The organism is Chloroflexota bacterium (genome assembly GCA_016235055.1).
In the GTDB taxonomy this organism is placed as follows: Bacteria; Chloroflexota; Anaerolineae; order JACRMK01; family JACRMK01; genus JACRMK01.
The window spans coordinates 1-49,545 of record JACRMK010000023.1; the positions used below are offsets into that span (position 1 = coordinate 1).

Below are 49,545 nucleotides of genomic sequence, written 5' to 3' on the forward strand. Positions count from 1 at the left end.
CCGCCGCGCACCTCCCCAAGAACGATTCCCCTTCTCCCCCACAACGCGGGGGAGAAGGGGCCAGGGGATGAGGGGGCGAGGCACTGCAGGTAAGCTCTTAATTGAGAGTTCAATACGGGCCGTGCCAGAAACATCGTGCATGCGGCTATCGCGTGGTTGTCTTGGCCAGACATGCAATGAATACCCGTCCGCAGACGTGGTAAACAATTACACGTAGTCTTTGCAAGCACCCGGCCGGCGTCACACAGATAGGAAGCCGGCGGATCGCCCCTCGCAAACTTATCTCCCCTCTGAGACGCCGTCATAGACGCTGCCGAGACGCAGCGAAAGTCGCGCACGCGGTATTCTGTCGACAACCTTTGGCATAGAGCCAAGCGAGCCGACCTTGACCTCTTTCCCAGCCGCCAACGACATGGACGACGACCAGGCGCCTCGTCCCGCCGAGTCGTTCATCGTGAAAATCTGGATCGAGGACACTGCGGTACCTTCCGGCAATCTGATCTGGCGCGGCTACATCACGCATGTCTTGAGCGGCGAGCGGCGGTATTTTCGGGCATTGACGGAAATTGGGGAGTTCATTACGCCCTACTTGCAGGAGATGGGTGTTGCCATCCAAAGCCGTTTGAGCCTGGCCCACTGGCTGAAGCGCCGAAAGCAGCCGTTTTGGGACCGCGGCAAGCACTGAACACCGGCCACACGGGCGCTGAGTGACGCACTACGTCGGCACCGGACGGTGAGCAACATGGACTCGTGCCAGCGTTGATCGCCGGCCACGGTGGTTGCCAAACGCAGATTTTGGACAGCAAGGATGAATGACTTCACGGTCATCAGCGCGGTCAGTCAAAGCCTACTTGACGTGTTGAAAGCCGGCATCACGGCCAGCGCCGAGCCGCAGTTGACCGGCGTGCCCGTGTACCTGCTCTCTCCCAAAGAGATGCGGCAGAGCCTAAGCAACAAGACCGGCGTATCGTTGTGGCTGTACCGAATTGGGCGCAATGCAGACCTGCTGAATGCGCCGCCACGCCGCATCTCGCCGACGCAGGTCTCGCACTACCCGGTGCCGCTCGATCTGCATTTCCTGGTGACGCCGCTCATGCAGAAGCCGGAAGACGAGCAGGCGTTGCTGGGGCGCGTGGTGCAGTTGTTCAGCGACAGCGCCATCCTGCGCGGCGCGGCGCTGCGAGGCGCACTGGCCGGCAGCGGCGAGGAGTTTCGGCTCATGCTCGAAACCCTAAGCCTGGAGGAACTGACCCGCGTCTGGGCGGCATTAATGGAATCGTACCAGCTCTCGCTGTCATATCAAGTGCAGTTGGTCACGGTGGATTCGCCGCGGCCGTCAATTCAGGAAAGCCCGGTTTTGACACGCGAAACTCAAGTCACCCAGATCCTTACGGTGAGTTGACGGCATGGGACGGCACACGACCACGGCGCACGGCCTCATATACACGGTGGTGGATGACGTCACGCTTGTCTACCGCGTCGTCGCGCACGGCCAACTGTTCGATGCGGTGTCCGGCCGTGCGCTGACACAAGCAGCGTTCGTCAGCCTCGATCGCAACGATGTTGCAGCCAAAGTGTTGGGCGACGGTTTGTTCTGTCTGGCCGCACATGCTGAGCATGCCTTTCCCAAGCACGACACGCAGACCGACACCGTGCAGGCCACATTCCGCTCTCAAGGTTACGCCGATCAGACCGTGGCTATCGTACTGCCGGCCGCCGCGCCGTTTCCGATTGCCGTCGCGCCGGTGCGCTTGCGCCCGAACCCGGTACTGCTGGCTGGCCGCGTGAACCAGGCGACGGGCGCGCAGGCGCCAATAGCCGGCGCCTTGGTAACGGCCCAGGATGCGGCATCGCAGCACGCGCTGATCTTGCGCACGCCGCTGGCCAATCGTTACCTCGCTGGCGCCAGCGTTTCGCCCGTGCCCCCGACGGGCGCCACGCAGACGCTGGTGCAGACCGTTGAGGCGGGCGTGGCGGTGCTGGTGCTGAATAGCGCGCTGGCCGCGACGCGGGTGGAGGTCAGCGACGGCGTTCAGAGTGAGCAGATCGATGTGGGCGCGCTCTCCGACGCGGACGGCTACTACCGGATGCGCGGCATCGGCGGCGTGGCCGGTTTCAGCCTGCGCTGCGACAGCGGGCCCCAAACCCAGACCACTGAGTACGCGGTGAACTACGGACAACCCGTGAATCGGGTCGATTTTGCGCTTTGACACAGAGCCCCAGTTAAGGAGCGTGTGAAATGCCAGAATATTTGGCCCCCGGCGTGTATGTTGAGGAAGTCGATCGAGGCACCAGGCCGATAGAAGGGGTCAGCACCAGTACGGCCGGATTTGTCGGCATGACGCTGCGCGGCCCGACCGTCGGGCTGCCGGCGCTCGTGACCAGTTTCGCGGATTTCCGGCGCAAGTTCGGAGACTATTTCGACTTTGGAGCGACCTTTGCCGGGCACAACTACCTGCCCTACGCCGTTGAAGGCTTTTTCACCAACGGCGGTCAGCGCGCGTATATCATGCGCGTTATGCCGGCCAGCGCGGCCAAGTCGAATCGCACCAGCAGCGGCGGTCTGGTCACGCGGCTCAAACCCGGCGAGAACGCCGCCGTGGGACAGGCCAAACTCAAGCTGCTGAGCCTGCGCGGTCTGAGCGCCGGATCGAAACTCCGCTTGCGCATGGTCAAGGACGGGATTACCTATGAATCCGCGGACCTGACCATTGTCGCCGGCGGGTTGAACCGCGCCAGCAACGAAGTGACCGTCTCGGCCAACATCGGCATCGCGCCGGCCGGTCCGGCAGAATTCGACGCGCGGCTGACCTCGGTGTTCAGCGACGTGGGCACGCTGGCCACGGCGCCGGCCGCGTCGGTGGGGCTGGTCACCGCGCTGGGTTCGCCGGTCGCCGCCCGCCCCAACAGCTTCGTCGTGCGGGCGCGCTCCCAGGGCGCCTGGGGCGACAGCCTGTCGGTGCAGGCCGAGCACAGCACCGCCGCGCGCGCCGAGCTGGACACCTCCGTCAGCGGCGGCATCCTGGCCGGCCCGCCCGACAACCAACTGGTGCTGAAAACGCCGGCCGGCTTCTATGTGGGGGCGTGGGTGGAGATCGACCGCGGCGATGAGAAACGCTACCGCAAAGTCTTAGCGGTCCTCGGCAATGTGGTCACGCTGGACGGCGCCGCTCTGAACGCCGCAGCCATCGCACCGCAGGCCCCCGCCACTACGACGGTGCTCTCGGTATGCGAGTTCAAACTCAGCGCCACGTATGGCGGTGTCACCGAGCAGTTCGGCGGACTGACGCTGGAAAATGTGACCGGCAAGTACTTCGCAAACGTGATCAACGGTTCATCGACGCTGATCGAGATCGATACCGCGGCGCTGCCCGCCGGCACACACCCGTTCCTGTACCCGTCGGCGCCGGACGGTTTGCGCTTCACGCTGACCGGAGGCAATAACGGCGCCGCGGCCCCGACCGACGCCGATTACAAAGGCGTGGACAATGGCCCCGGCAACCGCACTGGCTTGAAGGCGCTGGAGGACATCGACCAGGTCAGTATCCTGGCCGTGCCGGGCATCACCACGCAGTCGGTGCAGAACGCCATGATCGAGCAGTGCGAGCGGTTGAAGGAGCGCTTTGCGGTGCTGGACCCCCGGCCAAAGGCGGGCGACAAGCCGCCCGATCTCGACGACATCCAGAGCCAGCGCGGCCTGTTCGACACCAAATACGCCGCGCTGTATTATCCGCGCCTCGTGGTCGACGACCCGCTCACCGACGGCGAGCGCGCCGTGCCGCCCAGCGGGCACATGATCGGCATCTACGCCCGCACCGACGACGAGCGCGGCGTGCACAAAGCGCCGGCCAATACGGTGATCTTTGGCATCAACGGCCTTGAGCTCACCATCAACCGCGGCGAGCACGACATCCTGAACCCGCTGAACATCAATGTCCTGCGCGACTTCCGCGCGGACCGGCGCGGCTACCGCGTGTACGGCGCGCGCTGCCTGACGGCCGACACGCTCTGGAAGTACGTGCCCGTGCGGCGCCTGTTTATCTTCCTCGAAGAGTCGCTGGACGAGGGCACGCAGTGGGTGGTCTTTGAGCCCAATGACGAGCCGCTCTGGGCGCGCGTGCGGCAGAGCGTGGAGTTGTTTCTCACCCGCGTCTGGCGCGACGGGGCGCTGATGGGCGCGACACCGGAGCAGGCGTTCTATGTGCGCTGCGACTACAGCACCATGACGCAGGACGATATCGACAACGGCCGGCTGATCATGGAGATCGGCGTAGCGCCCGTCAAGCCGGCCGAATTCGTCATTATCCGCATCGGCCAGAAACCGGGCGGCGCGACCATCGAAGAGGCCTAGCGCCGCCGCGCAGGCGGACGGCCCCACACCTTGAGGAGTCAGCCATGGCAACCGGAGAACGCAAAGACCCGTTTCGCGGGTTCAACTTTCAAGTGCAGATCGACAACAGTTCCGTGGCCGGTTTTCGCGAGTGCAGCGGACTGAGCTTCACGACCGATCCGGTCGAATACCGCGAAGGCACCGATAAGCCGCTGCACCCGCGCAAACTGACGGCCATGCGCCACTTCAACAACATCAGCCTCAAACGCGGAATGACCGACAGCAAGGATCTCTGGAACTGGTACAAGAACATTCTGAACGGCAAAGCCGACCGGCGCGACGGGGCCATTGTCCTGCAGGACGAAGAGCACAAGGAAGTGATGCGCTGGAAGTTTGAGAACGGCTGGATCAGCAAATGGGAAGGCCCGTCCATGAACGCCACGAGCAACGACGTCGCCATCGAGGCCATTGAAATCTGTGTGGAGCGCGTGGAACTGGTATAAGCACCCATGCCGACCTACCTGACGCCGGGAGTGTATTTTGAATGGGCCGACGAGAGCCGCAAGGGCATCTCGCCGCTGCGCACGGACATCGCCGCGTTGATCGGCCTGGCCGAGCGCGGTCCGCTGCACACGCCCACGCGCGTCCGCTCGTGGCAGCAGTTTCAGACGGTGTTCGGCGACTTCATTGCGCCGGCGTACCTGGCCTACGCAGTCAAAAGCTTCTTCGAGAATGGGGGGCGCGAGTGTTTTATCGTGCGTGTGGCCGCCCCGCCGGCCACAACGACCACCAGCGGCCCTCAGCCGGCCGAGCGCGCCTCATCGCAGCTATTGGACGTATCCGGCTTTGCCCCTGGCGCCATAGTGACGGCATCGCAGACGCGCCAGCAGGTCGTGGCCGGCGGCGCAAGTACAAGCCACGCGGACACACCAGTGGCTGACGTATCCGGGTTCCCCCAGGGCGCACTCGTCGAGATCACGCAGACGCAGGTTGGCGGTACGCTGCGGCTGTGGCGGCGCGTCGCCGGATTGGACGCGGCGTCGCTGCGCATCATCTGGGACCAGCCGCTGGACACGGTGCTCGACCTCAGCCGCGCGTTCACCCTGGCCGTAAACCACCAGAGCGACCATTTGCTCGCGCGCGTGTCGGGCACGCAACTGTTCTGGGAAAGCCCCTTGCCCACATATTACGATCTGAGCCGGCCGATCAGCCTGGCAACCGGGGCCGGGTCGGCCGCAGTTTCGGCGCTGGGCGAGAACGGCCGCGTGTCGTTGACCATCAGCGCCAGCAGCCCTGGGGTGTGGGGCAATGATCTGCGCGTACGGATCGGTCGAAGCAGCAGCGCCGCCACGCGCACGCGCACGGCGATTCAGAGCGCGGACACGTCGGCCGTCAGCAGTATCGCCGGGTTTCTGGACGGCGCGCTCGTGCGCATCTCGCAGGACGACGGCAGCGTGCCGCCCGCGCCGGTCGTTTCCTATCGGGCCGTAGCGCCGCGGGGCGTTGATGCGGCGCGCGGCCGCATCACATGGGATGCGCCGCTGCCTGCGGCCTACGATCTCATGGCGGCCCAGACGGGCGCACGCCCGATCGCGTTCGAGACGGTGACGTTTAGCCTGAGCGTGTACCTGAACGGCCAGTTGCGCGAGCAGTTCGCCGGACTCACGCTGCTGCCCGATCCTGGGCGCAGTTTCCCGGGACGCGCGTTCAGCGCGGCCGACGAGCGGCGCACAGGCCGCAAGAACCATGCCGAGCAGATCGTCAACAGCGCATCCCGCCTGATCCGCATCCGGGACGAGAACTGGCCGCACGCCCCGGCCGACTACGCGGGCGATCTGCCCGACCAGCGCGCCCCGAACATGCTCAACGGGCGACTGATCCTGCGCGGGGGGCGCGACGGCATCGCCGCAGTCCGGCCGGTCGACTTCATTGGAGCAGAAAACGAAGGCACGCGCAGCGGCCTGCGCACGCTGGAGACCGTGGATGACGTGTCGATGGTGGCCGCGCCCGACGTGATGCTGCGCCCCGCGCCGCCCGTTCAGGTGCTGCGCCCCACCCCGCCCCCGGTGGACGAATGCGCGCTGGACGAACCCAACCCGCCCGCCGCCGAGCCGCCCGAACCGCGCTGGGTCGAGCGCGTGCACGGTTTTAGTCTCAGCGAGATCGAGCGCGTTCAGCAGGCGATGGTGCTGCACTGCGAGGCGATGCACGATCGCATCGCCCTGCTGGACACGCCACCCGCCGAACGCCCGATCGACGATGCCGGCGAGGCGCAGAGCTGGCGCCGCCGCTTTGAATCGACGTTCGCGGCGTTGTACTACCCCTGGCTCATGGTGCTCGATCCGTTGCGGCTGCGCGGCGACGCGGTGCGCCGCGTGCCCGCCAGCGGCGCCGTGGCCGGCATTTTTGCGCGCTCCGACCTTGCATACGGCGTGCACAAGGCGCCCGCAAACGAAGAAGTGCGCTGGGCGCAGACGGCGACGGCCGACATAAACGCCGCCGAGCAGGCCGTCCTGAACCCCATGGGCATCAATTGCATTCGCACGCTGGCCGGGCGCGGGCTGCGCCTCTACGGGGCACGCACCGTGAGCAGCGACCCGGCGTGGCGTTTCGTCAACGTGCGGCGCCTCATGCTGATGATCGAAGAAGCGGTCGAGTCGGGCGTGCAGTGGGCGGTCTTCGAGCCCAACAATCTTGACTTGCGCCACAACCTGGTCGTCGCGATCAGCAGCTTCCTGGAAACGCTGTGGCAGAAGGGCGCGCTGAACGGACGCGTGGCCGAAGAGGCATTCTTCGTAACGTGTGACGATACCAACAATCCGCCCGGGCTGGACGATCTCGGCCGCCTGATCGTCGATGTGGGCGTAGCACCCACGCGCCCGGCAGAGTTTGTGGTCGTGCGCATCGGCAAGACGGCCGACACGCTCGAACTGGCCGAAATGGGCGTGTATGACCTGTCGGGGGCGGTGACGTGAGCATCGGCACGCGGAAAGATCCGGTCAGAGCCTACAACTTCACGGTGACCCTGATCGATTCGACGACGGCGCTGAGCACCATCGCAGTCGCCATTGGCGTGGAGCCGCAGGCGGGTTTCAGCGAGTGCAGCGGGCTTGAGATGGTCATGACGCCGGAAGAATACCGGCAGGGCGGCGAGAATCAAGCCGTTCGCAAATTCCCGTCGCGTATCACGTGGGCCAACCTCCGATTGAAGCGCGGCGTGGCTTACTCCAACGACTTATGGGAGTGGTGCACCGGCTTTGTGGAAGGACGCGGCAAGCGCCGCGACGGCATCATCTCCCTGCGCGACGACGAGCAGACGGCCGTGCGGGTCTGGAAGTTCACGCGCGGCATTCCGGTGAAGTGGAGCGGGCCGGCGCTCAACGCGATGCAGGGGCAGATCGCCTTCGAGGAACTCGAAATCGCGCACGAGGGACTCAAGCTGGTATCGTCGGTCGGCGGCAAGTTGGTAGAGGCCGTGGCGAACATTGTCACGGCGCTGCAATAGCCGGGCGGAGTCGCAACAGGCTGGAAGGAGACGGACTGCCATGGATGTGGAAGTCAGTGAAGTCAATACAACCCTGCGGCTGATGGACTCGCAGGTGATGCTCAACCCGCAGATCAAAGAGCAGTTGTTCAGCGAGTTCGTCGCGCGCTTTCTTGCACAGATGCAGCAGCAGTCCGACATGGAGTCGGGGCGCGAACTGCGCGCGGGCGCGTCGGTGCGCGCGTCCGGCGCGTCGAGGGGGCGCTAGCCGTGCCGCAGATCGCCCAATTCCGCCGCTTGAATCGCCGCTTCGAGCCGGTCGGCGCGCCGATCCGGGTGAAGTTCAATCCCACCGAGTTCACACTGGCGAAGAATGCGCAGGTCGCCGAGATCGCCATCCCCGGGCTCGATGCGCCCATCCTGCAATTTGTGCGCGGGCAGAGCGAGACGCTGGCGCTGGAGCTGTTCTTTGACACGACCGACGACGGCACCGGCGTCGATGCCAAGCCGGTGACCGAATTGACCGACGAGTTCTACAAGCTGATCAAGATCGACCGCGAAACGCACGCCATTCCGATCTGCCGGTTCGAATGGGGCGTTGGCGAGTTCCCCGGTTCGCACATGCAGGGCCAATGGGCGAGCCAGAACGTCTCCCGCGTCAGCGGGTTCGTCTGCATCGTGGATCAGGTGCGGCAGCGCTTCACGATGTTCAACCCCAACGGCGTGCCGATCCGCGCAACGCTGTCGGTTCAGTTGCGCGAATACAAGACGCTGGAGCAGCAGATCACGCAGCTCAACCTGCTCTCACCCGACCACACCCGAGTGCACGTGGTCCAGCGCGGCGACACGCTCAGCCGCATCGCCGACGACGTATACGGCGACCCGCGCCAGTGGCGGCCGATCGCCGATCACAACCGATTGGACAACCCGCTGGCCCTGACGCCGGGCATGGTGCTGGAAATCCCTCCGACGCGATAGGCGGCACGACGATGAGTCAGGCGATTCCAATCTACCGCGAGCGCACCGAGCGCGGCGAACGCGAGACATTCTATGTGCCGTTCTTCCAGGTCAAGATCGAGGGCCACCACCTGCCCAAGGACGTCGTGCAGGATGTCATGCAACTGACCTACCGGGACAAACTGGAGGAGGTCGACTCGTTCGAGCTCACGGTCAACAACTGGGATGCGCTCGAACAGCGCTTCAAGTACGAGCCGCCGATTGCTCCGCGCCAGTCCGGACCGGCGGCCCAGGGGCCGGCCGTGAATGTGCGTGAACTGTTCATGCCGGGCAAACGAGTTGACGTGACGATGGGATACCTCAACCATCAGCGGCGCATGCTGGTCGGGGAGATCACCACGCTGCAGCCCAATTTCCCGGAAACGGGCAGCCCGACGCTCACCGTCGGCGGCTTGAACATCCTGCACGGCCTGCGCAAGGCGCAGCACACGTACTCCTGGGCCAAACCCGAGGAATGGACCGACAGCGCCATCGCGCGCTGGATGGGGCAGCAGCCGGTTTCGAAGACCGCGCCCGGCCTGGGTATCCCGGTGGAGACGCCCAACGCCAGCGAGGAAATGCCCGAGGAGTTCGTGTTCATGCAGAACCAGTACGACATCGTGTTCCTGTTGCAGCGCGCGCGGCGGCGCGGTTACGATCTGCGGCTGGAACTCGAGCGCGACGCGCAGGGCAACGAGCGCCCGGCCAAACTGATCTTCGGGCGGGCGGAAAGCCAGAAGGCGGTGACCTACGAGTTGGAATGGGGCAAGACGCTGGTTTCATTCCGGCCCACGCTGCAGACTGCCAATCAGGTCAGCTCCGTAACGGTGCGCGGATGGGATCGCCGGGCCAAAGCCCCCATCGAGGGCAAGGCCGAGTTTGTGACCGACGCCAGTTGTAATGCGGACTGGAGCACGCGCATCGCGCGAGCCATTAACGGGCGCGAGGAGGTCGTGGAAATGCCGGTGTTTACCCAGCGCGAAGCCGAAGACCAGGCCAAACGCATACTGCAAGACCAGGCGCGGCGACTGATCACCGCGCAGGGCGCAACCGTCGGCCTGCCCGACTTGCGTGCAGGCAGCACCATCGTGGTGTTGGGCTTCGGCGCGCGGCGCACCGGCGAGAGCGTCAGCACCCAGTCGGCCGGCATGTTCGACGGGCGGTACTTTATCACCGAGACCACCCACACCATCAACGATCAAGGCTATCGCACCACGTTCTCGGCGCGGCGCACCGGAGACCTGTCATGAGCCTGAATCCCGGCCGCCTCTTCCCCGAAGGCGTCAGCGACGATTTTGTGGATGCCGACTGCATGGCGCGCTACATCGAAGACGCTATGCTGCGCCAGTCGCCGCCGCCCGACGCGGACGACGACGGCAAGCGCGGGCGGCGTCTATTCTGCGTCGCCATCAGTGAAGGCATCATCGGCTACCTGCGCGAGCACGACGGCACGGATTTCTTTCGCGTTCACGTCGCAAGCGGGGGCACGGCGCTCGATGGCCGGCTGGAGATCATGTGACGTGGGAACCGACATGAACGACCAGTACGGCGTGATGAGCGGGACGGTCAAAGCCGTCGGAGACCCAAACTACCCGGGCTGCGTGCAGGTCGAGTTTACCTGGATGGGCGGGCGCAACCAGGCCTACTGGGCGCCCGTGGCGGCGCCGATGGCGGGCGGCGGGCGCGGCGCGTATTTCATGCCCGAAGTGGGCGACGAAGTGCTGGTGGCCTGCGACCGCGGCCGCGTCGACCACATGTTCGTGATCGGGTTCACCTGGAATGGCGTCGACGCCCCGCCCAGCGGCAGTGTGCGCGAGCGCATGATCCGTTCGGTGAACGGCCATGCCATACGCATGCTGGACAGCACGCCCGACAGCGGCGACAAGGGCGCGCTGATCATCCAGGACGCCAACGGCAATCTGATCACGATGGCCAACGGTGTGGTCACGATTCACGCCGAAGGCGTGCTGGTGCTGGAAGGTGCATCGATAATCCTGCGGCCATCGGGAGGCTCGCGTGTCGTTCAACCAGGCGGCAATCCCCTGTGAGTGATCATGGCTAAGATCGATATTGCGGTCGAGTCCACCCTCGCCGAGAAACTCAACATCCCGGCCTGCGTCGACATGAGCTTGCCCAAGCCGACGCCGTTGAAGATCACGCTGCCAACGGGCGGCTCGCTCAACGCCTTTACCGACATGTCGCGCGGCGTGCCGACCGACTGCGCCCTCACGTTCAGCCTGATGCTGCAGATCGCGCCGCTGCTGGCCAATATGGACTGCATCCTGAAGATCCTGGGCATCATCGGGCCGCTCATTAAAATCGTTAAGGGCCTGCCGTTCCCCCCGCCCAGCGCCATATCCGACTTTATCAAGGCGGCGGGCAAACTGGCGCCGTGCCTGGCGATGGTCATCGCGCCGCCCGCCAGCCTGGGGCCGTTTATTCGCGACATCCTGTGTCTGATTCTCAATGTGCTGCGCTGCTTTATCAGCCAACTCAAGATGATCAAGCAGATGGTCGGCGGGCTGGGCTTGCAGTTGCAGGCGGCGCAGGCGGCCGGCAACACCGACCTGGTGGCCGCGCTGCAGTGCTCGCAGGACAATGCCGGCCAGGCCGCCGCCAGCGCCATGTCCGCCATGGAGCCGGTGTTCGCCCTGCTGAGCATGGTCTCGCCGGTAATGGAACTGGCGCAGGTGCCGGCCATCAACGTGAGCCTGCCGGCGCTGGGCAACCCGAGCGACGTGCAGGCGATCGAAGGCGTCATCGTCTCGCTGACCGGCGTGGCCGACGCCATTCAGATCGCGACCGATGCGCTGGGAGGGTGCGGCTAATGGCCGAGCGCGCATTCACCGGCAAGGGCTGGCGCTTCCCCGTGCGCGTCAATGCGCGCGGCGGGTTGTCCTATGCGTCCGGCGAGCAGGATATCACCGAGGCGATTTGGATCATCCTGAGCACGGCGCCCGGCGAACGACAGATGCTGCCCGGCTTTGGCTGCGGCATCCACAATCTTGTGTTTGCGCCCAACGATCCCGGCACGCGCGGCGCGCTGGCCCAATCGGTGCGGCAGGCGCTGGCCAACTGGGAGCCGCGCATCGACGTGGTGAATGTTCGCGTCAGCGCGCCGGAGGAGAACTTGCTATTGATCGCCATCGACTATCGCGTGCGCGCCACCAATGCGTTCACTAACCTGGTCTATCCGTTCTTCATCCGCGAAGGCCGCAACGACGGAGCGGTCGCGGGCGCGGAGCAAGCGCCCCGGTTGTCCGCCTGAGGTGACCCATGGCATTGCTGGCAAACGCACCCATCCTGGACGATCGCGATTACGCGCAAATCCTCAGCGAGGCCAAGTCGCTCATACCGCGCTACACGCGCGAGTGGACCGACTTGAACGACAGCGATCCAGGCATCACCCTGCTGCAGCTATTCGCGTGGATGACCGAGATGACGTTGTACCGGCTGAACCAGGTGCCGGAGCGCAACTACATCAAGTTCCTGCAACTGCTCGGCATCGAGCTTAACCCGGCCCTGCCGGCTGCCGCGGACCTGACCTTCCGGCTGGCGCGCAAAGACGTGGATACCGTCATCGTCCCCAAGGGCACGCAGGTGGCCGCCAGTGCGGACGATGGCGGCGGCGATGGCCCGGTGATCTTCGAGACGGATGAGGCGCTCATCGCGCTGGGCGCCACATTGGCTGCCGTGCAGAGCTTCGACGGCTATGGTTACTCTGTTGAGACGACCAAGAACAACGCCGACAGCCAGACGTACTTCCCGTTCGGCGCCAACGTGCGGGCGGGCAATGCGCTGGCGCTCGGATTTGACTCGCCGCTGCCGTTCACCAAAGACCGGATCACGTTGACGGTCTATCTGGCGCAGCCGGTGCGCAACGCCGAATCCCAGCCGTGCGACGCGGGATTGGACGTGCTGCCGGCGCCGGCGACGCTGGTCTGGGAGTTCTGGGACGGCCGCCGTTGGAGTGCGTTGAGTCTCGATCGCGACGGCACGCGCGCGTTCACGCAGAGCGGCCGTATCCAAGTGCGCGGCCCCGGTGTGAACGCGCGCAAAGACACCATTGGCAATGTGCCGGCGCCGCTGTACTGGCTTCGTTGCCGGGTCGTAGACCAGCAGTACGAGCGCGCGCCGCGCGTCGATTCGATCATTATCAACAGCGTGGGAGCGACGCAGGGCGTGACCGTGCGCGACGAGGTGGTGGGCGGCAGCGATGGGCGGCCCAATCAGCGCCTGCGACTCGCCCACACACCGGTCATTGCGCGCGCACGCCCGGAGGACGCGACCGGCGCGGACGGCAAGCGTGTGCGTATCACGAGCGTGCGGCTGGAAGTCGCCGAAAGCATCGACGACTTTCAGGTGTGGCAGGAAGTGCCGGACTTTCTCGCCTCGGGTCCGGACGATCCGCACTACACGCTGAACCGCACGACGGGCGATATCGCTTTTGGCGACGGCGAGCACGGGCGCATCCCGAGCGCCAACCCCAACCACGCGTTCGACAGCATCATCGCACGCGAGTATCGCTACGGCGGAGGCAAGCAGGGCAATGTGGCGGCCGGCGCGATCAAGGGCTTGCAGACATTTGTGCGCAATGTGGAGAGTGCCAGCAACCTGCGCCCGGCCGCAGGAGGCAGCGACGAGGAGACGGTGGAGGCGGCCAAGCTGCGCGCGCCGCGTGAACTGAAGAGCAAGGGGCGCGCGGTGACCGCGGAAGATTTCGAGACGCTGGCGCTCGCCGCACCGGGGGCGCGCGTGCTGCGCGCCAAGGCCATGCCGCTGGCGCACCCGCGCTTCCCCGGCGTGCCGGTGCCCGGCGTGGTCAGCGTGATCGTGGTGCCGGACAGCGAAGCGCCCAACCCCACACCGAATGCCGCGACGATTGCGGCGGTGTGCGCCCATCTGAACCGGGCGCGGCTGCTGACCAGCGAGGTGTGCGTGGTGCCGCCAACGTATCACAAGGTGAAGATACAGGCCGACGTCGTCGCCCGCCCGGAAGCGGACCTGGCCGAAGTCAAGGCGGCGCTCGAGCAGCGCCTGACGATCTATTTTCACCCGCTGAAAGGCGGCAAATATGGCGACGGCTGGGAATTCGGCCGGCACATCTTCTATTCCGACGTGTATCGCGTGATTCTGGAGACCCCCCAGGTGGATCGTATCCAGAACAACCAACTACTCATGATCGTGGACGATGTGCGCGGCGAGTTCTGCCGCGACGTGGCGATCGAACCCGGCGCGCTGCCCTATTCGACCGGCCACGATCTGACCGTAACGTACGGTGCTTGAGGCCCAATGTCTGGCGAGTTCTATCACCTTGACCAACGCAGCGGCTGGCGCGCCTCCATACTCGACCATGTCGAGCCGGCGGCCGATGCCGGCACCGGGCGCACGACGTTGGGGCTGCGCCGGCGACCGGGTACCGGGCGCGCGTTGGTGGATGCCGGCGGCAGCTTCGGCGGGTTGACGATGCCGACCAGCCTGGCGCTGGATGCTGAAGGGCGCATCTACATCCTCGACGCTCCGGCACAGCAGATCAAGCGCTACGATCCGTGCGCGGAACGGTTTGACGTGCTGCCCTGCGTGGGCGGAGCGGGGACCGACCCCCGCCGGATGCAGGACCCGCGCGGAATCGCGATTGCACCGTGCGGCGACCTGTACGTCGCCGATACGGGCAACCGGCGCGTGCAGGTCTTTGCGCTCAAGGATCTGGTGCTGAGACAGATCTGGTCGTCGCCGCGACCCGCGCGTCTGAACCAGCCATGGCTGCCGGTCGCCGTCGCCGTCGCGCCCGACGGACGCGTGCTCGTCTGCGACTACGACAATGGTCTGATCCATGTGTTCGACCGCAACGGGCGCTGGCGCACGGCGTACGACGGGGCCGGGCCGGGCCAGCCCGCGCTGCAGAAACCGCTGCACCTCGCGGTCGATCGGGCGGGCCGAATCTACGTCATTCAGGACGGGCAGGATTTCGTCGTCGTGCTTGATGTGGACGGCAAGTTCCTGCGCCGCGTGACCAAACCGGCCGAGATTCAGGGCGAGTTCTGCCCGATGGCACTCGCGGTCGACGAGCGCGGGACGATCTACATTAGCGATCGCATCGCGCAGCGCGTATTCGCGGTGTGCGAGGGCCGTGCAGACTGCGGCGCGTGGCCGCCGCGGCCGCAGGCCAGCCCCGCGCGCGGCGTGTTGGCGCATTGCCCGTCGCTGGCGTTCAGCGCCACCGGCGACTTGCTGGTGGGAGATGGCAAAGACCGCTGCGTGCGTTTCCTAGAGCCGGCCGCGGGCTATGACGAAGAAGGCGTCTACATAACCGAGGCGTTGGACAGCGAGCTGTACCAGTGCGAGTGGCATCGGGTGGAGTTGCGGATGCAGGCCCCGTTCGGCACGCGCCTGCGCGTGGATACGTTCACATCGGAGTCGCCCCGCTCGGCAGCCGATTTGGACGCACTGCCCGAATCACGCTGGGCGACCATGCAGATGGTGCAGCAAGAGCAAGGCGATTGGGACTGCTTGATATTGAGCGCGCCCGGCCGCTACCTCTGGCTGCGGCTCGTATTCATGAGCGACGGCACGGATACGCCGCGCGTCGAGCGGATCCGGGTGCATTATCCGCGCCAGACGCCGCTGCAGTCCCTGCCGGCCGCGTACAGCGAAGACGCACTCGGGCGCGATTTCCTCAATCGCTACCTGTCCATCGTCGGCCGCATCCAGGACGGCATCGGGCAAACACTCGACAGATTGGAGCGCATCTTCGACCCGCTGGCGGCGCCGGCCTCGCCCGACGCCCGGCACGATTTTCTGGGCTGGCTGGCCGGCTGGCTGGATCTGGTGCTGGATCGGCGCCTGCCCGCAAGCCGCAAACGCGCCCTGCTGAAAAACGCTCACCGTGTGTATGCGCTGCGCGGCACCGCCGCAGGCTTGCGGCTGCACCTGCAATTGTACTTCGGCGCGGAGCCACGCATCCTTGAGCACTTCAAGCTGCGACGCTGGTTGTTCGTCGATCAGGCGCGGTTGGGCGATTCGTCGGTGCTGTACGGGCAGGCGATTGTGCGGCGGCTGCAACTGGACGGACTGGCCCGCGTCGGCGAGTTCCAATTGATCGACACCGGCGATCCGTGGCGAGACCCGTTCCACGTGTACGCCCACCAATTCACGGTCGTGCAGCCGATGGGCGGCGCCGACGATTCCGCAGCGGCGGCCGCGCGACTGGCGCTCAACCGGATCGTGGAAGTATCCAAACCGGCGCACACGCAGGCGTATGTGCGCGCGTCCACTCCGCGTTTCCGATTGGATGGACAGGCTTACCTGGGGCTGGATACCGTAATCGGTCGTTACCCGGCCGGCGTGACCGTGACGGGCGAAGGCCAGGGCGAGGACGGCGGATCGGGGCGACTGGGCGTCGATGCGGTCATGGGGCCGTCGCGCGATGAGGCGACGCGCCCGACCATGCGGCTCGGCCGCCAGGCGCGCATCGGTGCGACCACGCGGTTAGACTGACATGCGCCATCACGGGATGAAGGGAGCCATCTATGGCCTGTGGATGTGACAAGAACCGTACGGAGCTGATGCCGCGCCGGACCGACGGCTGGTGCGTGGAATGCGACGTGCCGCAACTGGCGCGCAACAATTATTTCGACATGAAGCTGCTGGTTGCGCGCGACTTCACCGACGAGCAGCGCTTCTTCATCGGCAAAGATCGGCGGCACAACCAGAGGCTGCACGGCTGGGGCACCGTGTGCGGCCTGCGCGTGAAGCCACACCCCAACCCGAATTGCCGCCAGCAGTACGTCGTGATCGAGCCGGGCACCGCGATCGATTGCTGCGGGCGCGAGGTGTTGATCGAGCGCGAGCAGTTGTTCGACGTGCGCACCCCGTTCCTGGCCTGGTGGCAAGCGGAGCACCCGGACATCGCGGAGCCGCCCAAGACGGCCGAGCACACACTGCAAGTCTGCCTGCACTACCACGAATGCCCCACCGAGGACGTGCCGGTGCTGTTCGACGACTGCAACTGCGACGGCGACACGTGCCAGCCCAATCGCGTGCTGGAGAGCTTCGACTTGAGCCTGCGCGTGGATCCGCCCCACGCGCCCGCCGTGCCGGAAGGGTTGCGGTTGCGCTGGAGTGCGACGACGCAGATCGCCAATGCGCGATGGATGGCTTACGACGAGGCGCAGAAACGCCTCTACGTGCTAACGTCGGACGCTGCAGCGCTGCTACATGTCTATGATGCTGCGGACGGCCCGCTGAACGAGCGCGACCTCAGTCCCTCGTCAAACCCGGTGGTGATCGGCGGCCGCGCGCTGGACATGACGCTGGCGCCCGACGGTCGCTGGCTGTACCTGGCGATCGACAAATCGGGGGGCCAGGCCGATATCGTGGCCTACGACACCACCAATTTCATGGCTCCGCGCAAGACGGTCGCCACGGGCATCAGCGGCGCGGTGAATGGCCTGCGGATACTGGCATCGAATGCAGGAACCGCCGGCGGGCGATTGTTCGCTCTGCGCACCGGGACGGCGAACCAGCAACTGCTGGCCTGGGATGACCCGGCCGGCACGCCGGTCGATGCAACGGGCGGCACCGCCAAGAACGTGGCTGCGGGGCCGATCGGCATGGGCATCGCGTCGGATGGCGTCGACGATTGGCTGATCGTGGCGGGCGCGACGGCGGTCAGCATGCTGAAGGCGGCCAACCTGGGCGCCATCACCGACGTCAACTACGGCGTTGCCGGCCTGGCGCCGGCGGCCATGGCGCTCGCGCAGACCAGCGACCCGCTCACGCTGTTTGTGGTCGATGCCCCGGCGAAGACCGTGAACGTCTTCGGGTTGAAGCCCGGCTCGGCCACGCCGATCCGTTCGCTGGGCGCATCACCGGCGTTGACCGACACGCCGGTCGATATCGCGGCGACGGCCGGCGGGCGCTGGGCGATTGTGCTGACCCAGGACGCGAGCGGCCAGGGCAGCGTGCAGGCCGTGGACGCCCACGCGATTGCGAGCGGCAAGCCGTCCGACGCGCTGGGAGTCAGCGAGCGCACCGGCAGCAAACCGCAGCACCTTCTGCTGGTCGGCAACGCAGCGCGCGCGCTGGCGACATTTGAAGGCGCCCCAGGCGCGGGCGGTGTGACGGTCCTGGATGTTGAGCAAGACGACTGTGAAGATATCTTCCTGAAGGCGTTGGACGCCTGCCCGGCGTGTCCTGACGACGATTGTATCGTGCTGGCCACCATCGCCGATTATCATTGGGATGACAAGCTGGAGGAGAACCGGATCGACAATATCAGCGACCGCAAGTTGTTGCCCAGCACGGAACTAATCGCCGAAGCGGTCGAGTGTCTGATGGCGCGCAAGGGAGGGCCGGGAAGCGTCGGCGAGCAGGGCAAGCCGGGCGAGCCTGGAAAACCCGGCGAGGGCATCGACGACGTCAAGGTCACGTTCAATCCATGCGTGCAAGGTGTGCACGGCGTCAGCAGCGCCAGCGTGCAGGTCATCGCGGGCAAACGCACGCTCGTGCTGTCCATCGCCGAGGGTTGCGACGGTGCGGACGGCGCGGACGGCGCGCCCGGCGTCGGGCTGGAAGCCGGGCTGACGCGCATCCGGGCGTTGAGTTGGGCGCATAACACGACGGCCAAACTTGCGGCCGTGCGACTGAGTAGTGGGCGGACCGTGCCGGGCATGGTCATCGAATTCAGCGATCTGGTTGATGTGAAATCAGTGGACGGCCGCCATGTCTTTCAGGTGGCGGCGGAGCACCCGGATGCCAGCGACAATCTGCGCGGCATGTTCGTCTGCCGCTGTCCGCTCGTCGGCCGTGTGATCGGCGTGACGGTGACGGGCCGCAACGGCGACGTGATCACCGACGCGGCCGAGATAGGCACGCCACTCGTGCCGGCGGTTGCGTTCCTGTTCGATGAGGAGTTCAAGGTGCTGGACCGCATCCGCGAGTTGCTGCGCCGCATGGAGAAGCCGCTGGAATTCTGGGTTTCGCTGCGCGGCGACTTTGTGCTCGACAAACAGGGCCGTGCCATCGATGCGGAGTATGTACGTGCGCAGTTGATGAGCGGCGATCGCCCCGCCGCGTCGCCGGTCGGCATTCAGGGCGGTCTGTTTGAAAGCTGGTTCACACTCGAAGTCTGATAAACGGAGGGCCACCATGGGTGTAGCCTATAAATCACGGCCCGGCGCAAGCCGCGCGCAGCCGGCCGCCAAGTCGCCGTCCGGCTGCGGCTGCGGCAGCGCCGACCCCTGCACGTGCGGCGTCTGCGACGGGTTGCAGAATCTCAACTACCCGCGCCACTTTGCCGGGCAACTGCTGACCGAGGCCGAGTTGAACGGCACGCTGGACTATGTGAAGGCGAAGAACCGCCTGCACAATCGCTACCTGCACGGCTGGGGCGTCGTGTGCGGCCTGCAGGTGGCGTGCAGCGAGTGCGACGGCTACGTGACCGTGCATCCCGGCTACGCGCTGGACCCGTGCGGGAACGACATCCTGGCGCCTGACGAGCAGGATGTGCCGCTGCTCGAGATGATCAAGGCGTGCCGCGAAGCGCGGCGCAAACGCGCCGCGCCGTGCGACCCGATCAAGCCGGCCGGCAAAGCGAACTGCGACGACAAAGAAGAGCAGTGGTGCCTGGCGATCCGCTTTGAGGAGCAGGACTGCCGCCCCGTTACGCCGCTGCGTAACCCGCCGGCCAAGACATGCAGTTGCGGCGGCAACGCCAAAGGGACGTGCGGTTGCGGCAATACGGCGACCGGCGCGGCCGGAGCGCGACGGTCCGCGCTGCCATCCATCGCTTGTGAGCCGACGCGCGTATGCGAAACCTACCGCTTCGACGTCGTGGAGTCGGCGGACTGCTGCCTGCCCCAGACGACGCCGATCCCGCGCCTGCCGCCGATCCGGACCGTCGGGCTGGGCCGCGCGGCGCTGGGCGACGTCGCGCCGGCGGCGCTGGCGCTGGGCGGCTGGCTGGTCGATTCGCTGAAATGCGCCGACCTTGATAATACGCTGTTCAAGCGCGTGAGCGACTGCCTGAAGTCCATCGCCCAGTTCGTGCTCAAGCGCACCGGCCTGCAGACGGTCGCGCCGCTGGCGTACGTGCTGGCGGGCGGCAAGGGCAAGATTCAGTATAACGCGGTACACATCTACAACGCGCAGCAGTCGCTGTATCAGGCGGTCCTCCAACTATACACGCAGAATCCGCTGAACGTACGTTGCAGCCTGGGCGACCAGTTGAAGCTGGTGTCGATTCATGAAATTGCCGGCGGCGAAACGTCGGCCAGCTACGTGTCCAAGAGCACGGTGAGCACCCACGCCCTGCTGGCGCTGATCGTGCAGTACGCGCTGGACTGCGTTTGCCAGAACCTGATGCCGCCGTGTCCTGAGAACCCGTGCGATGACCGTGTGATCCTGGCGTGTGTCACGCTCAAGAACGACCGCATCGTATCGATCTGCGATTTCGGCTGCCGGCGCTACGCCGGAAGTTTCCCGGCCATGAGCTACTGGCTGTCCGCGGTGCCGATCGTGCCGGTGCTGGAGCAGTTGGTGAAGAACATCTGCTGCACCGACCTGCTGGCGAAACGGCCGGCGCGCAAGCCGACCGCGCAGCCGGCCGCCCAACCGGCTGCACGGCCGATCGCGCGCGCGGCCATGCTGTCCACGGCGGGCGGGGGCGCCGGCGCGGACGCCGGCGACGACACGTCCCCATTCATCAACCAGCTCGACGAGCTGTTCAAGTCGCTGGATCCGGACGGTTCGCTGCGCGCGATGCTGTTCGCGGATCACATGGCCGCCCCGCAGCAGTGGGCATCGCAGTTGCGACGGCGCATCGGCGGCGCGCCGCTGCCCGACTGGCGGCTCGGCGCGGACGTGGATCTGGACAGTTTGCGCCAGCGATCGCCTGACCTGGCGCACGCGACACTGAAGGACGCGGGCGTGCGGGTGGTCGCGCGCGAAGTCGCATCGTCCGACGCGCTGGCCCGCGCCAACCTGACAGCGACGGCCGCCGGCCGTGGCGACACGGTGGTCATGTATACATTGGAAGGGCGGGTGGCCGGTTTCGCGCCGTACGATGCAGACGAAAAACTGGCCGACCGACAGGCCGAGGTGGATGCGCTGAAGAACGACATGGCCGAGCTGCGCGCCGATCTGCAGCGCCTGCGGCGCGCGCGCGGGTCCGGCGCGGCGTAGGCGGCGGCCGCGCGACTTCAGGCAGAGCGGAGATGAGCATGGCAACCAACAGCATCGAGCGCCCGCGATACTACCAGCGCCAGTTTCTGGGCGCCGAGGATTTTCAGGCCGAGCAGAGCTATCACCGCGACATGCGCCGGCGGCACAATCTGGCGCACCATACGTGGGGCATTGTCACCGGTTTGCGCTTACTCCAGGCACTGAAAGAGGGCACGACCGACGAGTACGACGTGTTTGTGCAGCCGGGCATGGCGATCGACGGGTATGGCCGGGAGATTGTGCTGCTCTCGCCGCTCAAGCTCGACGCAGCGCAGTTCAACTTCACGGCGGCGGTGGGGTACCAGGAAGTCTGGATCGGCTTTCGCGACCAGACGGCCCTGCCGCCGCGCTTCGGGTACGGACTCTGCGCCGCCGACGACGGCAGCGAGTTTGACCAGTCGCGGCGCTGGCAGGAAAGCGGCGCGTTGTTCATCGCGCCCGAACCGGGCAGCGCGGTGCCGCCCGGCGTCGTCATCGACGGCGTCGAGACCGAGCCGGCAACGCCGCCGCCGTATGACACGACCAAGCCGGAGCAAGCCGCGCCGCCACCGGTTAAGGTTCGCTATGTGCCGGAAGACAGTTCGGCGCCGTTTCAGGAACTGCCGTCGGACGAGGATGCCGACCCGCGCTGGTTGATCAAGCTGGGCAGCGTGAACTGGGACGGCCAGAAGTCGCGCTTTCTGAAGTCGACCGATGAGCGGCTGAACGAAGACCGCCGGTATATCGGCGCGGTGGCCGAAACGCTCTACGCGCCCGCCGGCGGCATCACGTTGCGCCACCGTGCGCGGCCGCTGAGCAAGCAGGGCACTGCGCTTGTCTTCGACCCCGATGCGCAGGAACTGGCGCAAATCGAAGGACGCCTGCGCGTGGACGGACGCCTTGTGGCCCGAGATGACGTGTTCCTGTGGGGCGGCAAGCTGTCGTTCCAGACGGCGAACGGGCCTGCGCCCAACAGCGACGAGGACAAAGTGCCGTTATGGATCAGGCGGCGCAGTTCGCCCGATCTGACCGTGAACGACGTGCACATCCATCTCGGCAATGACGATTCGGCTGCCGATGACAAGCCGTCGGCCAAAACGCGGCTGACCGTCGGGCCCAACAGCGGCACCGGCGAGAAGGCCGTGCTGGCTGTAAAGGCCAACGATCACGTCGAGATCGTAACGGGTTCGCTGGATTTCGGCGCGCAGACGCGCCAGATGGTGAACCTGTGGAGAACCAACTACGGGCTGGGCGTTCAATCCGGCACGCTCTATCTGCGCAGCGACTCCGAGTACCGCTGGTATCGTGGCGGCAAGCATGCCGATGACCTGAACAGCAGCGACAACGGCGTGCTGCAGATGCGACTCGACAACCAGGGGCGGCTTCATTTTGGCGCGACCGTGCGCCAGATGCTCAACCTGTGGCAGACGAGCTACGGCATTGGAGTGCAGGACTCAACGCTGTATTTTCGGACCGGCGCGGACGTGTGCTGGTTCAGAGGCGGCGTCGAAAGCCCCACCCGTGGCGACGCGGGCGCGGGCGGCAGCCTGCTGATGAAGCTCAATCAGGCCGGCACGCTGAGCGTCTCAGGCCAGCTCGGTGTCGGTGTGGGCGCGCCGGCTACCCGACTGCACGTTAAAGGCGACCGCATCCGGCTGGAATCGGTGGACGGCACGCGCACGCTGGACATGCGCGCCGACGGCAGCGCGCTCGATCTGGAAAGCCACGGCGCGCCGCTCTATCTGAACGGCGCGGGGTCGAACCAGCCCACGTACATTAACCCGTTCGGCGGCAACGTGGGCATTGGCACCACGACGCCGAACGCCAAGCTGGACGTGGACGGCACGTTTCGCGTCGGCGGGGGCAGTACGTTCGCCCAACTGGACACCGGCCGGGCGACGGTGGGCAGCAGCGCGACGAACGAAAAACAGATCAGCATACCGTTCACGGCGGCGTTTACAACCGCGCCCAACGTCATCGCGACGGCGCGCGGGTCAAACGCCGACGTATTTGCGGTCACCACCACGGCCGTCGCAACCACGCAGTTCACGGTCCGCATCAAGCGCGTGGATGCCGCCGGCGGGTGGGCGCAGAACCTGCAACTGGACTGGTTTGCGGCGAAGTAGACGAGGGAGACCCATGGAGAGCGGCACACTCGAAAAACGCCTGGGCGAACTGCGCGCCGAACTGACGCGCGGGCAGGAGCAACTGGCGCAACTGGACCTGCAACGTCAGGAGACGCGCGACACGCTGCTGCGCATAAGCGGGGCGATTCAAGTCATCGAAGAACTGCTGGGCGTCCGCGCCGCCATTCCGCCCAGCATCCGGCGCAACGGCGACGAAAGCGCGCGAAGCGCAGCGACGCCGATTGAGTCCGCGCGATGAGCGATGCGGGCGGCCGCGCGGGCGCGCTGCGTATCGGCCGCATGAATTGCACATGCCTGGTGCCGCGCGAGCATCCCGACCCGGAGCGCCTGCGCTGGCGCGCGGACGGCATCGCGCGCGGACGACTGGCCCCCACGCTGGCGCATTGGCTGGATAGCACGCTTGATCGCGCCGATCCGGCCGTGTGGCGCATCCGCCGCCTGGACGTGGAACTGGCGTTCGACCCGTCCAGCCTGACTGACGACAGCCTGGGGCGGACGTGGTCACAGCGTGTGCTGGCGCAGATCGGCCGTGCGCTGGCCACCGGCGACGATGGCGTCAACGTGCTGCGCTACGACGACCGCGCCGATTTTGTCGCCCATTTTGTGCTCGATCTGGCGTGCGGCACGGCGTGGCAACAATGGCAGTATCGCGCATTTGATTCGCTGCGCAGTCTGCCCGACGGCGTCGCCGTCAGCGAGGCGCTGGCGCGCGAGCCGGCACATACCGCAAGCGTGCTGCGCCGGCTGGACGCATGGAACTCGCTGGAAGTCATCCTGGGCGCGCTCAGCGCGCGCGGGGCGGCGACCGTTCAGGATACGCTACTGGTTCAATCGCCCGCCGGGGGCGCCGCGTCGCCCATATTGTTCGAAGCCCTGCTGGGCGCGTGGCCGGACAGCGGGGTTCGCTCGCCGCTGGACACAGCGCACAATGTGCTGCGGCTGTGGTCGGCATTCCGCCGGGTGCACGGCGAGCGATCGGATGGCGACGTATTGTTGGCGGCTGATGCGCTGGTGGGACTCGCGGCCGTGCTGTGGACACCAGCCGGCGCATTGCGAAACGCGCTGGATAATGCCCTGGCGGTGGCGGATCAGGCGCGCCAGGATGGCGACGACCTGCGCGCGCAGACCGTACAGGTGCTGATTGACGCGGACCGCCGGGCGCCCGGCTGGCTTGAGCGCGCAGTGACGCCCGTCGCGCCCCAGGCAGCCCCGGTTCAGCCTGCGAACGCCCAGACGGTACGCTCGCCTTTCATCGGCGCGTTCGCACTCTTGCCCACGCTGACGGCGATGGGCTTCGACGCGATTGTGAACGCTGCGGCGGCCGACGTTCCGGATCTGGCCGAGCGCACTGCACTGGCACAGGGACTGCGCCTGACCGTGCTGATCAAGGCGCTGGGCAGCGCGCGCGCGGCCGAGGCGCGGTGGGATGCAGCCGTGCTCGCTGCGGCTGGGGCAGACCCGACGCCGGCGAGTCGACCATTGCCATCCCTGAGGCACGTACAGATTGAAGCCGGTTATGCGGCGTGGCAGTCACAGCCTGTCTCACCAGCGCCGGCGCCGGAAGAGGAACTGAACGCGCTGTCGCTGGCTGACTGGATGAACACGACCACGGGCGACCGGGTGGAAACGGACGCATTCACGTCGGCGCTGGCGCGCACGGCGTTGGCTCTGTTTGCGCGCCGGCTGGTCGGGTTTGAGCGCAGCAGCGCGCGTTATATCCAGGCCAATTTCCTGGAGGGCGCCGGCAGCGCCACGATCGGCGCCGACGATGTGAAGGCACAGTTGCCGGCCTGCCCGCTCATCATGATCCTGCGACTGACCGGCCTGGATCACACGGTTGTGGATGTGCCGTGGCTGCGCCCCGGGCGACTGCGGCTCGTTGTGGATGATTGAATGAGCGCCCCGTTTGCCAACCCTCACGAGTTTATCAGTGCATCGCTGGCGCGCACCGACCTGCTGCTCCAGCGGCAGGTCATGCGCCTGCGCGCAGCGCGCACGCTGAACGAGAGCAGCCTGCGCGGCCTGTATATCGCCGACGAACTGGTTGATGCGCTGCTGAATCGCGTTCCGGCGGACGACGTGCGCGACGGCGCACAGGGCCTGACGCAGGCGATTGCGCAAGCCACGCAGGAGATCGCCCAGCGGTCGGCAGCCGCCGCACCCGCCGAGGCCCTGCCGCACCAGCGCCTGACGCGCCTGTTCGGGCTGAGCACATTCGAATGCGAGTTGCTGCTGCTGGCCGCTGCGCCCGACATGCATCTGCGCTACCAGACGGTTTTCGCCTATGTCCAGAACGATATTTCGCAGACGCACCTGACGGTCGACCTGGCGCTCAATCTGCTGTGCGAGAGCTTCGAGGAAAGCCTGATCCGGCGGGACGTGTTCGCGGACGATGCGCCGCTTCTGCGGCACGGCCTGCTGCGTCTCTTCGATGACGCGCAGGACCGCGAGCCGCCGCTGCTGGCCCGCCGGATGAAAGTCGACGCGCGGATCGTGGCGTACCTGCTCGGCGATGAGGCGCTGGATACCCGGCTGGCGGCTTTCGCGCGGGTAGACGATTCGAACGCGCCCGCACCGGGCGACTTGGAACTGGCGAGTCACGCACGCGCTGCGGTCGAGGCATGGGCGGCGCTGCCGCACGCGTGGCGCGAGCGCGAGCATCTGGTCTGGCTCATCAGCGGCCCGCACGGCGCCGGCAAGCATACGCTGGCGCATGCGCTGTGCGGGGCCTGGCACATGCCGATGCTCAGCGCCGATCTGGCGCGCGCGCTCCGCGCGCCATGCGGTCTGCGCACGGCGCTGGACCTGCTCGTGCGCGAATGCGCTCTGCGCGGCGCGGCGCTTTGCCTGGAACGGCTCGATGCGCTGCTGGCCGACGACGCCAATCGCGCAGACCGCCTGGACGCCGTTCAAGACGCACTGGCACAGCAGGCGCTGCCGACGTTTATCACGTCGGAACACGCCTGGCGCCCGCGGCACGCATGGCGCGGATCGCGGTGGCATGAACTGGCGCTGGAACTGCCGGCGCTGGACGCGCGCCTGCGCCTGTGGCAGCGCGCGCTCGCGACCCACGCGGTCGAAACGGCCGCGCCGGACGGATTAGCCGAGATCGCAGGCAAGTTCGCGCTCACGCCCGGCCAGATACACGACGCGGCGCGCGCGCTGGCCGGCTGCCAGACCGCCCATCCGGTCGGCGCCGCCGAACTGCACGGCGCAGCCCTGGCGCAGTCGAACCCGACGCTGGGCGCGCTGGCGCAGAAGATCGAACCGCGCTTCGGATGGGAGGACATCGTTCTGCCTGCCCAGGCGCTGGCGCAGTTGCGCGAGGTGCTGGCCGCCGCGCGCGCGCGCTTCACCGTGTATGGACAGTGGGGTTTCGCACGGAAAGTGTCGCGCAGCAAAGGCGCGAACATCCTGTTCTCCGGCCCCAGCGGCACGGGCAAGACGATGGCCGCGCAGATCATCGCGCGCGAATTGCGGCTCGACCTGTACCGGATCGACCTCGCAACACTGGTGAGCAAGTACATCGGCGAAACGGAGAAGAACCTCAGCCGCATATTCGCCGAGGCGCAAACGTCGAATGCGATCCTGTTTTTTGACGAGGCCGACGCGCTGTTCGGCAAGCGCGGCGAGGTGAAGGACTCGCACGACCGCTACGCCAATATCGAGGTCGCGTATCTGCTCCAGCGCATGGAAGAATACGAAGGTATGGCGATCCTGGCGACCAACCTGGGCGAGAACATCGACGAGGCGTTCAAACGCCGCATGCACCACACGGTTGAGTTCCCGTTTCCGGACAGTGAACGGCGCGAGCGCATTTGGCGCAGCATCTTTCCCGCGGAAGCGCCGCTCGCACTCGATACGGACTTCGGCTTTCTGGCGCGCCAGTTCGAGTTGTCGGGCGGGAACATCCGCAACGCGGCGCTGCTGGCGGCGTTTCTGGCGGCCGACGAAGGCTCCACACACGGCACAGCCGGCCGCACGCAGATAGCGATGCGGCATCTGATCCTGGCGACCGCGCGGGAGATGCAGAAGATCGGCAAGCTCCCCGCGCGCGCCGAGTTCCGGCAGTATTACGAATTGCTGCGCGAGTCGTGATAGTCGATGCCCACGAAAGTCCGCCAGGAGCCGAAACGCGCGCCGGATAGCACGGCGGCCGCCGTACCTTCTGCGCCGCAGACACCGAGCGCCCTAAAGAAGTGGCAGCACGGCGCGGGCAATCAAGCCGTACAGCAGGAGATGCGCGCTGACGGCTTCATCGAGATGCCGCCGCTGGTCATCACGGCGTCCCCACCCAAGCCGCAGGCCAGCGGCATGATTGAGATGCCGCCGCTGGTCGTCACCGCGTCCCCGCCCAAATCGCAGAATAGCGGCACAATTGAGATGCCGCCGCTGGTCATCACAGCGTTCCCGCCCAAATCGCAGAATAGCGGCACGATCGAGATGCCGCCGCTCGTCGTCACCGCGTCCCCGCCCAAGCCGCAGGACATCCGCACAATCGTCATGCCGCCGCTCGTCGTCACGGCATCCCCGCCCAAGTCTGGGGGTCGTGGCACGATCGCAACAACACCGGCTGATCTCCCCAGCGAGGCTGGCGGCACGACTCGCCACACCAACGACGCCCAACCGGCAGGCGCTCCGGCGCCTGATCAGCCTGTGGGCGCGCCTGCGCAGCCGAATGCGAAGGGTGCACCCGCGACACCCGCCAGCGCATCGCCATCGCAGGCGGCTCCCGTTGTACCGCCGACGGCTGGCGCGGCAGCCGTCGGCGCGCCAACGGTCACGCCTGAAAGCGGCGCTGCACCAGCGCCGGCCAGCGGCCCCGAGATATCGAAGTGGCGCGCATCCGCGGTGGGCGCGGTCAAGTCGCTTCCGCAGCCCAAGATCAGTTCGGCCGCCAACACCGCCCGGATCCGTACCAGTGGCAGGGTTGCCAGCGCCAAACACAAGGCGACCTCGCAACGCGCCGGGGCCGACGCCGATAAGGCCGTCTCGCCGGCGCCCAAAGCCGATCAACCGCCGGCGAATCCCACCGCCGTGCCTGATCCGGTACCGGAAGCGACCAAAGTCGTAAACGCCGCTATCGAGAAACGGCTGCCAGATCAAAGCGTGCCGGGTCTTGAGATAAGCCCGGTGACGCAGCTACTGCCCAGTCTGACTCCGCCCCCCCCAGCACCCGTGACGCCACCGGGCAAAACCGACCCCGCCCAGAAACCGGCAGACGCGAAAGAGGCCAAAAACCCGCTGAAGGACAAGGCCGCCAAGGTTGACCAGGCCGCCGGCAAGAAAGCCGAGCAGACCGAGCAGCGGAGCGACGCAGACCCCATTACGCTGAAAGACGAGAATCGCCCCAAGGAGAAGCCGTTCCCGCAGGGACTCAAGTCACAGTTGGGGCCGGTGATTGCGGACCTGCTGCAGGACACGGCCCTGGAGGCGCGGGCAATAGTCGCCGGCGCTCGGCGGCCGTTATACGGCGGGTCACTCGAACGAAACTTCGCAAACCTCGGCGACGACAAGCTGTTGCCCGATCTCAAACAAGCGCTGGATACGGAACTGCGCGACGTGGCGCACCAGGCCGGGCTGACCGATGCGGAGATCCAGGGCGAGATTGAAAAGCGACGGCAGGCCATCAGGGCGCAGAGCGCACAGGCCAAAGACGCCGTGCAGCAGGCGGGCGCCGAGCAGAAAGACGCGGTCAAGCAAAGCGGCGATGAGGCGCTCGGCCACATCGCCGGCGCTCGCAAGGCGCTGGACCTCTCGGCCGAGCAGAAGCTGGAAGCGGCACGGGGCCAGACCGACCCGGAGGTCATCCGCCTTAAGCGCGACCGCCTGAGCGATGATGTAAACCGCAAGATCGCCGACGCCGTCGTGGCGGCCGACGAGGCGGGCAAACGGCGCAAGGCGCAACTGCGCGCGCTGGCCGATTTGATGAAGGCGGCCTACCGGCGGCGCGCCGAAGACGACGAAACGAAACTGGTCGCCGACGCCACCGCGGCGAAGAGCGACATCAAAGCCGCGCAACTCACCGCCGCCCAGAGCTTCAACTGGGCCGACGCCAAGAAGACCGAGTTGGACAAGTTCGTGCTGGCACAGACCGAGCTGACCGACAGTTCGGTCAAAGCGCTGCAGGACGACACGCGCACGGCCGGCACAACGGCGCGCGAACTGATTCGCAACTGGGCGGACGAAAAGCTGGGCGAGCAGCGTTCGTGGCTGCAGAAGCTCCTGGACAAATTCGTCGACTGGTACAAAGCGGCGATGGCCGAGAGCCGGGCATGGGAGACGCAGCGCAACAAAGCCACCCGCGACGCCGTGGCGAGCGACATCATTGCGCTGAACACGGCGATCGTGCTGGGCGGCGAGGACGTCGACGTGGACGCCGAGGGCGCACTGAGCGACCTCAGCGACGAGCAACAGGCCGTCTTCAAGGCGTATTACAGCAAAACGAGCGCGACCAAAGGCGACAGCATCGCCGCCGTGGCGGCCGGCCTGCGGGTGCGGATCGCCAAGGAGCGCGCGCCCGCCCTCGTCCAGCAGTTGGAGACGCTGCTGGACGAGCAGCCCGCCGAGAAGTGCGTCGAACTGGAGGCGCTCGCACGAGCCGAGACGCCCTCGTTCAGCGCGGCCTATGTGTCCGACGAGGTCTATGCGGCCCTGCATGGCGGCCTGACGGGCTGGAACGAGGAGTCGCGCGTCTTCAATGCGCTGACCGGCCTGACCAAAGCGCAGAGCCGCGCCGTGCGCGCGTATTACCAGAACGATCACGGGCTGAACCTCGAATCGGACCTGAAGAGCGAGCTCAAGAGCACCTTCCGCAAGTACGATCCCGAGGCCGATCGCGCGGTGGCGTTGCTCAACAACGAACCGGAAAGCGCCGATGCGGCCAACATCTACTACGCCCTGCACGGCGGCCTGGGCATCAACGACACTGACGCGGTGATGAAGGCGCTGCGCAACAAGTCGCCCGCGCAGCAGGCCAAGATCAAGAAGTTTTACCTCGACAAGTACAAGCTCGACCTGGATGACGATCTGCACGGCGAACTGAAGCCGCTGATCACCAACGACACGCACGACGACGAGCAGGCCAAGGCGCTGCGTGCGGGCGATGTGAACCGGGCGGATACCATCGCTGTCGATAGTGCGCTGCACGGCGGCATCTTCGGGCGCGGCGGGGTGTTCAAGGCGGATACGGACAAGATCGAAGCGGTACACAAGCAGATCCGCGAGGACGTCAAAGCGCAACTGGACGCGAAGGCGGCGGCCGAGGCGCGCGCCGGCGGGCGCGAGCCGACGGCGACGTCGGCGGAAATCGAAGCGGAGGTCGCGCGGCGCAACCGGCAACTGGAAAGCGCCTACGGCGTCGTGTACGGCAAGGCGGGCGACGCCAAAGACGCATCGGGCGACAGCGCGCTGCGTGCCGCCTACAAGGACCGCTTCGGCAACAACCCCAAAGACGACGCGCGCATTCAACTGGTGACCGGGCTGCTCGACAACGACCTGACCAAGGCCGATGCGGCCAAGCTGGCGATCGAGCACCAGAGCCTCGTCTACGCCTCGGACGAAATCCAAAACAACGTGCTGGAGGAGCAGTACAAGCGCGCGCTGGAAGCCAAGCGTCGCGATGTCGGTCCCGGCCTGCGCCGCGCCATGCAGAAGCGGCGCGACGAGGACGCCCGCAACGGCCAACCCTGGGATATCTACAAAGTGCGCGCTGAAGAGAAGAAGATCGAGAAGCAGCTTGAGGACGAAGCCAAGGGGCTGGCGAAGCTGAACATGGACAACCTGCGTACCACCTACGATTCAACCGTGGGCGCGTACGGCGAAGGCAGCTTCGGGTTCCAGATCAACCGCTTCACGTCCGGCTACGACCTGGACAAGAGCAAACTGCTGCGCGAGCAGGGCGGCTATCTCTCGCCCGCCCAGCAGGTGTTCTTCGCCACCGAAGGGGTGGGCACCAGCGGCGACCAGTTCAAGGCGGCGTTGAAGGGCAAGTCGAAGGAGGAAATCGCCCAGATCGAGCGCGACTTGCTGGAGGTGCGCGCCGACCAGATTGCGCGCAGCGATTGGCGGTGGAAGTCGCCGGCCGAGGTCAAGCGTCTGAAAGAACAGTGGATCAAGGATCACTCGAAGGATACACTGTCTGAACTGGTCGGCGACGAAACCAGCGGTCGCCTGAAATGGGAGTTGAATCTGGCGCTGCGCGGCGAGCCGCAGAACGAGAAGGACGAGATCCAGTTGGCGCGCGACAAGCTGGCCTATGAGAAAGGCATGCACGGCGCTTCGCTCATTGATGCCGTGCCCGGCCTGGGGGCTGCGCGCGCGCTCGGCAATTGGCGCTCACAGCACGAACTCGATGTGCTCGAAAAACGCATGAAGCGGCTGGAAGATCAGTACAAACTGGTGGACGAACAGAACGCGCTGATCAAGGCGGCCGCCAACGATCCGAGCGTTACGCCGGCTGACCGGGCTAAATTGCTGGAGGAGCGCGTCAACCGGCTGGCGAGGTTCGGGCAGATCTCCACCAGCGTGGATAGCGCCGTCGAGAAGCACGCCGAACAGGTAAACGCCGTGGCGGACGCCGTCGTCAAGGTCGTCGCGACCACGGTGGCCGTGGTCGCGCTGGTCGTTGTGGCGATCGGCAGTGCCGGCACGGCGGTGCCGGCCGAGATCGCCGCTGTTTCGGCGTTTCTCACGTCAGCCGCCGGTGCAGCCACCGTGGCGGCCGCCACGGCGGTGGTGGGCGTGGCGATCAAGGCGGCCATGCTCGGCGACACCTACGAAGGCGAGACGGCGCTGAAGGAACTCGGCATTGGCGGCGTGGACGCACTGGTGAGTGCCGCCACCGCCGGGGTCGGTGGCAAGTTCCTGAGCTCGGCGTTCGACCAATTAGCAGTCAAGCTGGCGAAGGAAGGCTGGACGAAAGCGGAGATTGCCGCGCTCAAGGTAATGATGAGCGAGGGCGCCCTGCAAAAGCCGATGCTGGGGCGGCTGGCTGCCAAAGGCCCCGTCTCGAGTTTCCTCGTACACGGTCTGGTGAGCAGCGGCGAGAACTTTGCGCAGGGGTTGCCCAGCACGGTGCTGGGCGTGGCGCTGGACCGGTCGCCGGGCGACCCGGGCAAGAAGTTGCAGCAGGCGCTGAAGGGGCACGCCATTCAGAGCGCGGCGATGGGGTATGGCGGTCATGCGCTGACAGCGGGCATCGGAAAGGCCGCGGCGAAAGTGTGGCCGGAGCGCGTCAATACACCGCCCGTCGCGGGCAACGATCCAAAGGCCACGGTACGCGAAGGCGATCGCGCCGCTACCGGTCAAACGGGCGAACGGACGGCGGTCAAACCCGACGATCCCGTGTTGAAGTCCACGGACGAACTGCCGGCCAACCGGCGCGGCGAAGACAAGATCGCGGCCGATGCACAGGAGGCGCTCCAGAAGGGGGAGTTACAGACCGCCGAGCAGAAGACCAAGCCGACCACCGCGCGGGACAACGCGCCAGAAGCGCCGACTGAGCCACTCCCCGAGCATAAGAAGGCGCAGGCGACGGACGATGCGGCTGCCAAGCCCAAGGCGTCCACGGATGACCCGCAGGTTAACCCGCCGCGTAAGGCCCCGGATACGCCCGAAACCAGTTCGATGTCCGGCACCCAGCACAGCGGCTCGCTGCTGCATGCGCCGCCGGAACCGGCGCCCGGGCGCATCACGCAGGCGTGGAACAACGCCAAGAAGCGCTACTACCAGTATCAACACGATCGCTGGGTCAAGTCGGTGCTCGAAGGCGGGATGGCGGCCGGCAGACCGCCCAAAGCCGGAAATCCGGGACCGCCATTTACCGATAATCACTTCACCTATCGCGAGGGCATCTACTCGCCGGAGAAGGCGTATCAGGCCTACAACGAGGCGCTGGCGCGGGCCAACGGGCGCGAGGTCGGCATCTATCGCGACACGCTCACCGGCGAATACATCGTCCGCGTCGGCGATCACGGGTCGGTCGGCGGGCCGCACCGCAATGGCAATGCGGTGGAGACCGTGCTGCACTACCACCCGAACAACGAGAATGTGCTGGTCTATCGCATGCCGGCGCCGAACGATGTCCAGAATACGTGGAACCGGGCACAGGCAAACCAACCCGCGCAGCGGCCGCTGACGGAGTTCGTCGAGTTCCCGCTGCCCGATGGCAGCCGCGGACGCACGGCCTGGACCGTCGTGCCGGCCGGCGAGCATACCGACGCCCGGATCATCGTCGAGTACGTCAATGCGAAGGGTGAGCGCGTGCGGCAGGAGTTCAGCCACCCGACCGAGTTTGCAGAAGAGTGGGGCTCGCGCACGCGCTTCGTCGATCCCGATCCGAAAAACCCGCAGTATCAGGACCTGCGCCGCGACATCGACGAATGGCTGCGGCGCAACGGCCACCGTGACATAGCAGAAACGGACCTCGTACCGGATTTCGGCGATTCCAGTATGGCGCGCAGCGGGCGCGCGGCGGCCAAACCGGCCGGGCCGCCGGCGCCCAACCCGCGCAAGTCGTATGCCGAATCGGAGTGGCGCAGTTTCATCGACAATCCGCCCAAGGGCAAGACCGGCGACGACATGCGCTACCTGCGGTACCTGCAGCACTTCCGCGAGGAAAACGGCAGCATCCGCGGCGCGATGGACCGGTCGGACTGGCAGGCGGTGAAGGACGTGCTGGAGGCCAATCGGGCGCGCGGGCGCGTGGACGAAGACAATGCGCTGGCGTCGGCCGGCGTGGAAAACAACAATTACACCACGAGCACTGTCACAGGCGATGCCCGTGATATCGTGCGCTACGAGTCGAAGAAGGTCAGCCCCGGCGAGGTCATCGAGACGCGGCCCGACGGTGTGACGGAAAAATACTGGGTGGACGTCAAGGCGACCGAGCAGGACACCATCTTCTATACCGAGCAGTTGAAAGTGCAGAAGGAAGGCGCGGCAAAGGAGAAGCCGCCGCGCAAACTGGCGGTGATCATCACCAACGACAATCCGGGCGGCGTGCGGCCCAGCAATGTCCTGGAGACCGAAGCGCTGGTGCTGCACCGCGACAGCAAGACCGGCAAGTGGCGCATGTGGGACACGCGATTGAACGATGGGCAGGGCGGCTGGGGATCGGCTATTACAAAGGAAGACGTGTCCAAACTGCTCGGCGGCGCCACGCCCAGGTAGCCACGCGGGCTGTGGTATGATAGGAACACAAGACCATGCCTGATCAGATTCTCGTGGCCCTCATCACGCGCGAGCCGATGCGCAAGGCGGCTCCACTCAAACGACTGGCGGACGCGCTCACCGCCGCACCGCAATTCGCGCCGACCGGTTGGAGCACGACGGACGGCCTACCGCTAACGTCGTTTGAGCCAAAGGCATTCGTCAGCCACCTGATTGCCCTCAAATCTGACGAAAGCACGGTGCAGATCGCCCGCCGCGCCGCCGTGAAATACGACGGGTTTTGCGATCTGCGCAATGACGGCGCGTCCGCATCAATGCGCCTGACCTTCGGCGCCGTCGGCGCCGAGGACGCGGTGCGCGGCGTCTTTGAGCTCGGCGACCGCCTAGCCGAAAACACGCGCGCGGAGTTTGGCATCGTGCACCCGGTCTGGCCGTCGAAGCCCGGCGACCGGTTCCCATCGTACGGCGGGTCCGGCAAATTCGCCACCCACGAGTATGTGGAGTACGGTCCCGTGGCCGTTTGTGCGCGTACATGGTTTGGCGCGCGCCTCATCAAACTGATCGGCCAGGCACGGCTGGCCAACCTCGGCGCGCAGAAAACCGATTGGGGCGGGATGCGGTTAGATTTGGTGGAATCGCCGTGGGCATCGGACCGCCAAACGCTTGCAGCCCGGCAGGCCGTCGTCATGGCTGCGCTAAAGGACACGGGCGTGTTTGGCGATTATTCAACCTATCCGTTTTACACCCGAGGGGCGCGCTGGCGCTGAGCCGTAGCGACTGCGCGGTTCAGTCGAATCGCATATGTCATCATGCGAGAACCTGTCTTCTCGGACAACGGATGCAACGGCCGCTTCCGACCCGCGACTCGTCGCAGGCCGGAGTGCGTGGTGACGCTAGGCCGCTGGTCAGTATAACCTCCCCTATTTCTTCGTGCGCGCAGGCGCGACGCGGGAAAGAGCGGCTTCGCAGACACCCGATCTGCTGATGTATAATCAGCGCTAATGACCCTCTCCGCTGATTCACAAATGCAGGCGCGCCTGCGCGCCCTGCCCTCGGTTGACCAGAAGTCGGACGGCGCGGCCGGCGCACGTTCCGGTGCTACCCGTTGAGCAAAGCGCGCGCGAAGTTCTTCTCGTCGTTCAGCACCGACATCGGCTACAAGAAGACATACGACTGGCGCAACGCATAGGCGGCAGCGTAGCGGAGAAGATCAAGCGGTGGGGGCCCATAACGCCCCGCCGCTTTCTACTTAGCAGGCGAACACTACAATGCAGTGATGTATATTGTGATGTATAATAGGTTTCGAGGGTATCCATGAGCCAAAAAGTTCGCAAGCAAGTCTATATCGAGAAACGCCAACAGATTCTGTTGCGGCGCTTGGCACGCACACGCGGCGTGAGCGAGGCCGAGTTGATCCGCGAAGCGATTGACCAGCAAGCGTCATCCGGCGCGCCGCAGGCGCCGGACCCGGCTGCGTGGGCGGAAGCACGCCGGTTGATGCTGGCCCAGCACGCACAAGGCCCATCACCCGCTCAGCCTCGCACCTGGCGGCGGGAAGACCTCTACGAGGAGCGCGCGCAGCGCATGGATTCCGGAGCACCGGACACCCTGCAGGCAGCGACCAAGCTTGCCGACGAGAAGGACGAGCGGATCCACTTCCAGTCTTTTGAAGTGGAAGTGTCGGGCGAAGGCGTCCGGCATCGGACAGCGTATGATCATGGAACGTGGTCCTGCGACTGTGAGTCTTACAAGACGCATGCACAGTGTAGCCATACGGTGGCCATGAAACGCACGCTCGGTCGCATGATTCCGAAGACGATCAAAGCCTAGGAACAATATGCCTGCCGCACTCATCGACGCCAATATTCTCGTGTACGCGCACGACCCCGGCGAACCGGTCAAGCAGACGCAAGCGATTGCCCTGCTTGACCATCTCTACGAAACCGGCTTCGGGCGTTTGAGCGTGCAGAGCCTGGGTGAGTTTTTCTACGTCATCACGCGCGGGAACACACCCCGGTTGTCACCCGTTGATGCAGCCGCGCGGGTGGACCTGCTGGTACGCGCCTGGCCTGTGCTGAACACAACGCCGTTCGTCGTGCTCGAGGCCATGCGGGGTGTGCACGCGCACAAGCTCGCTTACTGGGACGCACAAATCTGGGCTACGGCTCGCTTGAACCAGATACCCATCGTCGTGAGCGAGGACTACAGTGTCGGTTCCATCATTGAAGGCGTGCGTTTTGTCAATCCGTTTGCGTCGGGTTTTGATCGGGATCGGTGGTTTCCTGCGAGATAGCGTGCAACCTCTGCGACTTATGAATTTCGATCACGTCACGGCGTGTCACTCATGACCGCCACCAATGAAGCACGAATGCAGGCGCGCCTGCGCGCCCTGCCGTCCGTCGACCAGATGCTGGCGACGGCGCCGCTGCACGACCTGTCGATGCGCTACGGCCGCCCGGCCACGCTCGACGCCGTGCGCGCGGTGCTCGACGACTACCGCGCGCTGATCCGTCGCGGCGGCGACGCGCCAATGCCCGCGCTGATGCACGACGACGTGCGCCTGCGCCTCGAGCAGTTGGCGCGCCCCACGCTCTACCCGGCGATCAACGCGACCGGCGTGATCGTGCACACCAACCTCGGGCGCGCGCCGCTCTCCGCGGCCGCGCTGAAGGCGATGCAGGCGATCGGCGGCGTCTACTCCAACCTCGAATACGATGTGGCGGCCGGCGAGCGCGGCTCGCGCACCGTGCATGCCACACGCCTGCTCACGCGGCTGACCGGCGCGGAGGACGCGCTGGTCGTCAACAACAACGCCGCCGCGCTGATGCTGGGTCTGGCCGCGTTCGCGCGCGGGCGCGAGGTGATCATCTCGCGCGGGCAACTGGTCGAGATCGGCGGCGGGTTCCGCATCCCGGAGATCATGGAGCAATCCGGCGCGACGCTCGTCGAGGTCGGCACGACCAACCGCACGCGCATCGCCGACTACGAGAACGCCATCACCGAGCGCACCGCACTGCTGCTGCACGTGCACGCCAGCAACTTCCGCATCGTCGGCTTCACCGAGTCGGCGTCGCTGGCGGAGATGGCCGCGCTGGCGAAGCAGCGCGGACTTGTCCTGCTGAACGACCTCGGCAGCGGCGCACTGCTCGATACGGCGGCGTACGGGCTGGCGCACGAGCCGACGCCGGGCGAATCGCTGCAGGCCGGCGCGGACATCGTCTGCTTCAGCGGCGACAAACTGCTCGGCGGCCCGCAGGCCGGGCTGATCGCCGGGCGCAAGGAGACGATCGCACGCCTGCGCAAGCACCCGATGACGCGCGCGCTGCGCGTGGACAAGGTGACGCTCGCCGCCCTGCAGGCAACGCTGCTGCACTATGTCAAGGACGAGGCGTTGAAGGAGGTGCCGGTCTGGCGCATGATTGCCGCCCAACCGGACGCTCTGCGCGAGCGCGCTTCGGGCTGGCTCGGCCAACTGGCGGGCGACTGGGAACTGGTCGAAGGACACTCGACCATCGGTGGCGGCAGTCTGCCCGAAGAGACGCTGCCGACCATCCTGCTGGCGTACAACGTCGCGCAGCCCAATGCGTTCGCCGCCGAACTGCGCCGCGCCTGGCCGCCCGTCGTCGCGCGCGTGGAGCACGACCAGGTGCTGTTCGACCCGCGCACCGTGCTGCCGGAGCAGGATGCGGCGCTGATTGCCGGGATACGGGCGGCGCAGATGAAACAAGCCGGATTGTAGGGGCACGCCTTGTGCGCGTCCCCCGCCGGGCCGGGCAACGGCAAGCGTTGCCCCTACGCCCGCGAATAACACGAATCTGCACGAATACGAAACCTGATTCGCCTTCGTGCTTCTTCGTGTGCCTTCGTGGACAAAGAGATTGGCGAAGATTCGCGTTATTCGCGGATTGGCCTTTATGATAGGGGAGGAACCATGAAACTCGCAGGACAGTTCGCACTGGTCACCGGCGCCAGCCGGGGCATCGGGTACGCGATTGCGCTGGCGTACGCGCAGGAAGGCGCAGATGTCGCGATCACCGGGCGCTCCGCGCCGGAGCTCGACGAACTGCGCGGGCGCATCGAGGGCATGGGGCGGCGCTGCCTGGCCATCACCGCCGACCTGGGCGCGCGCGGCGGCGTGGACGAAGTCTGGTCGCAGGTGCAGTCCGGCTTCGGGCGCCTCGACATCCTCGTCAACAACGCCGGGCTTGGCAGTGCGAGCAACCCGAAGCCGGTGGCCGATTACGACGACGACTTCTGGGAAGCGTCGCTCTACCTGAACCTGACGGTGCCGTACCTGCTGAGCAAGCGCGCCCTGCAAGGGATGCTGGCGCGCAAGTCCGGGCGCATCATCATGGTCGCGTCGATCAACGGCAAGACGCCGGCGATCCACGCCTCGGCGTACACGGCCAGCAAGCACGGCCTGCTCGGCCTGACGCGCGCGATGGCGCTGGAGGTCTCACGCGACGGCGTGACCGTCAACGCGATCTGCCCCGGCCCGGTGCGCACGAAGATGAACAACGCGCGCGTGGCGTACGATGCGCAGCGCGCGGGCGTAAGCGTGCCGGAGTTCGAGTCGGGCATGACGCTGCTCGGCCGCCGGCTGGAGCCGCACGAGATCGCGCCGATGGCGGTCTTCCTGGCCAGCGCGGAGGCGGCGGTCATCACCGGGCAATCGTTCAACGTGGATGGCGGGAGGCTGTTGAGCGCATGAAAATCGCCGCGTATGTGATCGCCGTGTTGGTCGCGCTGGCGGGCGCAGTCTTCCTCTTGCAGGGATTACGCTTTCTGCCGAGCGCGGTCATGTACGGCAAACCGGAGTGGGTCATCATCGGCGCGCTCATGATCGTGGCGGCGGTCGGGTTGGCGGCGTGGACGAGGATGCGAAAGTAGGGGCGTTCAATTGAGCGCCATTATGGTGTGTCACGCGATAATAGAACGCAATGCTCACCTAGTATCACACCACTCCGTTCCTGGTATGGCTATGAACGCAGCGTGGCTATGAAAGCGCCAAAGCGCCTCGCATTGCCACTCCGAAGAGTTCGGTGGTGGAGAATAATCGCTCTTGCAGCTCTTATTGGCGGAATCTTCTGTTGCGGCTTGGGCGCTGGACCGCTATTGGTTAGAGACGACGGTCCCCATGAAGCAGACGCAATTGTTGTCATCGGCGGTGACCATAAACCAGAACGCCTCGCGCGGGCGGCTGCCCTGCATCAATTAGGATACTCCCCTGTGGTTGTAATCAGCGCAGGCACCCAAGTCATTGAAGGCGGAGAGTCCATGCCAGAGGCAGAGGTGATGCGCCGACAGGCTTTGGCACTAGGCATACCCGAGACATCTGTACTGATCGAGGACCAGTCACTGTCGACCTATCAGAATGCCATCTACACAAAACTGATCAGCGAACACTATGGGTTCGAGTCGATTCTGTTAGTGACATCTACCTATCACAGCCGGCGAGCGGCGCATATTTTCCGCGATGTGTTCGGTCCGAATTATGCTATTTGGGTACAGCCATCTCCCCCTGATCTGTGCACGGTATGTTGGTGGCTGCAACCCGATCAAGCCAGAGTGGTGGGGTACGAGTACTACAACTGGGCTTTGTTGGCCATCCAGTCAGCCACAAGTCGGTAGGAGGTGGAATCCTAGCGCCTCCTCGTGTTGGCTTGTTACCAAGCCCTGTTGTGTATGGGGCAAGCCCAAATGGCTCATCATCGGGGCGCTGATGATCGTGGCGGCCGGCGCGCTGGCGGTGTGGACGAGGATGCGGAAGTAGGGGCGAACCAGTGTGTTCGCCCCGCACCGGGCAGACACGCAGGTTTGCCCCTACGGAGAGGGCGTTGCCGCTATTGCGTGGCTACGGTGGGTGTAATCCGCATATACGACTCGCGCCATTTATCGGTCGTGTCCCATTGGAATGGCGTTTGCACGGTCGTGCGCGGGTAGCGCGCCGTCACCAGCAGAGCGAGCGCCATGCGCAGGATCGCACGCTGCATCTTGGCATCATCCGGTTTGCCGCACGGATTGCCAAGCGGGAAGTCCGCGAACACGAAGCGCGGGACTCCGCACTGCTCCACGATATCGCGCGCCGAACCGACCACGACGGTCGGCAAGCCATTGGCTTCGAGGTGCCGGGCGACCAGACTCACGGTCTGGTGACAAACCGGTCAGAGCGGAAAGAGCAGGACGGCGTCCACTGCGTCGGCGCGGCAGTGCGCCAGGATGGCCGGCGCATACTCGGATTCGGTCTTGCGCTGGCTGTAGTCCGTCGGCACGCCATAGAAGCGCGGCGACGGACTGCCGATGACGCCGGCTTCCGCGCTCTCCGCGAGGCGCTGGATTGGGAGGTATGACTCGATATCGCGCGTGTGCGTCGCTTCTTTGTGCCAGAATAGGTGCTCGGTGTAGAGCGCGGGCTGTACCACGGCGGGGGCCGCGTACACTTGCTTAACGCGCTCCCGGACGTTTCGCCGATCCCCGGGCAACGCCGCCGTCGTGATCAACCCGATCCGGCACTCGGCGAGCGGTTTCGCCAAGGGCACGAACGGCGTGTCGGTGTGGTAAGCCCATCGATAGGGGTTGGCTGACCCGCGCGCACGATAGTATTCGCGCGATTTGTCGATGTAGCTGACGAAGACGCGATGTGCTTTATCGAATTCGCTCATTGCGTGTCATTATAGACAGGCGGGCTGGCCGAGTCAAGGACGGCGCGCCCACACGACATGCGGGCGCTCCTACCGCGCGGCAAGCCGGAGTGGCTATCATCGGCGCGCTGATGATCGTGGCGGCCGGCGCACTGGCGGCGTGGACGGCGCGGCGCACGCAATAATCGACGTGTGCTAACGCAAGTTGCCCGCACGCATCTATTGATTTACAATCCTGATCTGAATAGATGAGCTCCGTCCAAATCATGCGCATCCATGGATACCATCTGAAAAGACGTATATGCCAAAGAATCCACTTGCCGAAGTGTTCGGGTTTCCCGTGGGCAACATGAGCGCGGATGCGCAAAGAAGTAGACAAAGCCGCTTTTGCCCCTTCAACAATTCCTCGGGTATCCAATGCACAAAGAGCAGCGCGACCGATCCGCTCGGCGTCTGCACCATTTTTGATAATGACGACCTGGTAGTAACGTGCCCCGTTCGCTTCCGGGACAACAACATCATTGTGTCGGATGCAGCCTCTTTCTTTTTTCCTGGCAGCGGATTCGTGGTCTTGACGGAAGTGCGTCTTCGTGACAAGCATGGCAAACCGGCCGGCGATATTGACATGGTGTTGGCGAAGGTAGATGATGCGGGGCAAGTATTGGATTTCGGTGCTATTGAAGTTCAGGCGGTGTATATTTCCGGCAACGTGAGAAACGCCTTCAAGAAATACATGGAAGATCCGGCGGTCAACCACGATATGGAATGGCGGGGGAAGAACTATCCGAACCCTGATTATCTGTCGTCATCTCGTAAGCGGCTGGCACCCCAGTTGATTTTCAAAGGCGGTATTCTTCACGCATGGCAAAAGAAGATGGCTGTTGTTGTGGATGAAGCATTCTTCAATCGACTCCCGAAGATCAGGCGAGTCAACAAAAGCGAAGCTGACATTGCGTGGATGGTTTACGGTCTTCGCTACGACCATTCGAGCAAACGTTATATCCTTGAGCGCCGGAAGACTCTGTACACACTGTTTGAGAGCGCGCTCGAAACGATTACCAAACCGTCTATCGGCGATGTTGACGAATTCGTGAGACACTTACAGCAGCAGATAAAGAAGCGCAGAACCAAAGGGATGCCGGCCGGTACCCTCATTGCGCCGGATGTGGAACCCGCAGCCGATTTGTTTGACAATGAATAGGCAAGAGAAGATGACGCAATTACACCTTTTAGAAGATGTGGAGTCGGTGGTCAATGTCGCCTCTGTACCACATCGAAGCCCCTTCCGCTATCCGGGCGGCAAAACGTGGCTGATTCCCAGTATACGACATTGGTTGTCGTGCTTGCCCAGACCTCGGAATTTTGTTGAACCATTTGCAGGAGGCGCAATCGTCGGATTAACCGTTGCTTTTGAAAACCTGGCTGACCGCGTGGTTCTGGTTGAGCTAGACGATCAGGTAGCCGCCGTCTGGCAAACAATCATAGAAACCGATGGGGGACCTGCGTGGCTGGCCGATCAAATAGGCAAATTCGAACTTACAGCAGAGAACGTGGCCTCGCTTTTGTCGTCATCTCCACGAACGACAAGGGCAAAGGCGTTCAGAACAATCGTCCAAAATCGTGTAAGTCATGGCGGAATTCTGGCTACTGGCGCCGGGCTGCTCAAAAATGGTGAAAACGGAAAAGGACTAGGTTCACGCTGGTATCCCGAGACCTTGCGACACAGGATTCTGAACATCGCCAATGTCAGAAAGTGTATCCGGTTTATTCATGGTGATGCATTTGAGGTGCTGAAAACCTATTCCGATCGCACCGACACGGTATTCTTCGTCGATCCACCTTATACCGCCTCTAAGAAGAGGGCTGGGACGCGGCTCTACCGTCACCATCAGATTGACCACGAGCGATTATTCGATAAATTGGAGCGGGTACAAGGTGATTTCTTGATGACTTACGATGACTCGGAAGAAGTGAGAGCGTTGGCCGTCAAACACAGGTTTGAAACCTGTCTCATCGCGATGAGCAATACTCACAACACCAAAATGAAGGAATTGTTGATTGGTCGCAATTTGGGTTGGGTAGATAAGGGCCTCGTGCTCAATAATACCTTGGGCAAGTGACTATGCTCGTCTCTCAGAAACACACGCAACGATATAACCTCTCGCCAATAGCCAATCCTCACGCTTTGTGGTAAAGTTTCACCCATCCGGCGCCCATCGGGCGCGTGTGTTATGAGCACGGCGTACCTCTATTCCGAGCGATTCCTCGAGCACGCGGAGCCGGGGCACCCCGAGCGCCCCGACCGCCTGCGGGCCATCGTCCGCGCGCTGCGCGAGAGCGGCACCTTGGCGCGCATGACGCCGCTAGAGTTCGGCCCCGCAACAGTTGCGCAGGTCGCGGCCGTGCACCGCCCGGCCTACATCGACCTGCTGCGCGAGATCTGCGCGAGCGGCGGCGGGCGGCTCGACGCCGACACCTACGTCACTCCGCAGTCGTTCGATATTGCCCTGCTGGCCGCCGGCGCGTGCGTACGGTTGGCCGACGCCATCTATAACGGCACGGTGAACAACGGCATCGCGCTCGTGCGCCCGCCGGGCCACCATGCGACAAGCTCGACCGGCATGGGCTTCTGCTTGTTCAACAACGTCGCCATCGCCGCGCAGCACCTGCTCGACGCGCACGGCCTGCAGCGCGTGATGATCGTCGACTACGACGTGCACCACGGCAACGGCACGGAGAACATCTTCTACGCCGACGCGCGCGTGCTGTATATCTCCACGCACCAGTACCCGCACTACCCCGGCACCGGCCACTGGCGCGATATCGGGCAGGGCATGGGGCTGGGCACGACGCTGAACGTGCCGATGCCGGCCGGCGTCGGCGACAAGGGCTACCAGTACGTCTTCGACGAGTTGATCTGGCCAAGCGTCGAGCGCTACAGCCCGCAGTTCATCTTCCTCTCGGCGGGCTTCGATGCACACCATCGCGACCCGCTGGCCGACATGCAGCTATCGGTGCGCGGCTACGCCGGGCTGACGCGCACGCTGAAGGCGATGGCCGACGAGCAGTGCGGCGGGCGCTTTGCGGTCGTGCTCGAGGGCGGCTACGACCTCGACGCGGTCGCGCAGGGCACGCTGGCCGTCTGCCGTGTGCTGCTCGGCGACGACGATATCCCCGACCTGCTCGGTCCGGCCCCGCACGCCGAGTACGATATCGAAGACTACATATACCAGTTGAAGGCGTTCCACCTGCTGGCATAGCAGAAAATCCCAAACCCCAACTTCCAAATCCCAAACACATTGTCGCCTTGAGGATATCCATACTGCATGCGGGTATGCGATGCGGCAGAAGCCCGGGCACAGTCTATCCAAGCTCTCACTCCGGCGCGCGTCGGAATCCGGATAGAGGCATCCGGTTTGCGATAACCTCGCCGCCTTGGCGGCCTGGGAGGTTTCTATGTGTTATAATCCCGTTGTGAAGCGATATTTGCGCGCTGCGCTCGCTGCAATCGTGTTGTTGCTTGCCCTTCGGCAGGCCGCCGCGGCCCAGGGCGCGCCGCGCGTGGTCGCCGCCACGGTAGACGGCCCGATCGTTGCGGTCGTATACGACTACCTGAATCGCGCCATCGGCATCGCCGAGCAGGACGGCGCGGACGCCGTGCTGGTGCGGCTAAACACGCCCGGCGGCGACGTGGCCACCACGGAGCGCATCATCCAGCGCTTCGGTGCGTCGCGCGTGCCGGTCATCGTGTACGTCACACCGCGGCGCGGCGCGGCGTTCAGCGCCGGCACGCTCATCACGCTCGGCGGGCATCTCGCCGCCATGGCGCCGGAGACGCAGATCGGCGCGGCCAAGCCGATCAGCGGCAGCGGCGACAACCTCGACAGCGACTCGCGCGACAAGGCGGTGAACGCCCTGCGCGCGATGGTGCGCACGCTGGCGCGCAACCGGCCGCCCGGCTCTATCACATGGGCCGAGCAGACGATTACCCAGGCGGTCGCCGCGACCGAGGAAGAGGCGCTTAAGCTCGGCGTGATCGACCTGATCGCGAGCGACGAGCGCGACCTGCTGGTGCGCGCCGACGGGCGCACGATCGTGCTGAACGGGCGCGCGGTCACGCTGCATACGGCCAACGCCAGCGTGCGAAATGCGGATATGACGTGGGGCGAGAGCCTGCTGTATATCTTAATCAACCCCAACATCGCCGCCATCCTGCTGTTCATCGCCGTCAACGGGCTGCTGATCGAGTGGCAGTCGCCGGGCATCGGCTTCGGCGGCATCGCCGGGGCGATCGCGTTTATCCTGTTCCTGTACGCCGTCGGCACGCTGCCCGTCAACCTGACCGGCCTGCTGTTCATCGGGCTGGCCGTCGCGCTGTTCATCTTCGATATCACCGCGACACAGCACGGCGCGCTCACGCTGGGCGGCGTCGCCGCGTTCTGCATTGGCGCGCTGATCCTCTTTGAGCCGTCGTATGTGCCGCTGTCGCTTGGGCTCGTTGCCGCGCTGGCGCTGCTCATGGGCAGCCTGTTCCTGTTTGTGTTCGGCAAGGGCTACGCCGTGCGGCGGCTGAAGCCGGTGCTGGGCGCGCAGGCCATGCTCGGCCGGGCGGTGACGGCGCGCACCGACCTGGCGCCCCAGGGCTTCGTGTATGTGGAGGGCGCGCTGTGGGAAGCGACGTCGGAGAGCGGCGCGATCAGCGCGGGCGAACCGGTCGTCATCACGGCCATCCACGGGCTGAAGCTCACGGTGCGATCGAACAAATCCCAAATCCCAAACTCCAATTCCCAATGAGACAACGGACTGTGAAACGGACCAACGGACAACTCAAAGGCATGCTGCGCTGGACGGCATGGCTCGTGCTGGCCGCGCTGCTGGCCTCGTGCGGGTTGATGGAAGACGTGCCGCCGGTGGCGCACGCGGGCAGCGACCAGAGCGTGAAGCTCGGCGCGCCGATCACGCTCGACGCATCGAAGAGCCGCGAGATCGACGGCGGCAGCATCGTCGAGTACCGCTGGGTGGTCACCGGCGTGCCGAAGGGCAAGGAAGATTTCCTGAACCGGGTGCTCTCGACCGGCAAAGATCCGAAGGCGAGCGTGCAACTGCCTTCCGACGATGGCGCGCTCGGCGTCTGGACGATCGAGGTGTTTGTAACGGACGACGGCGGCAACCGCGCCGCCAACGATGTGCGTATTACGCTGGTCAAATAGCATTCCTTTTTCCATTCCGTTTTTTGCAAGGAGAAATGATGGCTGGCACCGAAGAAAGCGGCAAGGCAACCAAGATGGACATGGCCGCGGCCGACGCGGCGCTGCACCAGTTCGCCGATGCGCGCGCGCAGGAACTAGTGGGCGAGGCCGTGCGGTCCGGGGCGGCGTTCACCACCAACCCGGACGCGGCGCTGTTCCAGACTGCGGGCGAAATGAAGCTGGGCGCGGCGCTGAGCGACGAAGTGCGCTTCTCGCTGGGCGGCGCCAACTACATCGCGCAGGGCTTCGGCAAGGGCATCCTGTACGTCGAGGACGGCAACTGGGAGTCGTTCCGCCGTATCGACTGGCCCGCAAAGCCCGCCACCGGCGGAACGCTGGAGGCCGGCAGTTCCGGCGCGAGCGAAGGCGGCAGGTCCGGCTCGTCTTCAATCACCGCGTAGTTTTGAGACAGACTGCGGCGCGGCGCGATTCAATCACGCCGCGCCCACCATTTCAGGAGTTCGACGATGTCCATCATCGAATACATCATCGGGCGCGAAGTGCTCGACTCGCGCGGCAACCCGACCGTCGAGGTTGAAGTCATGCTGGCCGATGGCAGCAGCGGCCGCGCCATCGTGCCATCCGGCGCGTCCACCGGCGCGCACGAGGCGCTGGAACTGCGCGACGGCGACAAGCAGCGCTATCTCGGCAAGGGCACGCAGAAGGCGATCGAGCATGTCAACGGCGAGATCACCGAAGCGATCGAGGGCATGAACGCGCTCGACCAGCAGGATGTCGACGCCGCACTGATCGAACTGGACGGCACGCCGAACAAGAGCCGGCTCGGCGCGAACGCCATGCTCGGCGTGAGCCTGGCGGTGGCGCATGCGGCGGCCGACTTTGGCGGCGAGCCGCTGTACCGCTACCTGGGCGGCATGATGGCGCGCACCCTGCCGGTGCCGATGCTGAACATCCTGAACGGCGGCAAGCACACCGAATGGCAGTCCACCGACTTTCAGGAGTTCATGGTCATGCCGGTCGGCGCGCAGACATTTGCCGACGGTCTGCGCTGCGGCGTCGAGATCTACCACAACCTGGCGAAGGTGCTGCAAAGCCGGGGCTACAAGACCAGCGTGGGCGACGAGGGCGGCTTCGCGCCGGCGCTCAAGGACGACCGCGAGGCGGTCGAGTGCATCCTCGAAGCGATTGAGAAGGCTGGGTACAAAGCGGGCGTCGATGTGATGCTGGCGCTCGATCCGGCGGCCAGCGAGCTGTGGGAAGACGGCAAATACTTCCTGCGCAAGCGCAACCAGCGGCTGTCGTCCGACGAGATGGTCGCGCTGTGGGCCGACTGGGTCAAGCAGTACCCGATCGCGTCGATCGAGGACGGGCTGGCGGAAGACGATTGGGCGGGCTGGCAGGCGATGCGCGCGGCGATGGGCGACCGCGTGCAGTTGGTCGGCGACGACCTGCTGGTCACGAACGTCACGCGGCTGGAGCGGGCGATCAGCGAGCGCGCCTGCAACTCGATCCTGATCAAGCTGAACCAGATCGGCACGCTCAGCGAGACGCTGGCCGCGATGGCGATGGCGGCGCGCGCGGGCTTCACGGCGGTCGTCTCGCACCGCAGCGGCGAGACGGAAGACACCACCATCGCCGACCTGGCCGTGGCGACCAACGCCGGGCAGATCAAGACCGGCGCGCCGGCGCGCAGCGAGCGCGTGGCCAAGTACAACCGGCTGCTGCGCATCGAGGAAGAGCTTGGCGGGTCGGCGGTCTACGCCGGCAGGCAGGCGCTGAGGCTGGCGACTAGCCGCTAGTCACTAGCCGCTAGTCGCTATATTGCACGCCAGCCGGCATCGGCCGGGATGATCGCGCCGTTGATCATCTTCGACTCGTCCGAGGCGAGGAAAACCGCCAGGTTGGCGATATCGGTCGCCTTCAGCATAGCGGGTATGGTCTTGTATACCGGGCCAAGCCGCGCCGAGCCGACCGGGTCCATCTTCGTCGGGTCCACGCTGGCCATGATGCTCGTCTCGACGGCGCCGGCCGCGATCGCGTTGCAGCGGATATGATCGGCCCCGTAGCGCACCGCCGTCTGCTTCGTCAGGCCGATCAGCGCGTGCTTCGAGGCCGTGTACGCCGCACCGGCCGCACCGCCGCCCAATCCGGCGATCGAGGCGGTCATGATGATCGAGCCGCCCCCCTGCTTGATCATAATCGGGATCGCCTTGCGGGACATATACATCGGGCCGTTGAGGTTGATGCCGATCACGCGCTGCCAGATCTCGTCGGTCATCTCGGCGACACCCTGGTTCAAGTCCATGACGCCGGCATTGTTGCACAGCACGTCGATACGTCCGTAGGCCGCCATCGCCTTGTCGATCAGGCTTTCGGCCTCGGCCTGCACCGCCACGTTGATTTTGACGCCGGTGATGCTGCCGCCGGCGGCCTTGACCGCCTCGACGACCTCGGCGAGCGTCTTATCGTTCCACTCGCCGGCCACGATCTTCGCACCCTCTTGCGCGAACAGCAGCGCCATCGCGCGCCCCATGCCTGCGCCGGCGCCGGTGATAATCACAACTTTGTCCTTCAACCGCATAGAGAACCTCCATTAGCGTGAATATGGCCAGGATTGGCCCTGTTCATATTGTGTCCGAAAGGGCCAAACAGGGGCAGGGACAAATGTCCCGTTTGCAGCGGGCGGCCCATAATGGCCGCAGGAAGCACAACAGTCCAAGAAAGCCCTGCGGGCGGGCCGCAGGGCATGGGGTCAGGCGACGATCGGAAGGTCCGGATCGGACTGGAAGCGGGTGCGAGCGCCCGGCGCTTCGCCGGGGCCGTCAGCCAGCGTGCGCAAAGCGCCCAGCAACCGGTCGAGATTGACGTTATGCCGGCCCGCCGCGTCGCCGAGCGTCTGCGCGAGGCTAACGGCGCACGACGAGCAGCCACCCAGGTGAAAGTCGGCCAGCACATCGGCGGCGCGCGGGTGCATGTCGTAGACTTGTTGGATGGTCATCTGCGGCTCGAATTTCAGCAAGCCGGACTGCCGGCGCAGTTCGACGCCCAGATCGACGAGCCTGGTCTGCGTCTCCTCGTCCATCTCGCGCAGCCGGTTCGACAGCGTAAAATAGCGGTCGTACAGCGAGTCGATGCGCTGTTCCAACTGCTGCGCGCGTCTGATCGCCAGCCACGCCACCACCAGACCGGCCAGCCCGATCACTATGCCTGCGTACTCCATGATTTGTCTCCCCTCCCCTCTGGTTTCGTTCCCATTATGGCGCAGTCGCGTAAGCGGTCAATCCAGCAATTCGCATTTTGGAGTCGGCCGCCAATAGGCCCCCTCATCCCCTAGCCCCTTCTCCCCCGCGCGCGCGGGGGAGAA

General features: G+C 65.3%; 41 protein-coding genes. 37 read left to right on the forward strand and 4 right to left on the reverse strand.

What is annotated here, in order from left to right:
• Window positions 1–412: 412 nt before the first annotated feature.
• From HZB53_06170 to HZB53_06315, 30 genes are all read left to right on the forward strand, one after another.
• Window positions 413–685 carry a hypothetical protein gene (locus HZB53_06170; GenBank protein ID MBI5877215.1) on the forward strand — a complete coding sequence of 91 codons (273 nt, stop codon included), beginning with the start codon at window positions 413–415 and terminating at the stop codon, window positions 683–685.
• A 123-nt stretch (window positions 686–808) separates the two neighbouring features.
• Window positions 809–1,402, forward strand: coding sequence for a DUF4255 domain-containing protein (locus HZB53_06175; protein MBI5877216.1), 594 nt, complete (start codon window positions 809–811; stop codon window positions 1,400–1,402).
• Window positions 1,403–1,406: 4 nt separating this feature from the next.
• Window positions 1,407–2,210: a hypothetical protein gene (locus tag HZB53_06180; GenBank protein ID MBI5877217.1), complete on the forward strand. Its 804-nt coding sequence runs from the start codon at window positions 1,407–1,409 to the stop codon at window positions 2,208–2,210.
• Between the two features lie 29 nt (window positions 2,211–2,239).
• A complete protein-coding gene (locus HZB53_06185) occupies window positions 2,240–4,351 on the forward strand; it encodes a phage tail sheath subtilisin-like domain-containing protein (protein MBI5877218.1) in 2,112 nt (703 codons plus the stop codon).
• Window positions 4,352–4,395: 44 nt separating this feature from the next.
• Window positions 4,396–4,833 carry a phage tail protein gene (locus tag HZB53_06190; protein ID MBI5877219.1) on the forward strand — a complete coding sequence of 146 codons (438 nt, stop codon included), beginning with the start codon at window positions 4,396–4,398 and terminating at the stop codon, window positions 4,831–4,833.
• 6 nt (window positions 4,834–4,839) lie between these two features.
• Window positions 4,840–7,305, forward strand: coding sequence for a phage tail sheath family protein (locus HZB53_06195; GenBank protein MBI5877220.1), 2,466 nt, complete (start codon window positions 4,840–4,842; stop codon window positions 7,303–7,305).
• The gene (locus tag HZB53_06200; protein ID MBI5877221.1) at window positions 7,302–7,835 is read left to right on the forward strand and encodes a phage tail protein; all 534 of its coding nucleotides are present in this window, start codon (window positions 7,302–7,304) and stop codon (window positions 7,833–7,835) included. Before HZB53_06195 ends, HZB53_06200 begins: the two co-directional genes overlap by 4 nt.
• A gap of 40 nt (window positions 7,836–7,875) precedes the next feature.
• Window positions 7,876–8,082 (forward strand): hypothetical protein, encoded by a 207-nt coding sequence (locus tag HZB53_06205; GenBank protein MBI5877222.1) that lies wholly within the window; start codon window positions 7,876–7,878, stop codon window positions 8,080–8,082.
• A gap of 2 nt (window positions 8,083–8,084) precedes the next feature.
• Entirely contained in the window at window positions 8,085–8,792 is a 708-nt protein-coding gene (locus tag HZB53_06210) for a LysM peptidoglycan-binding domain-containing protein (GenBank protein MBI5877223.1), read from the forward strand.
• 11 nt (window positions 8,793–8,803) lie between these two features.
• Window positions 8,804–10,060: a phage late control D family protein gene (locus tag HZB53_06215; protein ID MBI5877224.1), complete on the forward strand. Its 1,257-nt coding sequence runs from the start codon at window positions 8,804–8,806 to the stop codon at window positions 10,058–10,060.
• Window positions 10,057–10,329 carry a hypothetical protein gene (locus HZB53_06220; GenBank protein MBI5877225.1) on the forward strand — a complete coding sequence of 91 codons (273 nt, stop codon included), beginning with the start codon at window positions 10,057–10,059 and terminating at the stop codon, window positions 10,327–10,329. Before HZB53_06215 ends, HZB53_06220 begins: the two co-directional genes overlap by 4 nt.
• Entirely contained in the window at window positions 10,307–10,858 is a 552-nt protein-coding gene (locus HZB53_06225) for a hypothetical protein (protein ID MBI5877226.1), read from the forward strand. The genes HZB53_06220 and HZB53_06225 overlap by 23 nt, the downstream gene beginning before the upstream one ends.
• Window positions 10,859–10,864: 6 nt before the next feature.
• Window positions 10,865–11,638 carry a hypothetical protein gene (locus HZB53_06230; GenBank protein ID MBI5877227.1) on the forward strand — a complete coding sequence of 258 codons (774 nt, stop codon included), beginning with the start codon at window positions 10,865–10,867 and terminating at the stop codon, window positions 11,636–11,638.
• Complete coding sequence (locus HZB53_06235; GenBank protein ID MBI5877228.1) at window positions 11,638–12,078, forward strand: GPW/gp25 family protein; 441 nt, start codon at window positions 11,638–11,640, stop codon at window positions 12,076–12,078. The genes HZB53_06230 and HZB53_06235 overlap by 1 nt, the downstream gene beginning before the upstream one ends.
• 8 nt (window positions 12,079–12,086) lie before the next feature.
• On the forward strand, window positions 12,087–14,096 hold the full coding sequence (locus HZB53_06240) for a putative baseplate assembly protein (GenBank protein ID MBI5877229.1): 2,010 nt from the start codon (window positions 12,087–12,089) through the stop codon (window positions 14,094–14,096).
• A gap of 6 nt (window positions 14,097–14,102) precedes the next feature.
• A complete protein-coding gene (locus tag HZB53_06245) occupies window positions 14,103–16,307 on the forward strand; it encodes a hypothetical protein (GenBank protein ID MBI5877230.1) in 2,205 nt (734 codons plus the stop codon).
• 68 nt (window positions 16,308–16,375) lie between these two features.
• On the forward strand, window positions 16,376–18,943 hold the full coding sequence (locus HZB53_06250; protein MBI5877231.1) for a hypothetical protein: 2,568 nt from the start codon (window positions 16,376–16,378) through the stop codon (window positions 18,941–18,943).
• A 16-nt stretch (window positions 18,944–18,959) separates the two neighbouring features.
• Window positions 18,960–20,993, forward strand: coding sequence for a hypothetical protein (locus tag HZB53_06255; GenBank protein ID MBI5877232.1), 2,034 nt, complete (start codon window positions 18,960–18,962; stop codon window positions 20,991–20,993).
• A 38-nt stretch (window positions 20,994–21,031) separates the two neighbouring features.
• A complete protein-coding gene (locus HZB53_06260; GenBank protein ID MBI5877233.1) occupies window positions 21,032–23,137 on the forward strand; it encodes a hypothetical protein in 2,106 nt (701 codons plus the stop codon).
• Window positions 23,138–23,150: 13 nt separating this feature from the next.
• The gene (locus tag HZB53_06265; GenBank protein MBI5877234.1) at window positions 23,151–23,396 is read left to right on the forward strand and encodes a hypothetical protein; all 246 of its coding nucleotides are present in this window, start codon (window positions 23,151–23,153) and stop codon (window positions 23,394–23,396) included.
• Entirely contained in the window at window positions 23,393–25,051 is a 1,659-nt protein-coding gene (locus tag HZB53_06270; protein MBI5877235.1) for a hypothetical protein, read from the forward strand. The genes HZB53_06265 and HZB53_06270 overlap by 4 nt, the downstream gene beginning before the upstream one ends.
• Window positions 25,052–27,256, forward strand: coding sequence for an ATP-binding protein (locus HZB53_06275; protein MBI5877236.1), 2,205 nt, complete (start codon window positions 25,052–25,054; stop codon window positions 27,254–27,256).
• 6 nt (window positions 27,257–27,262) lie between these two features.
• The gene (locus HZB53_06280) at window positions 27,263–34,330 is read left to right on the forward strand and encodes a hypothetical protein (protein ID MBI5877237.1); all 7,068 of its coding nucleotides are present in this window, start codon (window positions 27,263–27,265) and stop codon (window positions 34,328–34,330) included.
• Between the two features lie 35 nt (window positions 34,331–34,365).
• Window positions 34,366–35,097: a hypothetical protein gene (locus tag HZB53_06285; protein MBI5877238.1), complete on the forward strand. Its 732-nt coding sequence runs from the start codon at window positions 34,366–34,368 to the stop codon at window positions 35,095–35,097.
• A 547-nt stretch (window positions 35,098–35,644) separates the two neighbouring features.
• On the forward strand, window positions 35,645–36,160 hold the full coding sequence (locus HZB53_06290) for a hypothetical protein (protein MBI5877239.1): 516 nt from the start codon (window positions 35,645–35,647) through the stop codon (window positions 36,158–36,160).
• 7 nt (window positions 36,161–36,167) lie between these two features.
• Window positions 36,168–36,623: a PIN domain-containing protein gene (locus tag HZB53_06295; protein ID MBI5877240.1), complete on the forward strand. Its 456-nt coding sequence runs from the start codon at window positions 36,168–36,170 to the stop codon at window positions 36,621–36,623.
• 75 nt (window positions 36,624–36,698) lie between these two features.
• Complete coding sequence (locus HZB53_06300; GenBank protein ID MBI5877241.1) at window positions 36,699–38,069, forward strand: L-seryl-tRNA(Sec) selenium transferase; 1,371 nt, start codon at window positions 36,699–36,701, stop codon at window positions 38,067–38,069.
• 192 nt (window positions 38,070–38,261) lie between these two features.
• On the forward strand, window positions 38,262–39,041 hold the full coding sequence (locus HZB53_06305) for an SDR family oxidoreductase (protein MBI5877242.1): 780 nt from the start codon (window positions 38,262–38,264) through the stop codon (window positions 39,039–39,041).
• Complete coding sequence (locus tag HZB53_06310) at window positions 39,038–39,220, forward strand: hypothetical protein (protein ID MBI5877243.1); 183 nt, start codon at window positions 39,038–39,040, stop codon at window positions 39,218–39,220. Before HZB53_06305 ends, HZB53_06310 begins: the two co-directional genes overlap by 4 nt.
• A gap of 225 nt (window positions 39,221–39,445) precedes the next feature.
• Entirely contained in the window at window positions 39,446–39,961 is a 516-nt protein-coding gene (locus HZB53_06315) for a YdcF family protein (GenBank protein ID MBI5877244.1), read from the forward strand.
• Window positions 39,962–40,173: 212 nt separating this feature from the next.
• On the opposite strand, the gene HZB53_06320 is transcribed toward HZB53_06315, so the two are convergent.
• Window positions 40,174–40,476 (reverse strand): hypothetical protein, encoded by a 303-nt coding sequence (locus HZB53_06320; GenBank protein MBI5877245.1) that lies wholly within the window; start codon window positions 40,474–40,476, stop codon window positions 40,174–40,176.
• 18 nt (window positions 40,477–40,494) lie between these two features.
• Window positions 40,495–40,992: a hypothetical protein gene (locus HZB53_06325; GenBank protein ID MBI5877246.1), complete on the reverse strand. Its 498-nt coding sequence runs from the start codon at window positions 40,990–40,992 to the stop codon at window positions 40,495–40,497.
• Window positions 40,993–41,272: 280 nt separating this feature from the next.
• Here HZB53_06325 and HZB53_06330 point away from each other — a divergent pair, with 280 nt between their 5' ends.
• The 7 genes from HZB53_06330 to eno all read left to right on the forward strand — a co-directional run bounded on the left by HZB53_06330 (window position 41,273) and on the right by eno (window position 47,980).
• Window positions 41,273–42,172, forward strand: coding sequence for a hypothetical protein (locus HZB53_06330; GenBank protein MBI5877247.1), 900 nt, complete (start codon window positions 41,273–41,275; stop codon window positions 42,170–42,172).
• The gene (locus HZB53_06335; GenBank protein MBI5877248.1) at window positions 42,165–43,091 is read left to right on the forward strand and encodes a DNA adenine methylase; all 927 of its coding nucleotides are present in this window, start codon (window positions 42,165–42,167) and stop codon (window positions 43,089–43,091) included. Before HZB53_06330 ends, HZB53_06335 begins: the two co-directional genes overlap by 8 nt.
• 111 nt (window positions 43,092–43,202) lie before the next feature.
• Entirely contained in the window at window positions 43,203–44,231 is a 1,029-nt protein-coding gene (locus HZB53_06340; protein MBI5877249.1) for a histone deacetylase, read from the forward strand.
• A 214-nt stretch (window positions 44,232–44,445) separates the two neighbouring features.
• Window positions 44,446–45,765, forward strand: a complete 1,320-nt coding sequence (locus tag HZB53_06345) for a nodulation protein NfeD (GenBank protein ID MBI5877250.1) — start codon at window positions 44,446–44,448, stop codon at window positions 45,763–45,765.
• Between the two features lie 11 nt (window positions 45,766–45,776).
• A complete protein-coding gene (locus tag HZB53_06350) occupies window positions 45,777–46,181 on the forward strand; it encodes a hypothetical protein (GenBank protein ID MBI5877251.1) in 405 nt (134 codons plus the stop codon).
• A gap of 38 nt (window positions 46,182–46,219) precedes the next feature.
• A complete protein-coding gene (locus tag HZB53_06355) occupies window positions 46,220–46,621 on the forward strand; it encodes a hypothetical protein (protein ID MBI5877252.1) in 402 nt (133 codons plus the stop codon).
• A 66-nt stretch (window positions 46,622–46,687) separates the two neighbouring features.
• Entirely contained in the window at window positions 46,688–47,980 is a 1,293-nt protein-coding gene (eno, locus tag HZB53_06360) for a phosphopyruvate hydratase (protein ID MBI5877253.1), read from the forward strand.
• A gap of 17 nt (window positions 47,981–47,997) precedes the next feature.
• Here eno and HZB53_06365 read toward each other — a convergent pair whose 3' ends face one another.
• Window positions 47,998–48,762, reverse strand: a complete 765-nt coding sequence (locus tag HZB53_06365) for an SDR family oxidoreductase (GenBank protein ID MBI5877254.1) — start codon at window positions 48,760–48,762, stop codon at window positions 47,998–48,000.
• Between the two features lie 171 nt (window positions 48,763–48,933).
• Window positions 48,934–49,401: a hypothetical protein gene (locus tag HZB53_06370; protein ID MBI5877255.1), complete on the reverse strand. Its 468-nt coding sequence runs from the start codon at window positions 49,399–49,401 to the stop codon at window positions 48,934–48,936.
• Between the last annotated feature and the right edge of the window lie 144 nt (window positions 49,402–49,545).

What these genes read in the sequence shown, in the direction of transcription:
- HZB53_06215 (MBI5877224.1), top strand. Translation starts at nt 8,804, where the DNA reads ATGAGTCAGGCGATTCCAATCTACCGCGAGCGCACCGAGCGCGGCGAA.
- HZB53_06290 (MBI5877239.1), top strand. Translation starts at nt 35,645, where the DNA reads ATGAGCCAAAAAGTTCGCAAGCAAGTCTATATCGAGAAACGCCAACAG.
- HZB53_06355 (MBI5877252.1), top strand. Translation starts at nt 46,220, where the DNA reads ATGGCTGGCACCGAAGAAAGCGGCAAGGCAACCAAGATGGACATGGCC.
- HZB53_06280 (MBI5877237.1), top strand. Translation starts at nt 27,263, where the DNA reads ATGCCCACGAAAGTCCGCCAGGAGCCGAAACGCGCGCCGGATAGCACG.
- HZB53_06265 (MBI5877234.1), top strand. Translation starts at nt 23,151, where the DNA reads ATGGAGAGCGGCACACTCGAAAAACGCCTGGGCGAACTGCGCGCCGAA.
- HZB53_06250 (MBI5877231.1), top strand. Translation starts at nt 16,376, where the DNA reads ATGCCGCGCCGGACCGACGGCTGGTGCGTGGAATGCGACGTGCCGCAA.
- HZB53_06365 (MBI5877254.1), bottom strand. Translation starts at nt 48,762, where the DNA reads ATGCGGTTGAAGGACAAAGTTGTGATTATCACCGGCGCCGGCGCAGGC.
- HZB53_06245 (MBI5877230.1), top strand. Translation starts at nt 14,103, where the DNA reads ATGTCTGGCGAGTTCTATCACCTTGACCAACGCAGCGGCTGGCGCGCC.
- HZB53_06175 (MBI5877216.1), top strand. Translation starts at nt 809, where the DNA reads ATGAATGACTTCACGGTCATCAGCGCGGTCAGTCAAAGCCTACTTGAC.
- HZB53_06285 (MBI5877238.1), top strand. Translation starts at nt 34,366, where the DNA reads ATGCCTGATCAGATTCTCGTGGCCCTCATCACGCGCGAGCCGATGCGC.
- HZB53_06295 (MBI5877240.1), top strand. Translation starts at nt 36,168, where the DNA reads ATGCCTGCCGCACTCATCGACGCCAATATTCTCGTGTACGCGCACGAC.
- HZB53_06230 (MBI5877227.1), top strand. Translation starts at nt 10,865, where the DNA reads ATGGCTAAGATCGATATTGCGGTCGAGTCCACCCTCGCCGAGAAACTC.
- HZB53_06255 (MBI5877232.1), top strand. Translation starts at nt 18,960, where the DNA reads ATGGGTGTAGCCTATAAATCACGGCCCGGCGCAAGCCGCGCGCAGCCG.
- HZB53_06235 (MBI5877228.1), top strand. Translation starts at nt 11,638, where the DNA reads ATGGCCGAGCGCGCATTCACCGGCAAGGGCTGGCGCTTCCCCGTGCGC.
- HZB53_06370 (MBI5877255.1), bottom strand. Translation starts at nt 49,401, where the DNA reads ATGGAGTACGCAGGCATAGTGATCGGGCTGGCCGGTCTGGTGGTGGCG.
- HZB53_06330 (MBI5877247.1), top strand. Translation starts at nt 41,273, where the DNA reads ATGCCAAAGAATCCACTTGCCGAAGTGTTCGGGTTTCCCGTGGGCAAC.
- HZB53_06310 (MBI5877243.1), top strand. Translation starts at nt 39,038, where the DNA reads ATGAAAATCGCCGCGTATGTGATCGCCGTGTTGGTCGCGCTGGCGGGC.
- HZB53_06275 (MBI5877236.1), top strand. Translation starts at nt 25,052, where the DNA reads ATGAGCGCCCCGTTTGCCAACCCTCACGAGTTTATCAGTGCATCGCTG.
- HZB53_06220 (MBI5877225.1), top strand. Translation starts at nt 10,057, where the DNA reads ATGAGCCTGAATCCCGGCCGCCTCTTCCCCGAAGGCGTCAGCGACGAT.
- HZB53_06325 (MBI5877246.1), bottom strand. Translation starts at nt 40,992, where the DNA reads ATGAGCGAATTCGATAAAGCACATCGCGTCTTCGTCAGCTACATCGAC.
- HZB53_06190 (MBI5877219.1), top strand. Translation starts at nt 4,396, where the DNA reads ATGGCAACCGGAGAACGCAAAGACCCGTTTCGCGGGTTCAACTTTCAA.
- HZB53_06340 (MBI5877249.1), top strand. Translation starts at nt 43,203, where the DNA reads ATGAGCACGGCGTACCTCTATTCCGAGCGATTCCTCGAGCACGCGGAG.
- HZB53_06195 (MBI5877220.1), top strand. Translation starts at nt 4,840, where the DNA reads ATGCCGACCTACCTGACGCCGGGAGTGTATTTTGAATGGGCCGACGAG.
- HZB53_06270 (MBI5877235.1), top strand. Translation starts at nt 23,393, where the DNA reads ATGAGCGATGCGGGCGGCCGCGCGGGCGCGCTGCGTATCGGCCGCATG.
- HZB53_06180 (MBI5877217.1), top strand. Translation starts at nt 1,407, where the DNA reads ATGGGACGGCACACGACCACGGCGCACGGCCTCATATACACGGTGGTG.
- HZB53_06335 (MBI5877248.1), top strand. Translation starts at nt 42,165, where the DNA reads ATGAATAGGCAAGAGAAGATGACGCAATTACACCTTTTAGAAGATGTG.
- HZB53_06185 (MBI5877218.1), top strand. Translation starts at nt 2,240, where the DNA reads ATGCCAGAATATTTGGCCCCCGGCGTGTATGTTGAGGAAGTCGATCGA.
- HZB53_06260 (MBI5877233.1), top strand. Translation starts at nt 21,032, where the DNA reads ATGGCAACCAACAGCATCGAGCGCCCGCGATACTACCAGCGCCAGTTT.
- HZB53_06305 (MBI5877242.1), top strand. Translation starts at nt 38,262, where the DNA reads ATGAAACTCGCAGGACAGTTCGCACTGGTCACCGGCGCCAGCCGGGGC.
- HZB53_06205 (MBI5877222.1), top strand. Translation starts at nt 7,876, where the DNA reads ATGGATGTGGAAGTCAGTGAAGTCAATACAACCCTGCGGCTGATGGAC.
- HZB53_06240 (MBI5877229.1), top strand. Translation starts at nt 12,087, where the DNA reads ATGGCATTGCTGGCAAACGCACCCATCCTGGACGATCGCGATTACGCG.
- HZB53_06300 (MBI5877241.1), top strand. Translation starts at nt 36,699, where the DNA reads ATGCAGGCGCGCCTGCGCGCCCTGCCGTCCGTCGACCAGATGCTGGCG.
- eno (MBI5877253.1), top strand. Translation starts at nt 46,688, where the DNA reads ATGTCCATCATCGAATACATCATCGGGCGCGAAGTGCTCGACTCGCGC.
- HZB53_06225 (MBI5877226.1), top strand. Translation starts at nt 10,307, where the DNA reads ATGGCCGGCTGGAGATCATGTGACGTGGGAACCGACATGAACGACCAG.
- HZB53_06170 (MBI5877215.1), top strand. Translation starts at nt 413, where the DNA reads ATGGACGACGACCAGGCGCCTCGTCCCGCCGAGTCGTTCATCGTGAAA.